Genomic DNA, 55,888 nt, shown 5'->3' with positions numbered 1-55,888 from the left:
CTCATCGTACCCGCCGCCGCCCTGTCCGGCATCACGAGCGTGCGCGGCGCGCTAGAAGGCTTCTCCTCCTCCTCTGCCTACTTGATCGTCGGCGCGTTCATCCTCGCCACCGCCATGGTCAAGACCCGCTTGGCCGAGCGCATCACCTACTTGATCCTCTCAGCGATCGGGTCGGCGCCGAGGCGCATCACCCTCGGGGTCTGCCTCGTCAACATCGTGCTGGCCTTTCTGGTCCCTTCCTCGACGGCCCGGACCGCGATCCTGCTGCCCGAGTGCCTGAGCATCCTGGCACTCTACGGCGCCACCGGCCGCTCCACGTTCGCGGTGAACCTGCTCCTCACCCTCACGATGACGAACGCCACGATCGGGGCCGGCATCCTGACCGCGACCGTCCCCAACCCCGTGACCGTGGAGTTCGTCGCCAAGGCGAGCGGCCACACGATCTCCTACGCCGAGTGGCTCCTCTACGGCTTCCCGCCGGCGCTCCTCATGACCTTCGCGACCTGGGCACTGATCCAGAAGGTCTTCCCCGTCGATGTCGATCCGGCCCAGGCGGACATCGACGGCACCATCCGTACGAACTTGGCAGGGCTCGGCCGGATGTCGGCCGCCGAGTGGCGCACCTTCCTGGTGTTCAGCCTCGTCACCCTGCTGTGGGCGACCCAGACCTTCACGCAGTTCGACACCACCGTCGTGTGCCTCGCCGGCGTCGTCCTCCTGTTCCTGCCCGGCTTCGGGGTCATCACCTGGGAGGACGCCAACAAGGGCGTGTCCTGGCAAGTCCTGCTCGTGGCCGGTGGCGGCATCTCGCTCGGCGACATTCTTCTGAAGACCGGCGCGGCGGCGTGGCTCGCGAACGCGATCTTCCACGGGCTCGGCCTTGGGGGCGCCTCCACCCTTGTGGTCATCGTCGTGGTGATGTTCATCGTCCAGTACCTGCACGTCGTCTTCGTCGGCACGACCGCGATGGCGACGGCCCTGCTGCCGATCATCTTAGGCATGGCCGGCACGGCGCAGATCGACGCGGTGGCGCTCGCTCTGCCGGCCGGCATGATCATCGGCGGCTACCCGCTGCTGATGTTCTACAACACGCTGCCCAGCATCATCGTGCATGGAACCGGGCGCCTGAGGGTCAGCGACTTTCCGAAAGTCGGCATCGTGATCTGCGCGCTCGCCTGCCTCGTCTACGCGCTCTGCGCAGCAACCTACTGGCGTTGGCTCGGACTTTACTGAAGCTTGAATAAGCCGCGCCCGCCTCAACTGTCACACCGTCGATTGGACATCCGCCATGACTCTTCCCCTCGCGGGCGTTCGCGTCCTTGATTTATCCAACGTGCTCGCCGGCCCGTTCTGTGGCTACCATCTCGCGCGCCTCGGCGCGGAGGTCATCAAGGTCGAGAACCCGAAAGGCGGCGATCTCGCCCGCCGGCTCGGGGCCGATCCGGCCATGGCCGAGCGCCTGATGGGCCTCTCCTTCGTGGCGGTGAATGCCGGCAAGCAGTCGGTCGCCATCGACTTCAAGGCGAAGGCTGGCAAGGAGATCTTCCTGCGCTTAGTCGAGAAAGCCGACGTGGTGCTGGAAAACTTCCGGCCGAAGGTGATGGAGCGGCTCGGGCTCGGCTACGACGTGCTGTCGGAACGCAACCCGCGGCTCGTCTACTGCGCCATCTCGGGCTTCGGCCAGAGCGGGCCCTGGCAGGGCCGCCCGGCCTACGACCAGATCGTCCAGGGCCTGTCGGGCGCTATGAGCGTGACCGGCGACGCCGCGACGGCACCGCTGCGCACCGGCTTCCCGATCTCCGACACGATCGCCGGCATCACCGCCGCCTTCGCGATCTCGTCCGCCCTCGTTGAGCAGCGCACCACCGGGCGGGGCCGGCGCATCGACGTGTCGCTGCTCGAAGCGACGCTCGCGGCGATGGGCTGGGTGGTGTCGAACCACCTCAACGCCAACGTCGATCCGCAACCGATGGGCAACGAGAACTTCACGGCCGCACCTTCGGGCACTTTCCAGACCGCGAGCGGCCCTCTCAACGTCGCGGCCAACGAGCAGAAGCAGTATGAGGCCCTCTGCGACCTCGTCGGGCGGCCCGACCTCAAGACCGATCCGCGCTTCGCCGAGCGCCAAGCGCGCAAGCGCAACCGGGCGGTGCTCTCGGCGGAGCTGAACACGGCCCTGCAGGCCCGCCCAGCAAAGGAATGGGAGGCGCTGTTCAACGCCAGCGGCATCCCGGCGGGCTGCGTGCTCGGCGTGCCGGAGATCCTGCGCGAGGAGCAGGTGGTCGGACGCCGCTTCGTCGAGACGCTGCCGGAGACGGTGAAAGACGCTCAGCCGATGCGGGTCACCCGGCCGGGCTTCCTGCTCGATGAGGCCTATCCCGTTCCCGCTCCCCCGCCGCGGCTCGGCCAGGACACCGAACGCTGGCTCGCGGAACTCGGCTACGGCGCGAACGACATTGCGGCCCTGCGCGAGCAGGGAACGATCACCTCTGATAACCGCCCGACCGTCGCACCCTCGGCAAAGCTCCCCGAGATCAAGGTGCGCGCCGAGACGTCGAGCAGCTGAGACAGCCCCCACACGGAGACCGACGATGGCTGACAAGGATCCGGCCGCCCTTCTGGACGCGGCGAGAACCTGGTGGTCGACCGAGATCATCGACATGAAGCCGGGCGTGATCCGGTTCCGCGGCTACCCGATCGAGCAGCTGATCGGGGCGGTCAGCTTTCCGCAGATGATCTGGCTGATGCTGCGCGGCAGTCTGCCGTCGCTCAACGAAAGCGCTCTGCTCGAAGCGGCGCTCGTCGCGGCGGTCGATCACGGCCCGCAGGCGCCCTCGATCGCGATCAGCCGGATGGCCGTGACCTGCGGCCTGCCGCTCAATGGCGCGATGGCCTCGGCGATCAACGTGCTGGACGACGTCCACGGCGGGGCTGGCGAGCAGTGCATGGAGCTCTACGCCGATATCGCGCGGCATCTCGACGCCGGTTTACCGTTGGAGCAGGCGGTCGAGGCCGGCGTCGATGCGTTTATGGCGGCCCATGGGAAGATCGTGTCCGGGTTCGGCCATCGCTTCCACCCGGTCGATCCGCGGGCTCCGCGGCTGCTGGGGCTGGTGGAGGCGGCCCGGGAGAGGGGCGTGGTGAGCGGGCGGTTCGCCGAGATCGGCCGCACCGTCGAGGCGTTGCTTCAGCGCCGCAAGGGCCGCCCCATTCCGATGAACATCGACGGCGCGACCGCGGTGATCTACGCGGAGCTGGGCTTCTCACCGCCGCTCGGTCGCGGCCTGTTCATCCTGTCGCGCTCGGTCGGCATCCTGGCCCATGCCTGGGAGCAGACCCGACAGGGCGGGCGCATCAAGGGGCCGATGCCGCCGAGCGTGCCCTACAGCTACACAGGCCCGGCGCCGCGGGATTTTCCCGGCTGATCCGTGAGTGCCGCCCCAGCTGGCGAGAGGCGCAGAGGGCTCCGATGATTGAGCGAAGATCCGCCAACTACCTGCCTGTCCGCCCGGACTGGCTGGCCACAGGCCATGAGGAGCCGCTGGAGCCCGAGCTGCCGATCATCGACGCGCACCACCATCTGTGGGACCGGCCCGGCTGGCGCTACCTCTTCGACGAATACCTCGCTGACATCGGCGGGAGTGGGCACGCCGTTCAGGCGAGCGTCTTCATGCAGGCGCAAGCGATGTATCGAGCCGATGACTCGGGCCCGATGCGCGTGGTTGGGGAAACCGAGTTCGCCAATGGCGTCGCTGCCATGGCGGCGAGCGGGCAGTACGGCCCAGTGCGCCTGTGCGCGGGCATCGTCGGGCATGCCGACCTTCGGCTCGGGGACGCCGTCGCGGAGGTCCTGGAAGCTCATCTCCGCGCGGGGAACGGGCGCTTCCGCGGCATCCGCCACATCACGGTCTGGGACACCGATGCGACCCTGATGAACCCGCTGAGTGCGGGGCCTCCGGGTTTGCTGTCGGATACGGCCTTCCGGGCCGGCTTCGCCCGGCTCGCGCCGCTCGGTCTCAGCTTCGACGCGTGGCTCTTCCATCCTCAGCTCGACGAGCTGACCGATCTGGCAAGAACCTTTCCCGACACGACGATCGTACTCGATCATTGCGGCGGCATCCTCGGCATCGGCGCCTATGCGGGGCGGCGGCAGGAGATCTTCGCGGCGTGGTCACGGTCGATCCGCGCACTCGCCCAGTGTCCGAACGTCTCCGTGAAGCTCGGCGGCCTCGGCATGCGCATGAACGGCTTCGGCTTTGAGACGGGCCGGATGCCGCCGACGTCTCAGCACCTCGCCGAGACGTGGCGCCCCTACATTGAGACCTGCATCGAAGCCTTCGGCGCGACGCGTTGCATGTTCGAGAGCAACTTCCCGGTCGACAAAGGCTCCTACGGCTACGGCACTGTCTGGAACGCCTTCAAGCGCCTGACGGCGGGGGCCAGCAGCGACGAGCGCATGGCTTTGTTCAGCGGGACGGCCACCCGCGTCTACGCCGTCACCCTGCCGTCCTGAGCCGCGGCCCGGGCCGAGGAAGGGCTCGGATCGGGCGAGAGCAGCATGCTCCCTTGCGTCTGAAGCAGCGTCACCACGCGCAGGGCCGCTGGCGAAAGATAGCCCTCGCGGCGGTACACGCAGCCGAGCGGGCGGCGCATCGTGGTGGCGTCCAGGCCGAGCCGTTCCAGCCGGCCGCCGAGCCGGTCCGGCAGCAGGTTGCGCGTCGAGGTGAAGCTCAGGAGGTCGGTCTCGCCGATCAGCCGGGGCAGCATCGTGATCGAGTTCGTCTCGATCTGGACCGCCGGTCCGGGCAGGCCGTGGGCCTGGAAGACCGTGTCCAGCCACTGGCGCATGGCGACGCTCTTCGCGGGCAGCACCCACTTCCACTTCACCAGATCCTCGATGCTCAAGGGTCGGCCGCACAGGGGATGGCCCCGGGCGGCCACCACCACCACGTCGTCGGTCCCGAAGGTCACGTGCGCGAACTCGTCGTGGTCGCTCGCCAGGACGGGCCCGATGATGAGATCGAGCTGATTGTCGCGCAGGGCCGTCCGCAGTACGCCGCTCATCCCGATCTGCAGCTCGACCGTGACGGCAGGCGCCGCGGCGATCAGGGCCCGGCAGACCTGCGGCAGCAGGTACTCCGCCATCGTGGCGCCGGTCCCGATTCGGACGTGCCCGGCCGCCCCGGCCGCGAAATCGCTCACCTCGCGGAGCGCCTCGTCCATGGCGGTCCGCATCCTCCGCGCCCGGGCGAGCAGCACCTCGCCGACCTGCGTGAGCGCGAGGCCGCGGCTGGAGCGCGCGAACAGCTCGGCCCCGACGGACGCCTCCAGGCGCTGGATGCACTTCGTCAGGGCCGGCTGCGTCCGGCCGAGGCGCTCGGCCGCCCGTCCGAGATGACCCAGATCCGCGATCACCTCGAAATACGCCAGATCGCGCAGGTCCATGAATTCCTCCCGGTTATTGTTCGCTGAAAATTAGCGATTGGACCCCGGCCCGGTCTGCATGACACAGAACAGGCTGCCAATCCAAGCGTCCGGCACGCCCAAAGGCTCGGCGCGAAGCAAGTCGGCCCAAGCCCGAATGCTGGCAGTCTGTTGAGGGAGGATACGATGATCGTCGCTGCGGCGGCCGACGGAGGCATTCTGCCGGAGACGCATGAGCGTCAGCTGGCGAGCGCCATTCGCAAGAATACTTGGCGCCTGGTTCCGATCCTGGGCCTCGCCTACCTGTTCAACTATCTCGACCGGACCAGCGTCGGGTTCGCCGCCCTGCAGATGAACCAGGCGATCGGACTCACGGCTGCGCAGTTCGGCTGGGGCGCGGGTATCCTCTTCTTCAGCTACTGCCTGCTCGAAGTGCCGAGCAACATCGCCATGTACCGCTTCGGCGCGCGGCTCTGGCTCGCCCGGATCATGATCACCTGGGGGCTCGCTGCGGCGGCGACGGCCTTCGCGGTCGGGCCGATGAGCTTCTACGTCATTCGGTTCCTGCTTGGCGTATTCGAGGCCGGCTTCTTCCCGGGCGTCATCTGGTACATCTCGATCTGGTTCCCGGCCCGGTACCGCACGCAGGTGTTGGCGCTGTTCATGGCCTCGACGCCCCTGTCGTCGCTCCTCGGCAGCCCGATCTCGGCGGCCCTCCTCGGCATGGACGGCATCCTAGGGCTTGGAGGATGGCAGTGGATGTTCCTGATCGAAGGCCTCCCGGCCTGCCTGCTCGGTCTTGCCTGCCTGTGGCTCCTCGCCGACACGCCCAAGGACGCGACCTGGCTCACCGAGGGCGAGCGGGCTGCGCTGATCGCCGAACTCGCCGCCGACAAGCATGAGAAGCCGAAGAAGGATCTGTGGGCCGCCATGAAGGACATCCGAGTCCTCATGCTCACTGGGATCACCTTCGCGTTCACCATCGGCTCCTACGGCATCGGCATCTGGCTGCCGCTGATCCTCAAGAACCACGGCCTGAGCACGATGCAGATCGGCTGGGTCACGGCGATCCCCTACCTGTTCGCAACGATCGGCATGCTGGCCTGGGCGCGGCTCGTCGATGCCGCCGGGCGCAAGATCTACAACCTTATGACCGCGCTGATATGCGGCGCCCTTGGCCTCGCCCTCTCGGTCGTGTTCTCGTCGCTCATCCCAGCCGTCGCCTGTCTGACGCTCGCGCTGATCGGCACCATCTCCGCCCGCACCGTGTTCTACACGATCCCGCAAGGTTTCCTGACCGGGGCGGCCGCCGCCGGAGGGCTGGCCTTCATCAACTCGGTGGGTGCGTTCGGCGGCTTCGTCGGCCCCTATCTGGTTGGCTTCCTCAAGGATGCGACGGGATCGTTCGACGCCGGCATGCTTGGCATGGCCGCCATCCTGTTCGCCTCGACATTGCTGGCCTGGTCGCTGAAACTGGTCATCCGAAACGCCTGAGACAGAAGGGCCAAGCGATCCGACGAGCAGGCTCGACGCCGTCAGGGCTGCGCAAGCGATCGCCTCATCGCCCTCGGCAGGAAAGGGAGGAAATTCTCATGCGGAAGGGATCTGACCTCCTGGTCCAGGCCCTCGAGAACGAAGGCGTCGACCGGATCTTCGGCATTCCGGGCGAGGAGAACCTCGATGTCGTCGAGAGTCTGCGCACCTCCCGGATCGAGCTGGTTCTCACCCGTCACGAGCAGGCCGCGGCCTTCATGGCCGCCACCCATGGACGCCTGACGGGTCGGCCGGGCGTCTGCCTCTCGACCCTTGGCCCAGGCGCCCTGAACTTCACGACAGGAGCGGCCTACGCGCATCTCGGCGCCATGCCGATGCTGATGATCACCGGCCAGAAGCCGATCCTGAGCGCCCGCCAGGCCCGCTTCCAGATCGTCGACATCATCGGGGCGATGCGCCCGATCACCAAGATGACCCGCCAGATCGTCTCGGCGGCCTCAATCCCGACCCTCGTGCGCGACGCCTTCCGGGTCGCCACCGAGGAGCGCCCCGGCCCGGTCCACCTCGAACTGCCCGAGGACATCGCGGCCGAGACGGCCGACGTCGCGATGGTGCCCTCGCACCCGATCGACCGGCCGGTGGCGGCGTCCGCCGCCATTGAGCGCGCGGCTGCGATGATCCTGAGTGCGCAACGCCCGCTGATCATGATTGGCGCAGCCGGCAACCGGCCGCGGCTGGTCGAGGCGCTCTCCGATTTCGTGCGGCGGACGCGCATCCCCTTCTTCAACACCCAGATGGGCAAGGGCGCGGTCACGGGCGGCTCGAATCTCTATCTCGGCACCGCGGCGCTCTCCGAGCGGGACTACGTGCATCAGGCGATCGACCGGGCGGACCTGATCATCTCGATCGGGCACGACACGGTGGAGAAGCCTCCCTTCCTGATGGGGCAGGTCGCGGGCGGCCCCAAGGTCATCCACATCGGCTACGTCTCGGCGAGCGTCGAGCAGGTATTTCACCCGGATGCCGAGGTGGTGGGCGATATCGGTTCGACCGTGACGGCGCTCGCCGACCGGCTCGGCGGGCGGCTCGATCCGGATCCCGGCATGCTCGACCTGCGCCGCTCGATCCTGGAGCGCATCAATGACCGGGCCGAGGAGGATCGCTTCCCGGTGACGCCGCAGCGCCTCGTGCATGACGTTCGTGCGGTGATGCCGGAGGACGGCATCGTCTGCCTCGACAACGGCATGTACAAGATCTGGTTTGCCCGCAACTATCGCACGCACGTCGCCAACACGTTGCTTCTCGACAACGCGCTCGCCACGATGGGCGCGGGGCTCCCCTCCGCCATGATGGCGAAGCTCCTGAATCCGGGCCGGAGGGTGATGGCGGTGTGCGGCGATGGCGGATTCATGATGAACTCGCAGGAGCTCGAGACCGCGGTCCGGCTGAAACTCGACCTCGTGGTGCTCATCCTCGATGATTCGGCCTACGGGATGATCCGCTGGAAGCAGGCGGTCGACGCTTTCGCCGATTACGGCATGACCTTCGGCAACCCGGACTTCGTCGCCTACGCCAATTCCTACGGCGCAACCGGGCATCGGATCACCGCGGTGAAGGACCTGATCCCGACGCTCGAAGCCGCCTTCGCGGCGGGCGGGGTCCATCTCGTGGCGGTCCCGGTCGATTATGCCGAGAACATGCGCGTCCTCGTTGAGGAGCTCCAACACAAAGCCGGCGCAGCCGAGCCGACCGGCTAGAGCCATTTTCCGACGAAGTGAATCCCGGTTCGTCGCAGACGATGCAGCAATCAAAGGTTTAGAGTGGCGATCCGTTCCGACGTGAAGGAATACCGCTCGAACCTGCTGCCCTTCGGACTTGCGCGACGCGACACTCTTGGAGGCGCCCATGACCACGATGACCGTTGAGGATCGCTTGCTCTCCCTCAAGCGGCCCGATCTGCTCCGAACCCAGGCCTATATCGACGGGGCCTTCGTGGATGCCGACAGCGGCGAGACCATCGCGGTCGACAACCCGGCCACGGGCCAGGTCCTCGGAACGGTGCCCAGGATGGGCGCCGCCGAAACGGAGCGCGCCATCGCCGCAGCCCAGGCGGCGCTGCCCGACTGGCGGGGGCGCACCGCCAAGGAGCGCGCCGCGATCCTGCGCCGCTGGTTCAGCCTGATCCTGGAGAACCAGGACGATCTCGCCGCCATCATGACCGCCGAGCAGGGCAAGCCGCTGCCCGAGAGCCGCGGCGAGATCGCCTACGCGGCCGCCTTCATCGAGTGGTTCGCCGAGGAGGCCAAGCGCGTCTACGGCGACGTCATCCCGGCCCACGGGCCGGACAAGCGGATCGTCGTGCTCAAGCAGCCGATCGGCGTCTGCGCGGCGATCACGCCCTGGAACTTCCCGGCCGCCATGATCACCCGCAAGGCCGGACCGGCGCTGGCCGCCGGCTGCACCATGGTGCTCAAGCCCGCAAGCCAGACGCCGTTCTCGGCGCTGGCGCTGTGCGCGCTGGCGCAGCAGGCCGGGATCCCCCCGGGGGTGCTCTCCTGCCTGACCGGCTCGGCCCAGGCGATCGGCGGGGCGATGACCGCCAGCCCGATCGTGCGCAAGCTCTCCTTCACCGGCTCGACCGAGATCGGCCGCGAACTGCTTGCGCAGTGCGCCAAGACCATCAAGAAGACCTCGATGGAGCTGGGCGGGAATGCGCCGTTCATCGTCTTCGACGATGCGGACCTCGATCTCGCGGTGAAGGGCGCGATCGCCTCGAAGTACCGCAACGCCGGCCAGACCTGCGTGTGCGCCAACCGCATCCTGGTGCAGGACGGCATCTACGATGCCTTCGCGGAGCGCCTGGCGAGCGCCGTGCAGGCCATGCGGGTGGGCGACGGCTTTGCGGCCGGCACGGTGATCGGGCCGCTGATCGACGCCCAGGCGGTGGTGAAGGTCGAGGAGCACATCAGGGACGCCCTCGACAAAGGGGCGCGGCTCCTCACGGGCGGGCGGCGCCACGCGCTGGGCGGCAGCTTCTACGAGCCGACGGTGCTGAGCGGGACGACCCCCGCGATGAAGATCTTCCGGGAGGAGACGTTCGGGCCGGTGGCGCCGCTGTTCCGGTTCCGCACCGAGGAGGAGGCGGTGGCACTGGCGAACGACACCGAGTTCGGGCTGGCCTCGTACTTCTACGGCCGCGACATCGGCCGGGTGTGGCGGGTGGCCGAGGCGCTCGAATACGGCATTGTGGGCATCAACGAGGGGATCATCTCGACCGAGGTGGCGCCGTTCGGGGGCGTCAAGGAGAGCGGGCTCGGCCGCGAGGGCTCGCATTACGGCATCGAGGACTATCTGGAGATCAAGTATCTCTGCATGGGCGGCATATAGATTGCGGTTGCTAATTTAACGCGACGCTGAGGGCGCCAATCCAGGGACGCCTCAGCGCCGCAGCCGCGCGCACCGGAAGGCATTTTACAAGCCTCGGCATCACGGATGGTAGGATTGCCATCCACGTTAGAAGGTTCGGCCTGTCAGCTTGTTCAATACAAATCGGTAACTGGTGATCAATGGCACTTGGTAGCGTTCGTGTTTTCGACTCTGTCTCGCCGGCAAATTTTCTTGATGACCCCGCTCAGGAACCAGGGGATGGGCTTGAGTGATCGGTCATTGAGGCTCTGCCGAGCCGTTGACGCAATGCAAGGTGTTGAGCTGCTGTCTCCCGTTGCGTAGCCTGTCGGACGTTCAGTGACCGCGGCCAAGTCCCGGAACGGGTCAGAGGCTCCCTTTTAGGTTCCATACGCCGCGCTTATGCGAATGAGATGAGGATCGGCAGGTGCGAGTCGAAGGGTTTCGACAGGTCCGCTCTCGGGTGTCGAGCGGCCATTTCGACGGCACTCACTGAAGGTCTGCAAGTGGCGGATTCTGTTGAAAACTCGGCTGTTGCGCCGGCAGTTTTGGGGTGATTCACTCCCGTTGAGAGACGGGGATTGAAGCAGATGATGGGACCGCGGCAAGTCGAGCAAGGTGCCCTGTTCTACGAGTTCTCGCTCGATACCCACGTCCCAGCCGACCATCTGCTGCGCGCCATCGACCGCTTCGTCGACCTGACCGGACTGCGCCAGGACCTCTCTCCCTTCTACGCCTCGACGGGCCGCGCTTCTGTCGACCCCGAGTTGATGATCCGCATGCTGATCATCGGCTACGGCCGTGGCATCCGCTCCGAGCGCCGGCTCGGCGACGAGGTCCACCTCAACCTCGCCTAGCGTTGGTTCTGCCGGCTCGGCCTGGACGGGCGCGTGCCCGACCATTCCACCTTCTCCAAGAACCGCCACGGCCGCTTCCGCGACAGCGACCTCCTGCGCCGCCTGTTCGCGCGCGTGTTGGCCCGCTGCATCGCGGAAGGACTCGTGGGCGGGGAAGGCTTTGCGGTGGATGGCCGCCTGATCCAGGCCGACGCCAGTCGGCAGAAGGGCGTCGAGGGATCCGCCGGCCTGCCGCCCGAGGCCGTGAGCCGGGCCGCTCAGGAGTACCTGGCCGTGCTCGACGCGGCGGCCTTCGGGGCTGCCACACCAGTGCCGCCCAAGTTCCTCTCACCCGCTGATCCGGCCGCCCGCTGGACCGGTGCCCATGGCGGGCTGGCCTTCTTCGCCGACACGGCCAATGACCTGATCGACCGCGACCCTGCGATCATCGTTGATGTCGAGGCAACCACCGCCATCCGGCAGGCCGAGGTCACGGCCGCCAAGCGCATGCTCGAGCGGTCGCGCGCGAGCTTCGGCCTCTATCCGGCCCGGCTTGCCGGCGACAGCGGCTCTGGCTCGGCCGAGATGCTGGGCTGGCTCGTCTCCGAGCAGGGCATCGCGCCGCACATCAGCGTGTTCGACAAGTCGGAGCGCACGGATGGCACCTTCTCGCGCGCCGACTTCAGCTACGACCAGCCCGGCGATGTCTACCGCTGCCCGGCGGGTACGATGCTGACCACGCCGGGCAGCCGGGTCAACGGCGGGGCGACGCTCTTGGATCGGGCGAGCACGTTCGACTGCATGGCGTGCCCGTTGAAGGCGCGATGCTGCCCAAACGGTCCGGTGCGCAAGATCCCACGCTCGATCTCCGAGGGGGCGCGGGACATGGCGCGCGACATCGCGCGATCTGACGAGGGCAAGACGTCGCGGCGTGAGCGCAAGAAGGTCGAGATGTTGTTTGCCCACCTCAAGCGCCTCTTGAAGCTGGATCGGCTCCGGCTGCGGGGTCCGAACGGAGCCCGCGACGAGTTCCACCTCGCCGCAGCTGCTCAGAACCTGAGGAAGCTCGCCAAGCTCGTCCCGGTCCCGCAGCCGAGCCCGGCTTGATCGGCGGGAGGCACTCCGTGCCCCACGAGGGTCGCTCCTCGCAGCCACCGCTGATCCAGCCTGCCCGCGAGTTTTGCAACGAAATCCACCCATTGCAATCGTCCGGACAGGTCTGTTCGGTTGCAGGATAGCGGAGGAGGCTGAGGGCTATCCAGGCGGATGGGCCGCGTAGCGGGCCAGGAAGGTCCTGACGGCCTCCTCCACGACGGTGTCGTCGTCGGGGATCTCCGCCAAACCGCCGACCCTCATGACGTGCGGCCAGATCACGAATTCCTGGACGAGGCCCATGAATTGCCGTGCCGCGAGTTCCGGGTGGGGGCAGCAAAGCAGGCGCCGGTTCGTCAGTTCCGACAGGACGCCCGCGAACGCCGCCACGAGCGGCGCCTTGCCCGCCCGGTAGAAGGCCTCAGCGATCCAGGGCTGATGGCGCGATTCCGCGATGACGAGGCGCGTGAAGGCGATCTGGTCCGTTCCCTGGACGAAGCGCAGCAGCGCCCGCGCGAAGCCGTGCAGGATCTCGGCCGGTTCGGCCGGCTCGGCCGACGGGGACGGCAACATCACCGCCACCTCTGTCCGGACCGTCTCCCAGTGGCGATCGACTACCGACCGGAACACCGCGTCCTTGCTTCCGAACTGGTTGTACACCGTCTGGCGCGACACCCCCGCCGCGCGGCCGACCTGCTCGAGGCTCACGCCCTCGTAGCCGGCGTCGAGGAACAAGCGCCGCGCCGCATCTAGGATTGCGATCGAAGTGCCGGCGCCCTCGCCGCCGCTCCCCGCATGCTCATCGTCCCGAACCGTTGCGCCGCGCCGTGCCATGCCGCCATCCCTACTTTACTTTACTGTAAAGTCAATCTATGAAGATCACCCCAACGGGTCCGCCCTGCCGGCTAACGTTCCGGGCACGGCAGGCCCCGATCCGGGAGAATGCCATGCTCACCCAACGTCCCGATCCGCTTCCCGCCGCGGTCGACGTCTCGCCCGCCATGCCTCGCCCCAGTGTGGCTTGGTACGGGGTCGCCGTCCTGTTCGTCGTTCAGATCTTCTCGTTCGTCGACCGGCAGGCGCTGAGCCTGCTCATCGCCCCGATCAAGGCCGACCTCGGCATGAGCGACACCGAGGTCAGCCTCGTCATCGGGCTCGGCTTCGCGCTGGCCTACGCGGTCGCCGGATTGCCGATCGGCCGCCTCGTCGACCGAGTCTCCCGGCCCGCATTGCTGTCGGCGGGCCTCGCGCTGTGGTGCGGCTGCACCTTCCTGTGCGGCTTCGTGCGCTCGTTCCCGCAACTCGCGCTCGCCCGCTCCGGCGTCGGCATCGGCGAAGCGACCGGCACGCCCGTGGTCGTGTCGCTGCTCGGCGACTGGTTCCCCCCGCACCGGCGTGGGCTCGCCTTCGCCGTCTTCGCCGTCTCGGCCTATGTCGGCACCGGGCTCGCGCTCGTGGCAGGCAGCGGGATCGTGCACGCCTTCGAGGGGCTCACGGTCGTGGACGTGCCGCTGATCGGCTCGGTGCGCACGTGGCAGTTCGTGTTCCTGCTGATCGGTCCGCCCGGGCTGCTCGTGATCCCGTTCGTGCTCTCGCTCTACGAGCCAAGGCGGTCCGGCGTCGCCAAGGGCCAAGGGAAGCCGACCTCCGACGCGCCCGACCTGCCCCAGGTCGTCGCACACTACCGCCGGCACTGGCGCGCCTTTGCGACCCAGCACGCGGCGAGCACGCTGCTGGCCATGCTGTTCTACGGCACCGGTGCATGGGTACCGGAGTTCCTGCGCCGCACCTACGGGCTGCCGATCGCGCAGGGGGGGCTGTGGTTCGGCTGCGTCACCGTCGCGGCCGGCGCGCTGGGCGTCCTTGCCGGCGGGGTGACCTCCGACCGGATGCTGCGAGCGGGGCGGACCGACGCGCGTCTGCGGGTCACGGGCATCGCGGCCCTGTGCGCGCTTCCATTCGCTGCCGCCTTCCCACAGGCCGCAACGCCGGCCCTCGCGCTCCTGCTGGCGGGTGGCATGATCTTCTTCACCGCGGTGATATCGACCACCGGCTCGACCGGTGTGCAGGAACTCGCCCCGGCGCGGATGCGCGGCACCGCCTCGGCGGTCTACCTGTTCGTGTTCAACGGCATCGGCCTCTCGCTCGGCCCCACGGTGTTCGCCCTGCTGACCGACCGGGCATTCGGCGATGAGGCACTGCTGTGGCGGGCGATGGCGGTGGGGGCGCCGAGCCTGGCGATCCTCGCCGCGCTGGCCGCCTTCTCGGGCCTGCACCCGTATCGTGCCTGCGTGGCTGCCAACGCGGGGACCAGTGGGGCGCACGAGGCGGCTCCATCGACTTCACCTGCCTCGCCGGCATCAACCCGCATCGCCACCGCCTGACTTGGAGGCCACCATGACCGTATCGACCGAGATGGCGCCCCCCGAGGTTGCCTGGAACCGCCTCTCCGCCGAAGCGCTCAACGACCTCGCCCGCCGCGATGCGATCGTGCTGCTCCCGGTGGCCTCGACCGAGCAGCACGGGCCGCACCTGCCGACCGGCGTCGACGACTTCCTCGGCACCGCCGTCTGCCGGCGCACGGCTGAACTCGTCGCGCCGGATCGCCCGATCGTGGTCGCGCCGACTGTGTGGTGCGGCTTGGCCGACCACCACGTCGCTTTCGGCGGTACCTTCACCCTGTCGCTCGCCACCTACCACGCCCTGCTGCGCGACCTGTGCCGGTCGATCCTGGCGGCGGGCTTCCGGAAGGTCGTGCTCGTCAACAGCCACGGCGGCAACATCACCGCCTTGTCTTCGCTCGCCGTCGAACTGACGCGCGAGTTGGACGCCCCCATCGCGACGGCCACCTACTTCATGGAAGCCGCAGACGCGGTGTCCGGCATCCTTGAGGACCAGGGCAACGTGATGCACGCCTGCGAGGCGGAGACCTCGATGATGATGGCGCTGGACTCCGATCTCGTCGACGCGACGCGCCTGGCCGAGGCACACGGGCCAGGCTTCGACATTGCCGACTCTCTGATGCCGACGCTCAAGCGTGTGCGCGGGTGGCAGGAAGTCTCACGCGGCGGCGTCGCCGGCGATGCGCGGCGAGCCAGCGCGGCCAAGGGCGAGGCCGTGCTCGACGCCTGCGCCCTGGCGCTGGCCGCGCGTTTGCGGGCAGGCGACCCCTGGGCGTGAGGGTGTGACCGCGGCGGAACCGAGGAGGGAGGAAACCGTGACGACGAACGAAGTGCCTGTGGTCTATCGGATCGGCCATGCCACCGTGACCAGGATTTCCGAGATCACAGCCGAATTTCCCGCGGGCAAGCTCCTGCCGGACTACGATCCCGCCCTCGAGCGGCCGGACCCGGTCGGATCGTCGCCCGTCGATGCAGCGGGCGGACAACTCACCGTGTCTGTCCATTCCTGGCTGGTCCGGATTGGCGGCCTGACCGTGCTGGTCGACGCCGGCATCGGCAACGGGAAAACGCGCGCCTCGAAGCTGTTCGACCACCTCGACACGCCCTGGCTCGACCGCTTGGCGACCGCGGGCGCGCGGCCGGAGGACGTCACCCATGTCCTTCTGACCCATCTGCACACCGATCATGTCGGCTGGAACACCGTCCCGGGCGACGGGGGCTGGGTGCCCACCTTCCCGAACGCGCGCACGTTGATGCCGCACCGGGGCTATGAGCTGTTCATGTCGCCCGAAGGCCGCGCACGGCCGAACCACGACATGTTCGCCGACAGCGTGCTGCCGGTGGTCGCGGCGGGGCGGACGGAGTTCGTACCGCCGGAAGGGGGCGAGTCGCTCGCCGACTTCACCTACGTGCCGACGCCGGGGCACAGCCCGGACCACATGTCGATCCTGCTGCGTTCGGATGGCCGGGAGGCGCTGTTCGCGGGCGACGTTCTGCACCACCCGGTGCAGGTCGCGCGCCCGGACTGGTGCTCGATGTTCTGCGAGGCCCCGGAGGAAGCGCGCCGGTCCCGACTCCGCATGCTCGACCTTGCCGCCGAGCGCCGCCTGATCTGGTTCAGTTCGCACTGCGCGGGCACGTCCGCCGGCACTGTCGCCCGGAACGGTGAACGCTTCACATGGACATTCCTCTGACCCGGCAGCCCGCCGCCGGTTGAGTGCTGTCAGGGATTCCGGTTCTGGCCAGTCCGGCGAGTACCGGATCAACAAGGGCGATGTGCCACCGGGTCCGCCGAGATCCGTGGTTATGTAGCAGGCAACTTCATGCTCGGTCACCTGAGAAAGGTCTGCTTGGATGTGCTGCCGCCTGCTAGCAGACAGGTGGCTTTCGGCGAAGGTCAGTCGTTTGGGCCATGGCAACCAGCATACCCGGAAGCGGACGCCCCCATCTTCCGCAAAGGGTCAGCCTCAACCTTCGATGACAGCGGCGTAGCGAACGCGTTCGTCAGTAGCAGCTGGAGGACGCGGCACGTCTGTCGGTAAACATTATAGACCGGAGATGATCGCCAAACCTCACATCATCCCTCCGACGAAAGTAACGAGGCAATATTCGACGACAGCAGGAAGAATATGTTGCGGATCAGCCGCTAGTCGTGTCCACTTGTCTTCGGCAGCAAAAACATCATCGCTCGAAAACGACGGGAACTATAAATTTCAGATTATCTTTATCTACAAAGTACGGCGGCTCGCCCAGCTTCCTTCCTGGAGTTACAACCCCGTATACCTCTCTGATGATCGTTGTATCTCCCAAAAAGTCAATCACACGAGCTTCCAGAACGACACCTTCGGTATCGAGTTGAAGATAAGCAATTGCAGCACCAATCTTGTAACTTCTTTTCCGTGCGAGCTTATTTATATTGATTAATAGTTGCTTCACGTAAACGACAGAAGCACCAATATAGGAGGTGTCATCAGGATTCCCGGCTAGATTGAACTCCCTGATGTATCGATTATCTCTCGACGATATATGGCGTTTAAAATTGTTGAAATCATCCATATCGCATACGTCAAAGGCAGATGCGGCTCTGTTTGTTTTCTGCGACACGTGCGCGTCATCGGAATCTTTGATGACTTCTTCTGTGATTTCCGAGCTGATATCGTTATATCTTCTTATTTCGAAAAAGAACGCTATGAATTTCTTACTATACGTTGAGCTTTGATTCGCAGCAGCTGCTACCGTACCGTTCTCTGCTACGAAAATGACAAGAAGCGCAAACATGATGGCACGCATAGCTGCCTCCATTGCATCTGCGCACTGCCTGTCCAAAAGAGTTGCAAACTCAGGCTACCCAGGCAGCGAAGTCCCAACAGGCGCACCGTCAACACCTGGGAACAGCTGAGGTTCCTGAGCGAAGCTGTGCGGATGTAAATTGAGATACGAGGAGGATGGACCGCCCTGGCTTACGGCAATGGGCTAAGACCGAAATAGTCGAGCTTGGCACTCCGGCAATACAGTCGATTTATCGCGCGTCCATCTGCCTGGACGTGAGGGGCTCCGCCACACCTTGCACTTCAGTCGAGTCTCCCGTGGCGCGAAGTGACATGGCGCTGAAGGGGCGAGATGCGCTACTGAGCTAAACCGCTTCCGCAGTAGGGGTGGCCAGCAATGCCGATGAGATGGTCGGCCCAGCGGGGCCTGTCTGAAGATCGTGGGGCCACCCCGTCTCGGACAGGAGCCCCTTATGAGCAACCAAACCGCAATTACCCACACTAAGTCGCCTGGATCGGATACAGCATAATTCGCTGTGATGTGCTTCCGATGTCACGCTGTCCACCCTCACTGGTGGTACAGGCGGTACAAGCGATACAGGTCGTACTCGAAGGAGAAATCTAGGAAGCGGGTGGTACAGGGTAACCTATAAAGTAAGACAAACAAGTTTTTCCCTTAGGTTAGTACCGCTCTGTACCCGCTCCCGTACCACCTGCTTCCTGGATTTCCCCTTCGAGTACCACCCGTACTGCCCGGTGCAGGATAGCGCTTCCAACATCGGTCAGTTCCGCTCCAGCTCGGCCTGAAACAGGATTGCGGTGAGGACCTGAGAGACGACGGATACATTTCTGTGCTAACCCTTTTGCTCCGGCGGCAATCCCACAGAACTGACCGCTGCTTCTTCGTGCTGCCTTATTTGTGGCTAGCGTGACCTTCACGGACTGAAGGGAGGTCAGGATCGTGGGGGGAGCACTTGTAACGGCTCGCAGGATCTCTGTGGCCGCCGCTGTAGGACTTGCTTGCGTTTGCGTGGCCACCAGCGCACAAGCGGAATCTGCGAATGACGGATTCCCAAATCTGCCGCTACCGCCGACGATCGTGGGCTTGGTTGGCCTGCCGACGATTTACAACAAGGGCCGCAGCGCCTACCTCGACATGCTCACACAGGAGGCCATCCGGCAGGGGCTGCCGCCGGCCGTCGCTGATGCCGTCGCGCAGGTCGAGACAGCCTACAACCCGAACGCCATCGGCGGTGTCGGCGAGGTTGGGCTAATGCAGGTCCGGCCGCAGACTGCCGCCATGCTGGGCTACCGAGGAACCGATGCCGATTTGGCCGAACCCACGACGAATGTGCGCTATGGGGTGGCCTATTTGGCTCGGGCGTGGCGTCTCGCGGGCGGCGATCTGTGCCGGGCGCTGATGAAGTATCGAGCTGGCCATGGCGAGGAGCGGATGACGCCGCTCTCGGTTGAGTACTGCCGAAGGGCGCGGGCGCACTTGGCCCTCATCGGCTCGCCCCTGGCTGGCGAGATTGCACCACCAACCGAACCCGGGCCCACCTCGGCCTCTGCGGCAGCCGCTCAACCTCGAAAGCCAAGCCCTTCCTCCTTACCTCAAGCTGCATCTGTTGAACCGCACAGACCACGTGAGACGACCAAGGCAACGCGCTCGATTGCCGACGCTGGCGCTGGCAACAGCTCGCGGCCGGCTGAACGCCGCTCAGCACAGGCAAGGATCGTCCTTCCTCCCTCACGCCCACCGACCGTCAAGCTGGCATCGGTTTCAATTGGGGCTGATGTCCTTACGGCTGCCCAGACCGCACTCCAGCTAAAGAAGCAGGAGCAAACCCGGCGGATCTGGGCTGAGCGCGATGCGCGGCTGAAGGCCATCGATGCCAAGCTCAAGCGGTCCGGACTGATCATTGCAACTGGTATCTGAGACGGCAACAACAACGGCGTCGCCCGATCCATTCAGCCGCCTAGCAATTTGCAGCGGCCGCGGCATCCGCAGCCCAGCATCAGAAATTTTAGAAGTGGAACATCGAGGATTGTTATTCCGTAAGATGCTTACGATGAGCAAGGCCGACCGGTATCTTCGCCGCCATCAACCCGGATGCTGCAGCTAGGATGCCGCACGGCCCAATACTCTGTAGGCATTTACTCGAGAGGTGATTTGGTGCGGCAAAGAGTGTGCCACGCCTTTGGGTTGTGGTTCGGGTGGTTGTTAGCCGCTGTTGGTGGTGAGCAGGATGGCGAAGGGGCTCGCCTTGGTCTTGAGGGTGACGGTCGCTACGACGGTGCGCACGTCCGCCTCTCCCCGAGCCGCCCACATCGCTCGGTAGCCGTTCGTCACCTTCCGCTGCACGACCGCCGGGCGTGGCGCCCGCAGGCGTTCGGCCCGCATTCGCTTGGAAGCGGTGCAGTACGACCGGGAAGCCCGGTTTGCCTTCGGCTCGCCCTTCAGCCCTCAGGGGTCGTAAGAGTGGTACAAGGGGTACAGGCGGTACTGCAGAGCGAAGACAAGCAGGTTTAGGTGGTACCTGGGGTGGGACAGTGTGATACCGCCAGGTTGCTGGCGAGGGGCCTGTCTCACCTTGTACCCGGCCCAGTACCACTTATTCCGTGGATTTCCCCTTCGAGTACCACCTGTACCACCTGTCCCGCCTAAAAATGGCCGGATGCTGTTGGTGAGTTTTGATCCGCTTTCGATGGATATTGTTGAAAAACTCCGTTTGGGGCTCGCTCTTGTGCGCCAGCATAAAACAGGTTGGGCCGGTGCGCTGCAGTTGCCACTACCTGTAGAGGAGCCGAAGGGCGTCAGGGTCTTTTCCAACAATATCGATGCCTGCGGTCACCGAGCCAGCGGCTGCTTCGCGCCGATTTCGTTGCAAAACTCGCGGGCAGGCTGGATCAGCGGTGGCTGCGAGGAGCGACCCTCGTGGGGCACGGAGTGCCTCCCGCCGATCAAGCCGGGCTCGGCTGCGGGACCGGGACGAGCTTGGCGAGCTTCCTCAGGTTCTGAGCAGCTGCGGCGAGGTGGAACTCGTCGCGGGCTCCGTTCGGACCCCGCAGCCGGAGCCGATCCAGCTTCAAGAGGCGCTTGAGGTGGGCAAACAACATCTCGACCTTCTTGCGCTCACGCCGCGACGTCTTATGTGGCAGCGCTGGCAGAAGGCCGCGAGGTTGGCATCCGCATTGTTCGAGGGATCGTGATCCCGGTGCGCCGTCGCCAGCACCACCCGCGTCGTGCGCACCCTCCCGAGCAGATCCTCGACCTTCGGCCGGCCGCGCAGCCGCCGCCCCGAGCCGTCCCGCCACGCTCCGATCTCGCCATCCCACCAGCGTCCGTCGCTGAGATGGAAGACCTGCTGCAGGTGGGGCCGGCCGCAGGACTCGCACCGCCCGCCCGCGCGGCGGAACCGGATCACGGCGGAGAGCTGCGGCCAGTCGATGGGGTAGAAGAACCGGTGCTCGGGCCGGATCGGCATCCCTGCTCCTCGGCCCGAGGCCTGATCGGGGGCCCACCTTAGCTCCCCAGGGTTAAGCCAAGCGTGCCGCGGCCGGCGATCGTCTCGCCGGGAGCGCTCAGTCCCAGGAGCCAGCCTCGGGAGGAAGAGGACGGCAGGGGGCTTCGGACGGGGTGGACGGTCGGAGAGAGGCTCCGGCACCCGTCGCGAAAGCCCGCCGATGGCCCGAGCTTCCTCGCCCGCGCGCAGCACCCGCACCGAGCGCGCCAGCCTCTACCGGGAGATCACGGACAAGATCATCGCTCAGCTCGAAGCCGGCTGCGTGCCCTGGGTCCAGCCCTGGAGCACCGGCCCCGGCACCGCCGCGGTGACCATGCCTCGCAACGCCGCCTCGACCCGAGCTTACAGTGGCATCAACGTCATGCTGCTCTGGGCCGCTGCGATCGAGAACGGCTACGCGACCCAGCGCTGGCTCACCTTCCGCCAGGCGCTCAGCCTCGGCGGCTGCGTGCGCCGTGGCGAACACGGCACCACCGTGGTCTATGCCGACCGCTTCACCCCGGAAGACGAGCGCCAGCGTGCCGACCGCGACGGCGATCAGGCCCGCCAGATCGCGTTCCTGAAGCGCTTCACCGTCTTCAATGTCGCCCAGTGCGACGGCCTGCCTACGGAGATGCTCGTCCCCGCGCCGCCGCGCGAGGACCTCATCCTCCCGCGCTTTCGTGCCCTGATGGAGGCCTCCGGCGTGACCATCCGCATCGGCGGCCACATGTCCTTCTATCGGCCAGCCGACGACGTGATCGTACTGCCCCCGCCCGAGGCCTTCCACGAGCCGATCAACTTCCACCGCACCGCCGCGCACGAGCTCTCCCACGCCACCGGCCACGCCTCGCGCTTGAACCGCGAGATGAAGGGGCCGCGTGGCGGCGCCTGCTACGCCCGCGAGGAACTCGTGGCCGAGATCTCGGCGGCTTTCGTCTGCGCGAGCCTCGGCATCGTCCCGACCGTGCGCCACGCCGACTACATTGGGGCGTGGCTTGAGGTCCTGCGCGAGGACGACCGCGCCATCGTGCGGGCCGCCTCCCACGCCAGCAAGGCGGCCGATTGGCTGCTTGGCCGCCTGCTCGATGCGGAGTCGCCCGCGTCGGCTGAGGCGGAGGCCGCCTGATGCGCTTCCGCCGCGTACCCCGACCGGAGCCCTATCGTGAGACGTCGTGCAAGCGCGCAGCGTTCCTGCGCAAGCAGCGCCTGGAACTCGAGGCGCTGCCGCTCTTTGCCGACGCGATCGCGGCTAGCCAGCACGACGTCGCCGCCGAGATGGCCTGCCGCGCCGTCTGGTGGGCCGAGGCCGAGCGCGAGCGCCGTCGCCAGCGGACCGCCGGCTGGCGGCAGGCCCGGGCCCGCCTGTTCGCGCTCGACACCGCGCTCCGGCGCACAATTCGTGCCCTATGGCGGACCTGCCGCTATCCAGGCGATCCGCCCTATCTCGCCGGGCTTCTGCACCAGATCGCCGTCGGGCGCTTCGACCCGCACCGGCCGCCGTGGCTGTTCCACCCGGCGACCTTCGACGCGGCGTTCCGCCGGATCGGGCGGCGCACGGTCGGGGGCGGCCCCAAGACGGCCCCGGCCAACGAACTCGTCTTCCGTGGCAATCTCGGCGCGGGCATCCTTTTCCTGACCTCGCGCGTGCGCCTGATCGATCGACGCCGACAAATCGCTCCTATCCACGCTTCACAGCGTCTTCCTGCCCCGGCCGAAGACCCCGATCCAGGGGCCGGCCGGCGTCCGGGCTTCCTTCGCTTGGCAAGCGGCGAAGGACCCGGTTCTCGGAAAGACCTGCACCGTCGTCCTCGAACCGATGTCGCCAACTACTGACGGCAACCTCAACGGCGGCGACGGTTCGGCTTTTTCGGCAGCGCGTGCGCCCAGGCCGTCTTGAGCGCGCTGACAAGCTCCTCCTCGCTCAGCGCGGACAAACGGCCAGTCGTCCATCCCTGCTTGCCCCAGGCATTCGGCACGGGGCTGAAGGCGTCGGGGGCCAGGAGGCATTTGAACTCCTGCTCGTCCGGGCTGAACTTGAAATTGGCTGTGCGGCCATCCGCCGCCAACGTCACATAGATGCGGGCGACCTTGAACGCGGCACGGTCGAAATGCGGGCTCTCGACAGTGCCCTCCAGCGCTAACGCCGCTCGTCGCAAATCATCTCCCGTGGTCACTCGTCACCCCTCGTAGCCGCTTGGTGCCGTCGTCCCGCATGAGCATGCGAGTTGCGGTATCGAGCCTGATCTCGTGACCGATGCGCTTGGCGAACACGCGCCGCACTTCGAACGCCCAACGGCGCTCCGCCGCCGACAGCGTGCGATCGAACACAAACCAGCCCAGCCGCTGGGAAAGAACGACCCTGAGCGGACGTCCAAAGCCGTTCAGTCTGCCGCAGCAAAATGCGCCATCTGGTCCGCATGCGCCTTCAGGAAGGCCGGACGCGCCGTCGCGCGCGCGACGTAGGCGCGACAGCTGGGAAAACCCGCCAGCCCCTCAAAGCGGTCCACGAGGCGCAGCACGTCGGCCATGAGGATGTCGGCTACGGAAAAGACCCCCCGGGCCACCCATTCGCGTCCGGCCAGCACCGGCTCCATGTGCTGAAGTCGAGCGTTGAGGAATTGATTGAGAGGCGTCCATCCCGGCGTATCGCCTGTGTCGCCGGAGAACTGGACAATGGACCAGGGCAGGCTCGCCATCTCGACTGAGTTGAGCGCCGCGAACACCCACTCCAGAACTTCGCTGCGGCCACGGGGATCGGCAGGCATCAGGGCCTCGCTGCGCTCGCCGAGATGAACCAGGATCGCGCCGCTCTCGAAGGTCGAGAGGTCTCCATCGGTCAGCCACGGCACCTGGCCGAAGGGCTGGTGCGCGAAGTGCTCGGCGCCCCGCTTTCCGAACGGCACACTCTCGACGCGATACGGCAAACCGGCCTCTTCCAGAGCCCAACGCACCCGCAGGTCACGCACATAGCCCCGAGGCATCTCGGGAACCCAATCGAAGGTGTGGAGAACGAGGTCGGCCATGAGCTTCTCCGGCTTGCGTGCGTCTTTGACCAAGGACGCACGACCGCGTCCCGTGCCGACAATCGAGGCGCACTCCCACCCTCAGCACGCGTTCAAGAGGTCCGCTTCCGGGCAGCGCACCCTGGCCCACCGACCTTAGGGCATTTTCAGCTTATTTTGCGTAATATCCTGCTCCGGCGTAGTAGTTGGAGCATTCGGCAGGCGTGAAGGCATCGAAGATGCGCAGGATGGCTTGGCGCAATCCGTTGAAGGAGTGTTCGGCCGCCTTGCTCAGGAGGGCCTTCAGCTTGGCGAAGGCACGCTCGATCGGATTGAACTCCGGACTGTTCAGTCCGGTCTTCATGCGGGTCGTCCTACGAACGCTGGCCGAGCTGATCCGTCGGCACCAGGTGCGCATGGTGCGCTGCGAGCGTTGAGCACGGGGGTCTCGTCAGCCTCAGCGACCGGTATTCTCAGCGCTCGAGGCCTCCGTCCTCACGGGCCTTCGTCACGACCTCGTCGACTGACAGCGGGACGTGCGGAAGGATTTCCTCACTGTCGTCATGGCAGCGGTCTCCGGCTAGAAATTCGAGATATCTCTTCAAGTTCTTGAAGATATCGAATTGACCACCGTAAAGGGCGCAAATGATCGGCTCTTCGTCTTCGGCTGGCCAAGCCAAATAAGTTGCCTCGCGCCTCTCCGTATTGATGCCGTAGATGGCGGTTCGCGACGGGGTAGTCATTGCGGGAGGGGCGTGTGTCCAATTTTGAACACGAAGATCATAGTGCTTTCTTATTTGTGTATCATCGGATGCGATCGCAACTTTGTCCAACCCCAGCCAGGTTTGGCCAATCGCTGCATTTTCCCATTCGTAAGCACATCGAAACCTCTCCCTGAGCATGGGGCTGAGTTTGATCTTTTTCGATGGATCAAACGTGGCGATCCCATCCATCGTGTGAGAGCATCGTCTCATCGATTGCTGGATGCCGTCCTGTTCATTCAAGACCCAGAGCTGCTTCAGCAAGAATTCAATGCTGCTTGCCATGTGAACTCCCATCGAAAATCCAAGCCAAACAGGAGGCTGGCATTGCGTTGCGACCCTCGGATGGGCTCCCGGAACGGGGCGCCTACCGCCACCGATCGCTGGCGCTGACGCCGATCTCACGTCCCTGCCAACGAGCCAGCTCGATCGCGACGCGCGTCCAGAACCACACCCGCTGTCCGTGCGGCCGGCGCGCGCGATCCCGCGCCACGTAATAGGCTTCGGCCCCGTAGCGGCCCTGCATGATCCGGGCCCGAGCCCGCACGCAGGCCCAGCGGCGCGCGCGTCGCCTCAGCCACATGGCGCGTCCAGCCTAACCTGGGCGGGGGTATGGTGCTCCAGTCAGGTTCGGGCGGCACTCGCGCGACCAAACCGTATTGTGATCAATCGAGCCGCACACAGATCGCCTCCCCGGGAAGCTCGTGTCTGCGGTGCGCCCCCGCAAACGAGCCGAAGACCATCCCTAGTCGGGGAGTTGGAAAACCGAGCACACCCGGTCCCTACGACCTTTAGCACCGGAGCGCCTGGACATGCGTCGCAGGCTCCCCGACCGCATGGTCAAGGAATCCGGTGCCCAAGCCGGCGGGCACCAAGCCGGTGTGCTCGGGGTTTCCACGCCCCAGGGCGGCGCGTACCGCCCCATGGCGATAATAGGCCGTTGCGTCAGGTGATTCCAGCCCATGGCAGCCGGTGGGCAGCAAGAGGGAGAGGAGGGCTGGGGAGGTCACGACGGGGATGAGGGATCGGGAGAGAGGCTCCCGGCCGCCCGTCGCGGAGATCCCGACATGGCTGCCAGCAAGAAGATCACCCTCGCGTCCGCCCGCACCATCCCCTTCGACAAGCTGGTGCTCAGCCAGGCCAACGTCCGGCGCATCAGCCACGGCCAGACCATCGAGCAGCTCGCCGAGGACATCGCCCATCGCGGCCTGCTCCAGTCCCTGTGCGTGCGCCCCGTCCTCGACGCTGATGGCGCCGAGACCAGCCTGTTCGAGGTGCCCGCCGGCGGCCGCCGCTTCCGGGCCCTGGAGCGGCTGGTGAAGACCCGGCGCATGACCAAGACCGCCCCGGTGCCCTGCATCGTGCGCGAGCCCGGCAGCGCGATCTCGGCCGAAGAGGACTCGCTGGCCGAGAACGCCATGCGCGAGCAGCTCCACCCCCTCGATCAGTTCCGGGCCTTCAAGGCCCTGATCGAGGCCGGCCTGAGCGAGGAGGACGTCGCCGCCCGCTTCTTCGTCACGGTCACCATTGTGAAGCAGCGCCTCAAGCTCGCCTCGGTCAGCGAGACGCTCCTGGCCGCCTACGCGGCCGAGGAGATGACGCTGCAGCAGCTCATGGCCTTCACGGTGTCGCCCGACCACGCGCAGCAGGAACAGGTGTGGGACGCGATCCGGCAGCAGCGCTATCCCGCTCCGGCCTACACGATCCGCCAGATGCTCACCCGCGAGCAGGTGCCCAGCAGCGACCCCCGGGCGCAGTTCGTGGGCACGGAGGCGTATGAGGCGGCCGGCGGCAGCGTCATCCGGGACCTGTTCTCCGAGGAGGGCGAGGGCTGGTTCAAGGACCCGGCGCTCCTCGACCGCCTCGCCACGGAGAAGCTCCAGCTCCTGGCGGCCGAGGTGCGGGCGGAGGGATGGAAGTGGGTCGAGGTCGCCCTGCACTTCCCCTACGGGCACAAGAACGGCCTGAGCCGCGTCTTTCCCGAGCCGGTGCTCACCGACGAGGAGACAGCCGCCCGCGACGCGCTGCGCGCGGAGTACGATGACCTCGAGCAGCAGCATGCCGGCGACGGCGACCTGCCGGAGGAGGTCGACGCGCGCCTGGCCGAGCTGGAGCGGGCGATCGAGGCCTTCGACGCCCGGGCGTTCCGCTATGCCCCCGCGGACATCGCGATCGCCGGCGCGTTCGTCAGCCTGGACCACGACGGCGAACTGCGGATCGAGCGGGGCTACGTGCGCCTCGGCGACCTGCCGATCGAGAGCCCGGCGGCCCCGGAGGGCGACGCCGCTGGCGTTCCGGAGGGCGAGACGCCCGCGGTGCAGTGCGTGGTGTTCACGATCGGAGGCGCTCCGCAGGGGACTGAACCGGCCCCCGAGCCTGACGAGGCCGAGACGGACCGTCCACTCACCGAGCGGCACATGATGGAGCTGACCACCTATCGCACGCTGGCGCTGCGCGAGGCGCTGGCGGATGACCCCGATGCCGCCTTCCTCGCCGTGCTGCACGCGATGGTGCTGCGGGTGTTCCATCTCTCGGGCGACTCGTGCCTGGAGATCACGACCCGCAGCACGAGCCCGGACCGTTCGGTCGAGGGCCTGGCGACGTTCGGCCCGGCCACTGCGCTCCAGAGCCGGCGGGATCTCTGGGCCGGCCAGTTGCCGCGCCAATCGGCGGCGCTGTGGGATTTCCTGCTGGGTCTCGACGCCGACTCGCGCGCCAGCCTGTTCGCGCTCTGCGCGGGCCTGAGCGTCAATGCCATGCAGCTTCCCCACGACAGTCGGCCGGCGGCCATCGCGCATGGCCACCGCGTCGCCGAGCTGGTGGGGCTCGCCATGGCGCGGCACTGGGAGCCGACGGCGGCCAACTTTTTCGGCAAGGTCACGAAGAGCCGCATCCTGAGCGCGGTGCGGGAGGCCCGGGGCGAGCAGGCGGCCCAGCTCATCGATCACCTGAAGAAGGCCGACATGGCGCGGGAGGCGGAGCGGCTCCTGGCGGGGTCCGGCTGGCTGCCGCAGCCGCTGCGCACGCCGGGGCTCGACCGCGGCGCCCTGCCCGCAGCGGACATGGATCATGAGAGGGGGACCGCAGCCTCCGAGCCGGAGGCCCGGCCGGAGGCGTTGCCGGCGTTCCTGGCCGCCGAGGACGGGACTGATCCGGAGGTTGGCGACCGGGGCTCCTACGCCGTCGCCGCCGAATAGGCACGAGCTCGCAAGGAGCCGAGGGCTGGAAGCTCCGGCCTTCTGCCGGTGTCATGGAATGCGAGGCTCGCCGTGCTATGTAGGTAGAAAATAGAAACTTAGGAACCTGGGAGCCTTGCCATGGCACTGAGCATCAAAGACCCGGAAACCGAGCGGTTGGCGCGAACGCTGGCTGAACGCACAGGAGAAACCATCACGGTCGCCACCCGGAAAGCGCTGGAGGAGCGCCTGCGCCGCGTCGGCTCCGACGCGCGCAAGGCGGCGCTGCTCGAAGATCTGGCCGCCTGCCGTCGCCGGTGGAGCACCCTCCCTGTCCTCGACCCCCGCAGCGCCGACGAGATCCTCGGCTATGACGAGAACGGATTGCCAGGCTGATGGTCATCGACACATCCGCCATCGTCGCAATCGCGCTCGATGAGCCGGAGGCGGCCGGCTTCGAACGCAAGATCGCCGACGACCCTGTGCGTCTGATCTCGGCCGCCACGGTTCTCGAGGCTGCCATGGTGCTGGAAACCCGCCTCGGCGAAGCCGGCGGGAGCGAGCTCGATCTGTGGCTGCACAAGGCCGAGGTCGAGATCGTTGCGGTCGAGCCGGAACACGCTGATCGGGCTCGGCGCGCCTGGCGGCGTTACGGCAAGGGCCGCCATTCCGCCGGGCTGAACTTCGGCGACTGCTTTTCCTATGCGCTTGCCGCCCTGACGGGAGAACCGCTCCTCTTCAAAGGCAACGATTTCTCGCAAACCGACGTTCGGGCCGCATAACACGGCCTCACGCGGAGCCGCGGGCTGCCGGCATCACCGGGCGGGCGGCCTGACCGCGGCCCGCTTGCGGCCGAGGCCGGCCGCCCGTGCGAGTGCGGAGCGCTCTTCCGAATAGGCCGCCGCCACCATCGGGTAGTCGGGCGGCAGGCCCCATTTCGCGCGGTATTGCTCGGGTGTCAGGCCGCGCGTCGTCAGGTGCCGCCTGAGCGACTTGTAGGGCTTGCTGTCCTCGAAGCTGATCAGCGCCTCATGCGAGATCGAGCGGCGGATCTGCGCCGGCGTCGCCCGGGGCGTCTGCGGCTCGGCGGGCTCAGGTGCCCGGCCCCTACCGATCGCCGCATGAACGGAGGCGATCAGGTCCGGCAGCTCGGCGGGTCGGAGACTGTTGTTGGACACGTAGGCCATCACGATTGTGGCCGTCCGGACGATCGCTTCATCCGGCTGCTGCGCGACCTGATTGACCACCCTGATCCTCCCGGTGAAAGAGGTCAGATGGGGCTTGGCAGTCGTAACCGTCAAGACCTTCGGCTCCTGTTCTCGACGGCCGGACAGGTCTTCGAGCGCGAACCGTGCGGGTGCGCGCCGATGTTCGAAAGCAAGAGGGCAGCGGGCGAAGGATGAACCTTGGGGAAGGTGGCGAGACGGCCGCTCCCCGAGGCGCACCCTTCAGAGCCAGCCCGTGACCCAAAGGATGGGCCAACTATCCTCGCCATGCTCCTGGCCCGGCTTCCGCTCATCCGGTGTATCTCTACGGCAGCCTGGCTTCGTCCTTTCGCACCCGGAGACTTCCATGCCGTCGCATCCGGCAGCCGAGCTCGCGCGCCGTCTCGGCGAGATCGCCGAGGTGGTCTGCCGTCACTACCTCTCCAATGGCCGCCGGCAGGGCCGCTACTGGCTCGTCGGCGATGTGAACAACAGCGCCGGCTCGTCCCTGTACGTGCGCCTGACCGGCCCCAGCTCCGGCAAGGGCGCGCGCGGCCGATGGGTCGATGCCGCGAGCGGCGAGTACGGCGACCTCCTCGACCTGATCCGGCTCAACCGCGGCCACGACGACTGGCGCGAGACCCTGGAGGAGGCGCGCGAATTCCTGCGCCTGCCGAGGCCCGCCCGGCCGGAGGCCTCAGGCCAGGGCGGACCGGCGCTTGCGACGCGTGACACGGTGGAGGCTGCCCGGCGCCTGTTCCGGTCCGGGCGATCCGTGGCCGGCACGCCCGCAGCCACCTACCTCGCCGGGCGTGGGCTCGCCCGCGCCATCGGCCTGCCCGCCCTGCGCTACCATCCGCGCTGCTACCATCGTGTCTCGGACGACGAGCCATCCCAGCAGCATCCAGCCCTGCTGGCCGCCGTCACCGACCTGCACGGCACGGTCACCGGCGTCGCCCGCACTTGGCTTGCTCCGGACGGGCGCGGCAAGGCGGCGCTGGCCGACCCGCGGCGCTCTCTCGGCCACCAGCTCGGCCACGGGGTCCGGTTCCCCGGCGCCGTGCCGGACACGCTGGTGGCCGGCGAGGGGCTGGAGACCACGCTATCGGTGCACGCCGTGATGCCGGCGATCTCAGCGGCGGCGGCCCTCTCGGCCAACCACCTCGCCGCCCTCGTCCTTCCTCCCGGCCTGCGGCGCCTCTATGTCGCCCGCGACGGCGATCCGGAGGGCGTGCGCGCCTACACGACCCTGCGAGCCCGGGCCGAGGCCGCCGGCGTCCCCGAGGTATGGGAGCTCGTGCCGGCGGCCGATGACTTCAACACCGACCTGATGGCGCGCGGCCCGGGCGGCCTGGCGCTCCATCTCGCGCCCCAGCTCGCGGAGCAGGATGCGATGCACTTCCTCCGCCTCGAGGCCATCGAGCCTGACGCGGTGGTCTGAGCCGATCGGAGAGAGGAGCGTGAGGGCTGATCGACGGGCAGGCCCCGCGGCCCGGAGAGCCCGCGCAGCGGCCTTCTTCAGAGGGCGACCGATACCGGGTCGGTTGTCGCGCGCAACAGCCTGCGGCTGTCCTCCGCTCCGCTCCGGCCCTCCGGGTGCGCGCGCCACCCTGACCCGGTGAGGAGTCGCCATGAAGGCCGCGGCGGTCGCGGCTTCCCGGACCCGAAGGCGCTCCCATGCTCGACTCCCCCGTTTCCTCCTTCACGGATCACCATGGCGCCGGTCAGGGCGGCCACCTGCTGGAGGAGCTGCTGACGCACCACTACCGCCCCTTCGAGCAGGACGCCGATCCGCGCCCGCTGCCGGAGCCCGAGGCAGTCGAGAGCGCGATGCTCGGCGCCATGAACGCCCTGGCCGACGTCTTCGCCGGCACCCGCCTCGAGGACGATGCCTCGGACCTGCTCTGGGGCTTCGTCAACCTCTTCCACCGGCGGGCCGAACAGCTCGACCGCAAGCTCGACGACAACGAGCTGGCGCAGCGCCAGTCCCAGGGCGAGCAGGACGGCAGCGAGGTCCGCTCGGTCGAGCTGGAACGGCTGATCGCGCTGGGGCTCAGCCTGACGGAGCGGCGCAACGCCTTCGAGTTCGCCCGCGACGCCGCGGCCGAGGTCTATCGCGTCCACACCGGCTCGCTCTGGCGCCCCCGCTCCGGCTCGCAGGTCAACCACCGCACCATGACGGCGGCGATGATCGACAGCCGGGACTTCCTCGCGGCCAAGCGCAAGGCCGAGACCGAGATCCTGGTGCCGCCGGGGCCGCGGATCGCCTTCACCGGCGGCCAGGACTATCAGGACGTGGAACGGATCTGGGTGGTGCTCGACCGGGTGAAGGCGAAGCACCCCGGCATGGTGCTGCTGCACGGCGGCAGCCCGAAGGGAGCGGAGCTGATCGCGGCGAAGTGGGCCGACAGCCGCCAGGTGCCGCAGGTGGCGTTCCGTCCCGACTGGACGAAGCACGGCAAGGCCGCCCCCTTCCGGCGCAACGACGCGCTGCTGGAGGCGATGCCGATCGGGGTCGTCCATTTCCCGGGCGGCGGCATCAGCGACAACCTCGCCGACAAGGCTCGCGCCAAGGGCATTCCGGTGCAGCGGGGCGTGCGGGCCGGCGCTTAGGCGCCGGCTCGTTCCGGAAGCCACAAAGTCGATTAAAGATCATACTGGTTAGCGATCTAGATCCAGAAAATCATCGCCGAAATTACATGACAAAACTGTCGGATATCGGCGCTTAATAAGCATCCACGGCGAGCACCTTCTCGGCTATGAGGGCGAAAGGACGTTCGACGTCACCTATGAGATCCGCTGTTGAGAAGTATTGAGCGAGGCAGGTGACCCGCGCGCCGCCGATGCCTCGTCCCTGCCCCATGCTCCGCCCCTCCTGCGTGACTCGCGTGCGGGGCGATGTTAGAACATAATGAGAACAAACGGCAGCCCCCCGGCACAGTCCTCTCTCCGCAGACGTCCCATCCTACCGCACCACCCCGGGCCTCAACTCCTTACGCCCATAAAAGACCAAGATCATTGTAATGCTGAAAATCTTGCAGGCGACCAAAACTAATTACTGTACTTCCTTTATCGTGTGTCAGTAATACTTCAAAGATGTTTCCCGTCTCCGAAAAAATGCCCCTGGAGCCAACCAATCGGTCTTGACCTAAGGCGAAATCATAAATAAAATCCTGTCCTGGGCTCAAAACGAACAGATCAGCACCTGATGTGCCCCATAGTCGATCATTGCCAGGGCCACCGTCGAGCACATCATTCCCTGATCCTCCAATCAAGTTGTCGTCTCCTGCCCCTCCTCGAAGTGTGTTGTTTCCCGACCAGACTTGGAGAACGTCTATACCATCTCCACCTTCAAGAAGATTGTTGCCGCCTGATGCATGAAGCCGGTCGTTTCCAGCGCCCCCCGGAGGGTATCGCCACCCTCCGCTTCATACGCAAACAGTTCGTTATCGCCTGCGCCGCCGTCCAGAAGATCTTTACCAGAGCCGCCGGTCAGGAAATCATTGCCGCTCCCTCCCTGAAGTATGTCGTCGCCTTCCATTCCGTATAATTTGTCGTCATTGTCTCCACCGTCGAGGAGATCATTGCCATCATGGCCTAATATTTCGTCTTTTCCTCGGTCGCCATACAATCGGTCGATGCCTTTTCCGCCAGAAAGCCTATCATTCCCGTCGCGGCCATGCGCCTCGTTACGTCCATCCCCAACGGATATTGCATTGTCCGAGTTGCTTCCAAAGACAATGTCATTCCCTTTACCGGTGGTCACATTCTCAAAATTGCTCAGGTTGAATGTGATACTACCGGGATCAGTGACTCCTAGGATTTCTGCTGAATTGCGGGTTTGCAGAAGATCAACCACTACAGGAAGATCGCCCAAAAATTCTAGTGAGATCTCGTCTATCCCGGGGCCGGCATCCAAGGTTATATTTGGCAGAACCTGTGTCGATAAAGTGTAAACCAAAAACCTGTCATCGCCGGATGTCCCTGCAAGGGTTTCGATGCGTGCAAATCGCTCACCTTCGATGCCGGATGTCGTTGAGTGTGGTCTTGTAGTAAAATAGTATGATCCGCCGGAGAACTTATCGTAATAAGCGTCATCAATAAAAATATAAGCCTTCGATGTTGCATCGGGAGCATTGAGCTGTAGGCTATCAAAACCTGATCCGCCGTCGACTTTCGCATTAGAGCCCTGGCCGATGATGAGGTCATCTCCAGCGCCGGCGTCGACATATCCTCCCGATTGGGCCGCGGTGATCGTGTCATTCCCATTCAAGCCGAGAAGCATGATATCTCGGCCTTGTGCTGCCTCCTCGTTGGCCCTCAGCGTATCGTCACCACGGGTGCCCATGACAATGTAGGCATTCTCCACTTCCGTCGGGAAGGCGAGTGGCGATCCCTCTGCGAAGGGCGCGGATCGCGCCTGCCAAAGCGTATCCAGCCAGCGCTCCGCTAAGGGCTGCTTCTCAAACGACATTCCCGACATCAGGGGGGTCCAGGTGGCAACGACCATCTGCGCAGCAACGCCCGCGCCGACCCCAAGCTGCTCGACCAATGAGTCCGCTAGCATTCTCTCCCATGTGCTCGTGCCCAAGACCTCGATAGGGGCGTAAGCGGTCCAAGCCTCAATCGTGACGCCCTGCCCGTCCGGAACCGTACCCCCGAGATTGCGGAAGGCGAATTCGTGATAGTCTCGAATGACGCCGTAGCCGAGGTCCGGGTAATAGATACTGCCGTCTGCATCAATCTGAGCGCTAGCTCGCCGGGCAGCGAGATCTCGATGCATTAAGGCGTCGCCGATAGCCGCCCATTGCCAGGGCTCGACATAGACGCCTTCTCGGGCCCGCAACCGCCATGAAGTAGGCATTTGCGACGCGGCCGCTGAGCTGGTCCTCGAGCACCACTCCTAGAGCGAGGCTGCCATATGTCACGCCAAATTCTGCGAGCTTGGTGTAATAGGCCACCCTCGCCCCGCTTTGGCCGCTGCTGGCGATGGCAGACAGTTCATCGATTTGAGTTTGGGTCAGAGAAGTCGCTGAGAGACCTATTGCTCGCGGAAGCTATCAAGAAGGGCTGTTGCGCGCTCGCGGAACTCGCGATAGCGAGGCAGGAATTGGCGGCCGAAGCTGACTTGCCAGCGTTGCCCATCGCGATCGAACCGGTAGGCACAACCAGCGTTGGGAAAGACGGGCGGTTCTGGCCGGCTGCATTCGAGAACGCCAATCGGCATCGACTTGCGATCTTGATCGGGGACCACGATGTCAAAACCAGACCCCATTTCTTGGTTCTTCCGCACTTTGCGTGGATCAGGCAGCGATGAGGATGCGGCTACGGAGGAGTGCGAAGCTGGCGCGACCGTACATGGTGCGCTTGAGCATCTTCAGCCGACTGATCTGCCCTTCCGCCTGAGCATTGCTCCAGGACGTCGTCAGCGCCGCCCGAACGGCCGCCCCATCCTGCGCCAAACCGGCCGCGAAGGTCTCCAGCGCAGCGACACCGCAGTTCCGGGTTTCGAGCAGCCATCTGTCGAGCTCGCTGGCAGGGTCCGCCGGCCGGTCGCCGCCCAGGCCACAGGCACGCACGAGCATCGTGAACCGCCGCGCCAGATCGGCGATCCGTGCGGCTTCAGGATCCTGCCGGATGCGGGCGAGGTCAGCCGCGGCGCGGGGCTGCAGTGTCGCGAGGGGCTGCACCAGGATCCAGGCCAGTTGCTTGGGTGAGGCGATGGGTGAGGGTCTGATCGCCTCAGTGCTCGTCGAGGCGGGCTGCGACAGCCATTTGCGAGCCGTGCGCCGCTCGGCGACGAAGCGGTGCACCTGCCGATGGGTTCCCGCGAAGCCCTGGCGGCGGATCTCGCGCCAGAGCGCCATAGCGTTCTCGCAGCCCTCGGCCATGCGCTGCTCCAGATGGGCGAGGTAGGGATCGAGGCGAGAGGGATTGGGTCTGCGGATCGCGCGCTCCGGGAAGCTCTCGGCCTGGGCGTACTTGCGCACGGTCGCTCGCGCCAGACCCGTGGCGCGGCCGATCGCCAGGAGGGTCTCGCCAGCGAGATGGCGTCGGCGCACGTCCTCATAGGCCGCCAGCCGGCGGGCGCGGCTGTCGAGGCTGACGGCAATCTCGGCTGCGCTGCGGCGATAGGCGCGCGGGCGCTCCCCTGGCTGTCGTCCGTCACCACTCGCAAGAGGAGGGAGCTGTCGCAGCCGGCCATGGACGCGGCCAAGCCAGCGTTCGAGAACCTGGCGCAGGTTGAGGAGCAGGTGCCATCGGTCGGCGACCTGGAGGGCGGCCGGCGCGCCCGCGGTGGCCGCTCGGGCGTACTCGGTCGAGCGGTCGCGGGCGACGATCTGGATGCTGGGATGGCGACGCAGCCATGCGGCAACGGTCGCCCCTGAGCGGTCGGGCAGCAGGTCGATCGGGCATCGCCGTTCGAGGTCGACGAGAAGCGTGCCGTAGCTCCGACCTTTGCGGATGGCCCAGTCGTCGATGCCCACGGCGCGCGGCGCGTTCGCTCTCGGCAACGGGAGGCGGTGCACGAGGCGCAGGATCGTGTCGGGGCTGGTTTGCATCCCCAGGTGGCCGGTCAGGCGCGCGCCGGCCTCGCCGCCGACTGCAAGCCCGATCCGGGTCTGGGCCTGAGCGAGGCGGCGGGTCCGGCGCGCTCGCGGCGGTATCAGCCGCGGAAGAGGCTCGGCGAACGTGCGGCGGCGGCAAGCGGGATGATGGCAGTAGAAGCGTCGGATACGCAGGCGCAGCGTCACAGGCTGGCCCATGCTCGGCAGATCGGCCGGACGGCGATCATAGCGGCTGTGAACGGCGGAACTGGGCGTGCCACAGGTCGGACATCGACCATGACAACGGCGGCCATGGGCGATGACGACAAGGTGATCGGTGTGGCGAAAGACCCGCTCGATCGTGCAGCCCGGCAGGGATGAGGACAGGATCATCCGCCTCGTGAATCAGCCTGCGCTTCCCGCGTCACCGCGACCGTTCCACGCAAAGTGCGGAAGAACCCATTTCTTGGACCGTGAGGCCCGGCTCAATCCGGTAGATACGTTTGATTTTCGTCCAAGTTGTTTGACTTCCTACCGGTGTTCCATCCCACTGATAGTCATAAATAACCCCAATCGGAGCAGGTCGAGAGGTGACGAGAATGTGCGCGGCGAACTCCCAGCCGGGCCGATGCTTTTCCGGCGGGCCCCAATCTGGAAGGCTAATTATAAGAAATAGTTCAGTTCCAGACGTGTTATCTGCCTTGAAACTCTTCGGAATCTTGTAGCGAAGGGGTCCGGCGCGCACATGATCGAAGCCATTATCCAGGGCGTGCGCAAAGGATAAGGTAGCGACGAGTGCAGCCGCAGCGAAGAGGCTGATGGATAGATTGTGTTTCATCATCTGCTCGGCTCTCGGAAACTGTCGAGGAGAACCGTGGGGCGCTCGCGGAACTCGCGATAGCGAGGCAGGAATTGGCGGCCGAAGCTCACCTCCCATCGTTGCCCATCGCGATCGAACAGGTAGGCGCAACCAGCGTTGGGAAAGACGGGCGGTTCCGGCCGGCTACATTCGAGATCGTCCCCGCTTCAGGGCCAAGCTCAGCATAATGATCCAGAAACGACAAGGGCGATGGCTGATCAACATGCAACCAATTCCGGTGATGTCGTTTCCTACCTCTACGTCTGCGTGTCCGAGAGCAAGGCGGGGTTCGGCCGCGAAACCTCCGAGCGCACATCGAGCCGGGCAGGAGCTGGGCGCGTCCCTGCGGGACCGGGCTCTACTCGCCGCCTGCGGCGGCTCCCCGAACCCCGTAAACGGGTTTCGGCCTCCGGCGGGGTTACGATCCCTCGCGCAACGCGCGACCGCGTGTTCCGTCCCCCGCCGAGCCCGTGCATCGTCCGGGACCGTGGCGGGAGCGGTCCGGCCCGCACGCCCCTTCCGGCCACCTCCGCGCCAGGTGCCGCCCGCGCCCCCTTTGGCACCGCCGGCCATGCGCGGCCCGTGCCCTCTCCGGCGCCGTCGGACCGTCCCGGGCACGATCAGCGACAGGAAACCGGCCTCGGCGCCGCCCGCAAGCCGCAGGGCGGCTCCTCCGCTGCGCTGCGGCCCCTTCGGGGTGCAGGCGGCGCCGAGGCCCGTTCTGAGGTCGCCATCGCGCCCGGGACGGTCCCGAGCGCACCAGGGACCCCACCCGATGCCGCGCCTCGCCTCCGCTCCCGCCGCCGCCCGTCTCGCCCTCCAGGCTCACGTTGAGGAACTCCGGGCCGAGCTGGCCTCCGTCCTCTGCCCCGCCGAGCGCCGTCAGATCGAGCGCGACCTTCGCACGGCGCGCGCGCAGCTCGCGGACCTCCGGTCAGCCTGCTGACCGGAGAAGGCCGCCCACGGGCGGCCTGATCCTCCCGGGAAGGTGGGGGCGATACGACGCGAAACGCGACAAGGTTGAGAGGGGGGATCGGGGCGGCATGCCACCCCGATCCCCCGCGCGGGCGTTGCCGCCCGGGGCGGCGTTCCGGGGCTTCAGGCCGGGCTGCCGGTCGCGGCATTCGCCCCGCTTGCCCCGGCCGTGGCCGGCCCTGCATCCACCCCCGAGGCGCGCGCCGCGAAGCGGTTCTGCGCGCACAGCCTCACCATCTCCGGACGCCGGAAATAGATCGGCCGGCCGCAGCGGATCGGCGCGATCCCGGCCACGAACAGCAGCTGCTCGTCGCGCCGCATCGCCGACATGATCTCGTCGGGAAAGATCAGCGGCCGCTTCTGCAGATTGGTCGAGGCCGACAGGCTGACCGAGCCGCCGCCCTTGCCCCCGCCCGCGCGCGCCTGCTGGCTGTAGGACACCACGTTCTGGGTGAACGAGCCGCAGCGCTCGGACAGCCATTTGGCCGTGTCGAGGTCCGAGATCGCGCTGAAGCTCTGCCAGGAGGTCGACTCCAGCCAGGACGACAGGGCGTCCTTGCCGCCCCCACCAGCGACCGTCACCGAGGTGGAATACCCGCTAAAGGTGCGGGCGAGCGCACGCCTCGCACCGGCCCCGCGCCCGGCGGAAGCGGATTGCGTTGGAGAGCTGGGGCCAGTCGATGGGGTAGAAGAAGCGGTGCTCCGGCCGGATCGGCATCCCTGCTCCCCGGGGAGCTTAGCTGGTTCCAGAGTTAAGCTCGACCTATCGGAATGCCGATCGCGCCACAGGCCGGAGTGTTCCCTCCGATTGGAGATCCGGCCCGCCGGCCCCTGTCAGAACCGGGCGGCGACCCCGCCCATGATCGTGCGCGGCTGGCCTGGCGTCGCGTAGCGGTTCTGGAACGAGCGGTCGAAGTAGCGCTCGTCGAACAGGTTGTCGACGTTCAGGTACACCCGCACCTCCGGCGTGATCCAGTAGTAGGAGATGAGGTTGGCGAGGGTATAGGCCGGCATCGTGAAGGTCGACAGGGCCGTCCCAGCGACACGGGAGTCGACGTAGGTGACGCCGCCACCGAGGCCGAGGCCGCGCAGGGGTCCGCTCTGGAACTCGTAGACGCTCTGCAGCGCGAAGCTGTTCTGCGGGATGTTGGCGAGGCGGGTGCCGACCGGGAGCGTCGAGTCGCGGGTGATCGCGGCATCGACGAAGGCGTAGGTGCCGATCACCCGCCAGCCCGGGGCCAAGAAGCCGGCGACCGTGAGGTCGAAGCCGCGGCTGCGCGCCGCGCCGGTCGCGACGCTGAAGTTCTGGTCGACCGGATCGGTGACGAGCTGGTTGGTGCGCCGGATGTCGAAGAAGGCCGCGGTCGCGTCGAGCCGCCCGTCGAGCAGGCTGAGCTTGACGCCGGTCTCGTAGCTCTCGGCCTGCTGGAACGGGAAGGGCCGGCCGGACCGGTCGGCGCCGGTATTCGGCCGGAACGACTGGGCGTAGCTGCCATAGACCGAGGCGATGTCGGACAGGTCGTAGACCAGGCCGAAGCGCGGCGTCGCCGCCGTGCCCTGCAGCTTCGTGCTCACGCCGTTGATGTAGTTGGTCGTGTCGAGGGCGATGTCCTCGACGCGCACCCCCAGCAGGGCGTGGAGCTTGGGCGTGAGGTCGATCTGGTCCTGGACGTAGCCGGCGTAGCTCGTCGTGTTCTGCAGGAGGTTGCTGCTCGGCACCGTGAGGGCGGGCAAAGCCTGGCCGTAGCGGGGCGCGAACAGGTCAAGGACGAAGGGATTGGTGTTGAAGTTCGAGCGCGTGATGTCCTCGCGATAGCGGAGGCGGTCGTGCTCGAGGCCGACGAGGAGAGTGTGGCGCAGGAAGCCGGTCTCGAACTTGCCCGCGAGGTTGATCTGCAGGTCGAGGTCGGACCAGGTCAGCTCGCGCCGGTCGAGGGTGCGCCGGAGCAGGCGGCCGTCGCCGAGGAACCCAACGGTCTGGACGGCCTCACCGGCGATGTTGCCGGCCAGCACCTGCGTGCCCGCGCTCAGCACCCAGTCCGAGTTGAACCGGTGCTCGACGCGCAGCTGGCCCAGCGCGTTGTCGTTGCGGAACGGCGGCAGGCCCGGCTCGCCGATGTAGCGGGTGCGCGGCACCGCCCGCAGGTCGCCGCGGAACGGCACGATGCCACGGTCGAAGATCTGCCCGGCGCTGATGAACTCGCCTTCCAGCGTCATCGTGGTGTCGGCACTCGGCTTCCAGGCGATGACGGGGGCGAGGTAGTAGCGGTCGCTGTGGACGAAGTCGCGGAAGCTGCCGTTGTCCTCCACCGCGCCGGTGAGGCGGGCGAGCACCGTGCCGCCCTCGTCGAGGGCGCCGGTGGCGTCGAAGGTGCTGCGCTTGGCGTTGTCGCTGCCGTACTGCGTGCCGAGGGCGAAGGAGCGCTCGGCGGTCGGCTGCCTGGTGACGATGTTGAAGGTGCCGCCCGGATCGCCTCGTCCGTATAGGAAGGCTGAGGGCCCCTTCAGCACCTCGATCCGCTCGATGGACACGATGTCGGGCGAGTTGGGGTAGCCGCGATTGATCGGGAAGCCGTTGCGGTAATACTCGCCGGTGGCGAAGCCCCGGATGGTGAACTCGGTGAGGCCGAGGCCCGCGAAGTTGTTCGAGCGGCCGACACCGGCGAGGTCGAGGGCCGTGTCGATCCGCGTCGCCGCCGCATCCTCCAGAACCTGCCGCGGCACCGGCACGACGGCCTGCGGCACCTCGCGCAGCGGCGTGTCGGTGCGGGTCGCGCTCACGCTGTTGCGTGCCAGATAGCCCTCGGTCTTCAGGGGCACGCCGCCGCTCCCAGCGACAGAGATCTCCTCAAGCTGAATCTCCGGGGAGGCGTCAGCTGCGGCCTGCGCAGCCACTGCCTGCGGTCCCAGAACCGCCCACGAGGCCACTGATGCTATCGACCAGGCTGCCGTAACGACAATGCTAATATTGACGGTCTTCACAGTCGTGTTCACAAATTTTCGGCAATGGCCACGTTGGCTTCGCCCTACGGCACGGAGCTCTGAACGTCAATCCACTTACGCCGTCTAACCGTGATTCTATCATTAGGAAAATGCATCTTAATTTTAATAGTTATAAATACAACTTATGTCTCATCGAGGTCGTGTGCCGGGCAACATCACTTCGCCTCAGGCGAGGCTTGCGGTGGGCCTGTCGCAAACGCGATGACGTTCACCAGCCGTTAGGCATACCCGCCCGGCTTGCCGCCTCCACCCCGGAGCCGGCCCATGATCCTCAACGCCCTCGCCCTCAAGCTGAAGCGACAGGCCCGCGGTGACTTCAGGGGCCGGCACTTCGAGGCCACCCTCATCGTGCAGGCCGTCTCCTAGTCCCTGCGCTACGCCCTCAGCGACCGCGAGATCGAGGATATGCTGCTGGAGCGTGGCTTGGAGGTGGACCACTCCACCCTCAACCGCGGGGTGCTTGCCGACGCGCCTGCCATCGAGCGTCGGCTGAGCATGTTCCGCAAGCCGCATTGCGGATCCGTGCGCGTCGACGAAACGGACATCAAGATCCGCGGCCAGTGGCGCTCCCTGGACCGGGCCATCGACAAGCCCGGCGAGCCGGTCGACTTCCTGCTCATGGCCCAGCGCGATCTCGATGCGGCCAAGCGCTTCTTCCGCACGATGCTGCAGGATCAGCCGTTGCTCGCTCCGGACCGGATCGGCACCGATGGGGCCGGTCCTTACCCGCCGGCGATCGCCGAGAGCCGCAAGGAGGGCCTGCTGCCTCGCACGCCCACCCACCACGTCACCAAGCCCCTGCAGCAGGGGATTGAGAGCGATCACTTCCGGGTGAAGCGGCCGATGCCGCGGGTAGGCGGGTTCCGCTCCTTCACCACGGCCCGGCGCACGATCCAGGGCTTAGCGGCGATGCTGTGGCTGCGCACGGGCTTCGGGTTTTCAGGCGCGTGGACCGTGCGCGAGCAGAACCAGCTGCTTGCGCATTGCTTCGGACTTCCCGTCGCGAACAAAGCGTGAAAGCGGGGTAGCCGAGCCCCTTCTGCGGCTCGCACCCGAGTTTGCGACAAGCCCTGCTTGCGCCGACCGGTTCTGGACTCTCATCGCGATCACCTCGCCCCTCGTCCCCGCGGGAACGATCCGGCTCACTCCGGCAGAGGCAGGCTCGCCGGCTCCTGCCAGGGTGTCTCTCTCAAGCGGCCGCCGTCACGGCCGGCTCCTGACCGAAGCGGAACGCACTCCCATCGCACCACATGCGGTGGAGCACGACCGGGATGGAGGCGAGCGCCCGCAACAGCGCCGTCCCGCCGTAAGCGGCCGGGGCGAGGACGAGCCCAGGCCGCAGGATCGTCCAATCGAGATCGAGCCGGGAGAGAGTGCCATCTGCCTCCGCCTGGGTGCGCATGAACGCAGTTGTCGCGCTCGGCGATGCGCCGACGGCGGAGATCTGCACGACCCTGCGGATCCCGGCGGCTTCACAGGCCAGGAAGAGCGCCTGCATTGCGGTCGACTGCACCGCGTGCAGGTCGTCGCGGGCTCCGTCCTGAAGCGCGCCCGCGCAGTTCACGACGGCATCACAGTCGGCGATGAGCGGTCGCCAGCTCTCCGCCCCGCTCAGGCCGGCGATGTCCGTCTCGATCCAGGAGACTTCCGGAAAGCGGCGGCGAGCCGCCACGGCGGACCGGCCGAGCGCGATCACGGAATGCCCGGCGCTGAGCAGCCGCAGGATGACGGCCGTGCCGATGAGGCCGTATCCACCGAGAACGAGGATCCGCATCGGGTACCCGTCACCGTTGCGATCACCGGCGACGGGCGATCATGCGCTGTTCTAGTGTCGATCAGGCGCTTCAAGAAACGCCCGATCGACACGCCGACTTTGGGTAATTACCCACGCCCGTGGCGGTAGGATCAGGCGCGGATGATGTTGAGGATAGTGGCGAAGGTGCCGGCCCCCGAGAGGCGGGCCGTGTCGACGACGGTGCGCACGTCCGCCTCACCCGCGGCCGCCCACATGGCCCGATAGCCGTTCGTCACCTTCCGCTGCACCACTGCCGGGCGCAGCGCGCGCTCGCAAGCGTTGTTGGTGACCGCCACGCGGCCGGGATGGTCGAGGAAGACCAGGAGCTGGTCGCGGGCTCGGCCGATCTTGGCTTGCAGAGCGCGGGTCAGATCGCAGCGGCTTGGTGCAGCGAGGATGGCGGACAGCTGCCGATCCAGGGCCCGGCGCTTGGCCGAGAGCGTCGAGGCGGCCAGGTCGGTGACGCGCTCGGCCAGGCTGAACACGCTTCCCAGCCAGAGTTGTAGGCGCAGCGGCACGGGGTCGTCGCTGACCTCGACCGCGTAGGCGACGTCACGGGCCAAATGCGCCAGGCAGGTCTGGTGATGCTCACCGTGGCCCTGCTGGGCGGTGTAGCGGTCCGACAGCCACACGGACGGCCGGTGTCCGTCCATCATCGCGTGCACCACCGCGGCGGCCCGCGTCGAGGCCGCGTGATGAACGACCGCTGCGTCCGAGCGGAACACCCAATGATACGAGTTGCTGCCCTCGATGCGCACGCCGGTCTCATCCGAGGCGACTACCGCGGCCCGGCGCAGCGCCGAGACCGCAGCTTCGCGATCGGCACGGAACTGCCTCTGGGCCCGACGCAGCAGGTTCATCAGCCCGCCCTGGCTCAAGGTGAGCCCGAACAGGTCCGACAACGCGGCCTGCAGCCGCTCGTAGGACAGAGCCTGGAAGGTCTTCAGATACACCGCCACCGCGTGCAGGCGCGGGCCGAACGGCGTGCCGCGTGCGGCCTGCGGCACTGGAGCGACGACGCGCGTGCCACAAGCCGGGCAGCGGACGGCGAGCCGTTGATGCTGGGTGACCATCGGTGCCACCGCGGGCAAGTCGATCTGCTCGCACACGCTGACGATCTCGGCCGGCAGATCCGGAGCCAGAACACCTCCGCAGCAGGGGCAGTGACCCGGGCGGTGAGCGACGATCTCGTCGGGATCGGGGCTGAGCGTTCGGCTATGTCCCTCGTGACCCGGCTTGGCGCCGCCGGGCTTGGCCTGCTCGCGCCGCTCCTTGCGGTCGGTCGAGGGCGGCTTGGACGAGGTGCGCGAGGTCTTCTCGGGGCGCTGCAGCCGCAGCACCAGCTCGATCAGCTCCTGCTTGCTCAGGCGTTCCAGCTCGCTGCGGCCCATCCCACGAGGGAATCAGCCAAATCGCCTCCCGGCAAGAGGCGCGGCGAACTCCCTCTAGCGGCCTCGCTTGTGGGTCACGCCGCGCTCGCGCGCACCCCGTGGGTAATTACGACTTTGGGGTCGGTTCCGGCTGAGGGCGAAATGACACCCGAAGGCTATTCTCACTGTCCCAATTGAACCCTCGTAGGGTTCATACGCGTAAAGCCTTGATCTGTAAGGATCGATTTTTTTCTCAAATAGCCTTCAGTTCAAATGGGACGATGATCAGGAGCCAGAGGCAAGGTCACTGTGCTGCACGGGCTTTGGCCGTTATGTCAACGCCCAGGGCGCGCATCACCGCAAGCGTGGTCTTGAGGGTCGGGTTTCCGTGCTCGCTGAACGAACGGTAAAGCTGTTCACGGGATAGCCCGGTTTTGCGGGATATTTCGGTCATGCCTTTGGCGCGGGCGACGACGCCAAGCGCCTTGGCGACATAGGCCGCATCGCCAGTTTCAAAGGCATCGGCCATGAAAGCGGCGATCTCCTCATCGTCCACCAGTGCGGCGGCAGGGTCGTAAGTGGTCAGTTTTTCAGGCATCTTGTGAACTCCATTCTTTGGCGAGTTTCTTGGCGGCGGCAATGTCGCGGGCTTGCGATCCCTTGTCCCCGCCGCATAGCAACACGATCAGGAGATTTCCGCGCTGCTGGAAGTAGACGCGATATCCGGGGCCGTAGTGAATCCGCAGTTCGCTAACGCCTTCGCCTACCGGCTCCACGTCGCCCGGCAAGCCTTCGGCCAGCCGCATCAATCGCGCCGCGATAATGGTTCTGGCTCGCTTGTCCCGGAGGCGGGATTCCCATTTGGCGAAGGTGGCCGTCTGCTTTAACTCAATCACGAGGTTATTGTAGTCTAAGAACTACAGTCGCGCAACCCCTTCCCTGCATTGACGCATATGCGCTCGGGTGTCATTTCGCCCTCAGTCGGAACTGACCCCGGCATACCCGCCCAGCTTGCCGCTTCCATCCCGGAGGCGGCCCATGATCCTCACCGCCCTCGCCCTCACGCTGAAGCGCCAGGCCCGCGGCGACTTCAAGGGCCGGCACTTCGAGGCGACGCTGATCGTGCAGGCCGTCTCCTGGTCCCTGCGCGACGCCCTCAGCGACCGCGACATCGAGGAGATGCTGCTGGAGCGCGACCTGACTGTCGACCACTCCACCATCAACCGCTGGGTGCTCGCCTATCGTGCAAGGCTCGCCGTTCCTGCGGCCGGCATTCGTGCTGTATGGTGTAGGTATAGCTTTTGTATCGATTCCCGCTATCAAAAGTTCATATAAATTGCTGTATGCTATGTTTTAGTAGCGTTCTTCTAACTATCATCTATATGGAGGAGCTATGGATTGGATCGGTCCGGCAGTAGTGGCAGCAGCCGTTTCAGGCATTGTTTCGACGGTTGGCTTTGTGGTGAACCGGGCAACCACGCTTGCCACTCATAGGGAGAGGCTGACAGCGGACCGGACCTTGGCAGAGCGTAAGTCCGAGTTTGATAAGGATCTTGCTGAGCGTAAATTCAGATACGACCGAGATCTAAACGATCATAAGCGCGGTGTCGAACTGGCTGAGACGGTCCTTTCTGATTTTTACCAAATGACCGCCGTGCTTCAGGAGATCAGAAATTCGGGCGCTCTTAGTAATGAATGGGAGGAGCGGACGCCGGAGCCAGGCGAGACGGAATGGCAAGCACAGAACAGAAATACATACTTCGTACCGCTTGCGAGCATCAGGAGAAACAGCGAATTCCTTTCAGGAATGATGAGCCGCCGATATCGGAGCAAGGCGATGCTTGGTGCCGAGATTGATGCGGCATTTCAAGCGGTGCATGAAATTCTGGTCCGCGTGCAGGTATCAGCTGGCACACTCATGCGGTTGGTCGATGGGTCCGGTGAGGGTCGGCAGCGCAACCAAGCGCTACGGGATAGGTGCGAAGCCGACATTTGGATGGGGGCAGGCGATCCTAACGCGCCTGACCAGTTAGCTGAGCAGATGGAGCAGGCGGTTGCTGCGGCTGAGCGCGTTTGTCAGCGCATCATAACTGGGGAGGGCGCAGCATGAACCAGCTCGCCACCCTGCACGCCCTCCCCGCCCCTGTCCTGGTCACAGCGGCGGGCGATCGCGCCGCCTACCGCTTCCCTGAGTTCTTTACGGCGCAGATCCGCAACCCCAACACTCGTGGCGCCTACGCCAAGGCGGTGGGCGAGTTCTGCACTCGGTTGGGCACCACAGCCTGCCGTCGATCACCGCCGTCAGCTCGATCCATGTTGCCGCCTACGTGGAGGAGCTGGGGCGCAGCCACAGCGCGCCCACGGTCAAACAGCGCCTCGCGGCAATCCCCATGGTGTTCGACTTGCTGGCGACCGGCGGGGTGTTGCCGTTCAACCCGGCCACCGCCGTCCGGGGCCGAAGCACGTCGTGAAGCGGGGCAAAACCCCGGTCCTCACGCCGGAGGAGGCGCGCGCGATCCTAGATGCCATCGACACCAGCACGCCGATCGGCCTGCGGGACCGCGCCCTGATCGGCCTGATGGTCTACACCTTCGCGCGGGTCGGCGCGGCCACCGCCATTCGGAGCGCGCGGTAGACGCTCGTGCGCGAGATCCCGCGCTGGCGAGCAATGGCCGTCGGGCCCGTCCCGGCCGCATGGCGCCGGCGGATCTCCGCGTCGGGCACGGTCTTCGCCCTTCCCTTCCCCGCATAGATGCCGGCCGCCTTCGCCGCCTCGATCCCAGCCCGCTGCCGCTCCAGGATGAACTTGCGCTCCATCTCCGCCACCATGCCCAGCACGGTCACCACGATCCGGCCGACCTCGCCGCCCGTCGTCAGCTCCGGATCGAGGATGCGCAGCGAGGCGCCCTTCTGGTCGAGATCATGGACGAGGTTCAGCACGTGGGCCTGCGGGGCTGAAGAAGGGCCGCGGCCGGCCGCGCAAGGCTGCGGCCTCAGAGTAGGGCCGAGAGGTCGGCAAGGCTTCGTCAAGGTTCCTGGCCTGGACGTTCACCGCGCTTCTTAGCTGACGGTTCAAGATTGCCCTGCATGCTGCCTTCATGACTTCGGGGCTGGGAGGCAGAACCCGAGGCGGCCGGGCAACGACCCGGATCAACAGAGGCCGACGTGGAGATGGCCTCGTCCGCCCGGCAGAAGCCGGCGGCGGGGCCATCTTCGTCTATCGTTCATCTCATGCTGTTACAGCATCCATGCGGGTCGAAGGCGATGCCCGGTCGCCGGCAGCGCGAGGGAGGAGCCACCATGGTCGCCAAGAACACGATCTGCCTCTGGTACGACAAAGACGCCGAGGCTGCCGCCCGCTTCTACGTCGAGACTTTCCCAGAGAGCGCGATGGGGGCCGTCCACCGGGCGCCGGCCGACTACCCGTCGGGAAAGGCGGGCGACGTGCTGACGGTCGAGTTCACGGTGGCTGGCATCCCGTGCATCGGCCTGAACGGCGGGCCCGTCTTCCAGCACAACGAGGCCTTCTCGTTCCAGATCGCCACGGACGACCAAGCGGAGACGGATCGTCTGTGGAACGCGATCGTCGGCAACGGCGGACAGGAAAGCGCCTGCGGCTGGTGCAAGGATCGCTGGGGCATCTCGTGGCAGATCACGCCGCGCGTGCTCACCGCCGCGATGGCGGCCGGCGGCGAGGCGGCGAAACGCGCCTTCACGGCCATGATGACCATGCGCAAGATCGACGTCGCGGCGATCGAGGCGGCCCGGCGCGGATGACGATGCGTCGGCTGCGCTCCTCGCCCGACCTCGTGCAACTCTCCGCGGTCTGACCTGCCCATGCGCCTCTCCGCGGGCGCCGATGCGGTCGCGCTCGCGGCCGGAGGGTGAGAGCGCTCAGCCCGTCGGCTCAGACCACGTCCGGTTGGCTCCACATGGCAGGCGTCGCAGGCGCAGCTTCTGAACGACGACGCGGATGCGAGACGTCGTTCGCGGCTCGAACGTCCGCTTGGTGTGAGGTTACTGAGGCCCACTCTCCACCCTGAGCGGCCCTCCTGAGTGGGTACCAAGCGTCAGATTTGGACCACTAGCAGCTGGGGGCGAACGGCCGGTTACGAGCTAAAGCCGGTCTTCCGGGTCGCGCGTAGGCGCCCCCTCCCTGCCCTTGCCCCTCCAAGCCAGACGATTGTGCCTGGCAGGCGATCAGGGCCGGACCGCTGTAGGACAACCTCCGCCGAGAGCGCCAGCTGGAGGCCATCGCCAAGGCCGAGGGGATCTACAAGGGCCGGCCGCCCTCGATCGACGCGGCGCAGGTCCGGGTGCTCAAGGCGGAGGGGCTGGGTCCGGCCGCGATCGCGAAGCGCATGAAGATCGGGCGGGCGAGCGTCTACCGGCTCTTGGGGGGCGAAATCGCCTGAGGTGCGAAATTAGTTTCGTGCGGGGTGGGACGTCTCAGTTCGAGCAGGCGGCTGGCCTGATAGGTCCACCCCTTGTGAAGCGCGGTCCTCGATAGGTCAGCGTCGCGTGTTGGGGACTGGGGTTACGCACCTTGGACGGTCGCCCGCTCTCACGCATCCGCCGGTCAGCCTCGGCCCAGGATGGCAGGGTGGTCTCCGGTTGTGTCCAATGCACAACGGACGCCTCATCGCACCAGTCGAGCAGGTAAGGCATCACGATGCGATGCGCGCCAGTGGTCATGTAGCGGCGCATGTTCTCCTCGGTGTCCCAGGCCGTCATGGTCCAGAAGGCCCACCCCCAGTCGAGCAATAGCGAGCCACCCTGGAAGCCCGGCGCATGACGGACCTGATTGCGAGAGCGCAGCACGTGGAGGGCGAACGCTGGTAGGAAGCGGATCGAGCGTACCCGTAGGCGGGTGATGCTGATTAAGGACATGCTACGCCCCACTCGTCACACACGGAGTCTCGGAATGACCTCCGCGTGCATCCACCCGCCTTCGGCTCACCAGCGAAGCGCACCGCGGTCTCCACCTCGCTCGAAGGATCTGCCAGACCGGGGCCCTGCATGAAGGAAGGCGGCTGGAGGGTCTATCTCCACACCGCCTTCCCGCTGATCTGGTAAGGGCTCTGTGAAACCGAGGGCGGCGGTCTAGCCCACCGCCGTCCTCACTTCCCCCTGATACCACATCGCCGTCATGACCATAGGCGGCTTCTTCCCCGTCGAGCCTGCCGCCTCATCGGATTAGCCTTGCCGCGGTCGCTCATGGAGAGAGTGCGCCGTGACCGCCCAGATGACCCTTGCCGAGCGTCTCGAAGCGAATGCGATCCTTGATCGGCTCGTCGCGGATGAGCCGACCTTTGCCATCTCCGATGCACACCGCCTGATCGAGCTGATCCCGATCCGCGCACCTCGCCGCTTCACCTTCAACTTCACCTTCTCGCGACCGGGCACGAAGACCCGCGGCCATGCCGCCGGACACGGCGATGTCCAGGTGGAGGAGGAGGGCGTGGAGAAGACCTGGTCCACCGACTCCGGGCCTGTTCACAAGATCGGCGGCTATGAGGTCACCCACGTCCCCGGCCTGATCACGATACAGCTCATGTGGACCGAGACCCGCCTCGACCAGACAGGCCAGTCCTGCGAGCTGATCTACAACAAGGCGACGGCGAGCCGGAGGAGATGAGGATCGCCCAGCAGGCGACGCTGGCGTTCCTGTTCTTCCAGTTCGCGACCATCCGGTACGCTGCATGGAAGATGCCACGTGGCGAAGCTTCCGGCGCGTGACCTTACCCTCCCGATCTCGATGCGTTGCTGAAACGCGAGACGAGCGATGCTGTTCGGCGAGGGCCTGGACGTGGAGCAAGAGAAACCCGCCGCGGCAAGACCGGGCGGGCTGGAGGTTCGATCTCAGGTTAGAAGACCTCAGCAGAGGAGCACAGTTTCCCGCACGGCGGCACCCGCCATTTTGGGGAGAGCAGGCTCGTCCGTCGCAAGACGCGACAGGTAGCCCAGGCCCTCTGCTCAAGCCACTTCGCGGATGTCCGGCTTGAAGCCCTGCTGCCGGCGCAGCTCGTGCAGGATCTCGCGGTTCACCTGCTCCATCTCGCGCAGGCGCTCCTCCATCTCGTTGATGGTGCGGTTGCCCGTGTTCTGGAGCAGGAACACCATCAGGAAGGTGATGATGGTCGTGCTGGTGTTGATCACGAGCTGCCAGGTATCCGAGAAGCCGAAGTACGGCCCGGAGAGGGCCCACACGATCACGGTCGCGGAGGCGATCATGAAGGCGTAGGGGCTGCCGAGATTGTCCGAGATCCAGGCAGCCAGCGCCTCGAACCGGTTGGTGATGAACTTGGTCATGGAGCTCTCCGTGCGACCGGCCGCCAACAGGCCAGTGCAGGAGAGCTGAGCGATCAGCCTCTTGCCTGAGCCCGGGGCGGCACGGTCTGTCGACTGTCGCTTGACATGAGGGATGTCCGTGGATGGAGCCGGCGCCTGTGGGCCGGCGAAACCGCCTGTGCGCTCCTCGCGGGAGGATTGCAACCCTAACGCCAACCGTTGGCAGATCGCTAACGGGTTCAGAGTGCCGGGGTTGCGCCTCCGTCTCGCTGGATTGCTAGCGGTCATTACGCTGGCAGGGAGAGGCATCGGCTGGGTGCGCGACGCATGGGTCCGCGTCCGCGAGGGGTCATTCAGAGCCGTTTAACCGCCACGCTCTCGGAGCGCGGCGGCATTACCCACCGCGACGGTCGCCTCAGATCTCGGTCTGCTCGGACAGGATCAGTGCATCATCCACTTCTATGCCGAGATACCGCACCGTGCTCTCCAGCTTCGTATGCCCAAGCAGAAGCTGGCAGGCCCTGATGCTGCCCCTTCGCTTGTAGACCAGCGCCACCTTCGTCCGACGCAAGCTGTGCGTGCCGTAGGCCGACGGATCAAGACCTATCAGGGCCACCCAGCGGTCCACCAGTCGGCTGTACTAGCGTGTGGTAAGGTGCTCACCTCGCCGGCTGCGGCTCGGAAACAGCCAATGGCCTGCTCTCAGATTGCGATTGGCCAGCCACGTCGTCAGGGCCTCGCGCGTTGGCTCGGTGATCTCGAACGGCACGGGCCGGCCGGTCTTCTGCTGAGCGACGGTGGTTCGCAGTCGGACCGCATCGCCGAGGTGAACATCAGTCACGCGCAACTGCACGAGATCGCAACCGCGCAGCTTGCTGTCCACGGCGAGGTGGAAGAGGGCGAGATCGCGCGTGCGGTTGGCAAGCTGTAGGCGGGTGCGCAGGGCCCAGATGTTCTTGGGCTTGAGCGGCGGCTTGGGACCGACAAGACGGCCACGGTTCCAAGGCACGCGAGGGCTGGTCTCGACGGTTGAGGTTTTGGTCATGACGAACTCCTGAGGTGAGGAACTCGTCAGATGCGCCACGCTGCTGTTCGGAGGGGTAGGGGCGCTGGTCTATCGGCAACGCGCCACTTGCAGACCTTCGTCCGGTGCCGTCGGAATGGCCGCTCGTCACTGGACAGCGGACCTTCGCCCCTGATCACAGCTGCTGATCGGTAATTACCCACGCCGCTTGCGCGGGGTGGATTTCGCTGCTTCCCTCGTGGGATGGGCCGCCGCGAGCTTGAGCGCCTGAGCAAGGCGGAGCTGATCGAGCTGGTGCTGCGGCTGCAGCGCCCAGACAAGACCTCGCGCACCTCCTCCACGCCGCCCTCGACCGATCGCAAGGAGCGGCGCGAGCAGGCCAAACCTGGCGGCGCCAAGCCGGGTCACGAGGGGCACAGTCGGGTGAGCAGCCAGATCCCGGATGAGGTGGTCGCGCATCGCCCGGGTCACTGCTCCTGCGGTGGAGGCGTGTTGGCTCCGGACCTTCCGGCCGAGATCGTCAGCTTGTCCGAGCGGATCGAGCTGCCCGAGGTCGCGCCAGTCGTCACCCAACACCAGCAACTGGCCGTGCGCTGTCTCGCCTGTGGTGCACGGGTCCTCGCTCCGGTGCCGCAGGCCGCGCGCGGCACCCCGTTTGGCCCGCGCCTGCACGCGGTGGCTGTCTACCTGAAGACCTTCCAGGCGCTGTCCTACGAGCGGCTACAGGCCCTGTTGGCGGACCTGTTCGGGCTGACGCTCAGCCAGGGCGGCCTGATGAATCTGCTCCGCCGCGCGCAAGGGCGGTTCCGGCCCGGCCGCGCGGCGGCCGTGTCGGCGCTGCGCCGGGCTGCGGTCGTCGCCTCAGACGAGACTGGCGTGCGCATCGAGGGCACGAACAGCTACCATTGGGGCTTCCACTCGGCTGATGCGGTGGTCCATCACGCCGCCCCGACGCGGGTGGCCTGCGTCATCCGAGAGATGATGGACGGGCACCGGCCCGCGGTGTGGCTGTCGGACCGCTCCACGGCGCAGCAAGGCCATGGCGTGCGCCACCCAACCTGCCTGGCGCATCTGGTGCGCGACATCGCTTATGCGGTCGAGGCCAGCGAGGATCCCGTGCCGCTGCGCCTGCAGCTGTGGCTGGGATCCGTGTTCAGCTTGGCGGAGCGCGTCACGGATCTCGCCGCTTCAACCTTGGCGGCCAAGCGCCGGACGCTGGAGCGGCGGCTGGCCGAGATCCTGGCCGTCCCAAGCCGCTGCGACCTGACGCGAGCCTTGCAGGCCAAGATCGGCCGTGCGCGCGACCAGCTTCTGGTCTTCCTCGCCCATCCCGGCCAGGTCGCGGTCACAAACAACGGCTGTAAGCGGGCCCTGCGCCCGGCGGTGGTGCAGCGGAAGGTGACGAACGGCTATCGGGCGATGTGGGCGGCCGAAGGCGAGGCCGACGTGCGCACGGTCGTCGACACAGCCCGTCTGTCGGGTGCTGGCACCTTTTCGGCACGATCCTCAAGACTCTCGGCGCCTAACCCCCGCTGTCACGGGCGTGGGTAAATACGCTGATCGTTTCCCGTTCGCATAAGCGCGGCTTCTGGAACCAGCCCCAAGCCCGCCTTCTCACAATTCAAAGAGGTCGTGTGAAAACGGCGCATCGCCTGGATGGCATAGTAAAATCTTCTCCAAGATGGCCGGCGTGTAGAAATATATGTGATCTCGCCCTTCGCCATCATTTGATGCCGAGGAGATCGTTCTACAAGCTCCCGGGCGGCAGCCGTTTTCACACAGCCTCGACCCGTCTGTGACGTTGGGCCGTGCTTGCCTTAAAGTCCGAATTTGACCGGGAGCGGAAGGGCAGCCCTGGCAACGACGCCTACCGAAGCGGACGGAACGTTTCGGCCGTGTTCGACCCATGGCGGAGGCGCATCACCCTGCGCTAGCATGACTGTCTCCGGCCGCTCGATCGTGGGGATTGAGACCGAGTTGAGGACGCCGATGTACGTCGAGGGAGGATGGAAACCACCCTGGGAGCCCCCCCGCGAGCCCCGACTCACGCAGCGCCAGGAGCGGGTGTTCCTGTGGCTCATCGCCGTGAACGCGCTGCTCGTGTTCATCGCACCGATCGGCGGCGCGACCATCATTCACGCCGTCCTCGCGGTGCTGAGGCACGGCTAGAGTCGCCTGCATCGAGCGGCATGATCTCGGGGTCAGCCTAGAACACCGGAACCGCCCGCTTATTCTCTCTTATTAAGCTCTCTTATTAAGACGGACTGAGTGCGATGATGGAGCGTAGGGGTGTCACGCGCAGACACGTGCTCGGGAGTGCGGCTGCGGGGGCGGCCGCGTCAGCGCTGACTGGACCGAGCGAGGCGTGGGCGGCCGGCCCGCCCAACATCGTGTTCATCATGGCGGACGACCTCGGCTATGCCGATGTCGGCTGCTACGGGCGTCCCGACCTCAAGACGCCGCACATCGACCGGATCGCCGCCCGGGGCGTGCGGTTCACGCAAGGCTACGCCAACTCGGCGGTGTGCTCGGCGACCCGCACGGCGCTGATCACTGGACGCTACCAGTACCGCCTGCCGGTCGGCCTGGAGGAGCCGGTCACGACCCGCTTCACCGGCGGCCTGCCCGCCGAGCACCCGACCCTGCCGGGCCTGCTGCGCCGGGCCGGCTACCGGACGGCCCTTGTCGGCAAGTGGCACCTCGGCAGCGTGGCCAAGTTCGGGCCGCTGCAGCGGGGCTACGACACCTTCTGGGGCTTTCGCGGCGGCACCATCGACTACTTCAGCCACCGTGGGACGGACGACAAGCCAGACCTCTGGGACGGCGACGTGCGCGTCGAGGAGGTCGGCTACGCCACTCATCTCATCGGGCGCCGGGCCGTGGAAACCATCGGGACGGCCGTCCGCGCCGGGCGCCCGTTCTTCCTGAGCCTGCACTTCAACGCGCCGCACTGGCCGTGGGAGACGCCCGAGGATGAGGCCGAGTCGCGGCGCATCGCCGGGAGCAACCTGCGCCACTTTGACGGCGGCACCCAGGCCACTTATCACCGCATCGTCGCCGAGATGGATGCCCAGATCGGTCGCGTGCTCGATGCCCTGGAGCAGCACGGGATTGCGCAGGACACCATCGTGGTGTTCACGAGCGACAACGGCGGCGAGCGCTTCTCCGACACGTGGCCCTTCACTGGGCGCAAGACTGAGCTGCTGGAGGGCGGCCTGCGCATCCCGGCGATCGTGTCGTGGCCGCGGCGGCTGCCGGCGGGCGTCGTTTCGGCCCAGCCGATGATCACGATGGACTGGCTGCCGACCCTGCTCGCCGCCGCGGGCGCGAGCCCCGACCCGGTCTACCCGCCGGACGGCATTGACCTCCTGCCGATCCTCACCGGGGAGGCGGCCGAGCGCCCGCGCAGCTTCTACTGGCGCTACCGGGCCAACGCCCAGGCGGCACTGCGCGAGGGCGACCTCAAGTACCTCAAGATCCGCGACAACACCTTCCTGTTCGACGTCGTCGCTGATCCGCTGGAGCGGGCCAACCTCAAGGCGCGCCGGCCGGAGGATTTCGCCCGGATGGAAGCGTCCTGGCGTGCCTGGAACGCCACGATGCTACCGGAGAAGCCCGACAGCTTCACCGAGAGCTACACGGGGGCTCAGCTCGCCGATCATTTCGGCGTGCAGGGACCAGCCCCACTGCGACCGGTGACCGCCGGGGAGGCACATCGCTGACGAACGACGAGCCAGTGCCGGCACTAGCACTCGTGGCGCATTCCAGAAGATTGAGCGGCAACCGGCAGACAGCCTCTGACTGTCAGGAAAACGACCGGATACTGTTGGCGAATTCCGATCAGGCCCGCCGCGGAGCCCGTGACGGGACCGGCCTCACGCCTGTGCAATGGCCGCGCCAGACGCCCGGCCGAAGAGCCACCCGAATTCGCCAACAGTATCCGACCGTTTTCTGGACATGCCGGAAACCGCCTCGGCTGACGCAGTTGACGCGAGAGCGCGGCGCGGTGGCGGATGTCAGGAAACCGTGTCAGGAAAACTACTGTCAGGAATATGCTCGCGTGGCACTATCCTGACATGCTCGTCGGATACGCCCGCGTCTTCACCGTATGTTGGAGATGATCGGCGAACTCCGACCGAGGCCGATGGCGCGATGTTGACGGCGGCGGGAGGGATCACCCAAGGCCTCAGCGATAGGCAAGCCGTGTCTATTGGATCGCTGTATGGCCGGAGATCGCGGCAAACTGAGCTTGCGAACCACCGACCAGGCGGTAGCGCAGCTGCCGCTGGCCGCTACTTCTCGAACCAATACTCGGCCTCGGCTCGCTGCTGATTGAAGTTCTTTTCCAGGTCGAAGGCGATGATGTCCCGCTGGATACCCCTGACGCGCTGGTACTTGCCCGTGCCGCCCGTATACGTAACGACGCCCGTAAAGGTGCTCGTTTTCGATCCATCGCTATTGGTCGTGGTCTGGCTGGTCCCGGAAACCTTGCCAAATATCTTATCGCCATTCTCCAGGATGGTGACTGTATACCCTGACAGCGATCCGTTGCCGTCGGTGTAGTCGGTAAGTCCGCGAGACCACTGCTCGACACGCTTCAGACCTTCGCAGTTGGGTTTGTCGCTCGGAAAGGTGCGGTGCAGCTCGTAGATACGGAGCTGATGACCGGGCACGTCCCCGACATCCAAGACTTGTTGTTTGGTGTACGTCGAGTTGGCCGCTGAAGCTTCCCAACTCATCTTGCATCCTTCTTGGGCTGAGACGGGGCAGGCGGCAAACAAGGCTAGGGCGACGCCTGACGGTGCGGAAGCAAGCAATCGTGATTTCATGGTTGCCTCCTCTGATTTTTGGGCTGGAGCGAAGCCGACATCCTTTTGTGATATCTTGGCCGCCACAATAACCGACATAGGCGCATCGATCAATCGCGCGGTTCGTCGCAAGTGTGTGCG

47 protein-coding genes and 11 pseudogenes (1 of these 58 cut by a window edge) are annotated in these 55,888 nt (G+C 66.3%); 30 read left to right on the top strand and 28 right to left on the bottom strand.

Annotated features, from left to right (window positions below; translation table 11 throughout):
* The 4 genes in view from MNOD_RS36590 to MNOD_RS36575 are tightly spaced (at most 55 nt apart) and all read left to right on the top strand, a layout consistent with a single transcriptional unit that may run on beyond the window.
* A protein-coding gene (locus MNOD_RS36590; protein ID WP_015934005.1) for an SLC13 family permease crosses the window boundary here: on the top strand, positions 1–1,233 show its 3' portion. The gene continues 243 nt to the left of window position 1, outside the view; the window shows 1,233 of its 1,476 coding nt (coding positions 244–1,476); the start codon falls outside the window, past its left edge; it ends in the stop codon at positions 1,231–1,233.
* 55 nt (positions 1,234–1,288) lie between these two features.
* On the top strand, positions 1,289–2,566 hold the full coding sequence (locus MNOD_RS36585; protein ID WP_015934004.1) for a CaiB/BaiF CoA transferase family protein: 1,278 nt from the start codon (positions 1,289–1,291) through the stop codon (positions 2,564–2,566).
* A 25-nt stretch (positions 2,567–2,591) separates the two neighbouring features.
* Positions 2,592–3,425, top strand: a complete 834-nt coding sequence (locus MNOD_RS36580; RefSeq protein ID WP_015934003.1) for a citryl-CoA lyase — start codon at positions 2,592–2,594, stop codon at positions 3,423–3,425.
* Between the two features lie 44 nt (positions 3,426–3,469).
* Entirely contained in the window at positions 3,470–4,513 is a 1,044-nt protein-coding gene (locus MNOD_RS36575; protein ID WP_015934002.1) for an amidohydrolase family protein, read from the top strand.
* Here MNOD_RS36575 and MNOD_RS36570 read toward each other — a convergent pair.
* The gene (locus MNOD_RS36570; RefSeq protein WP_015934001.1) at positions 4,489–5,445 is read right to left on the bottom strand and encodes a LysR family transcriptional regulator; all 957 of its coding nucleotides are present in this window, start codon (positions 5,443–5,445) and stop codon (positions 4,489–4,491) included. The two genes, MNOD_RS36575 and MNOD_RS36570, sit on opposite strands and share 25 nt — an antisense overlap.
* Before the next feature lie 165 nt (positions 5,446–5,610).
* Between MNOD_RS36570 and MNOD_RS36565 the strand changes: the two genes are divergently transcribed.
* The 4 genes and pseudogenes from MNOD_RS36565 to MNOD_RS36550 all read left to right on the top strand — a co-directional run bounded on the left by MNOD_RS36565 (position 5,611) and on the right by MNOD_RS36550 (position 12,266).
* Positions 5,611–6,918, top strand: a complete 1,308-nt coding sequence (locus tag MNOD_RS36565) for an MFS transporter (protein WP_015934000.1) — start codon at positions 5,611–5,613, stop codon at positions 6,916–6,918.
* Positions 6,919–7,016: 98 nt separating this feature from the next.
* The gene (locus MNOD_RS36560; protein WP_015933999.1) at positions 7,017–8,675 is read left to right on the top strand and encodes an acetolactate synthase large subunit; all 1,659 of its coding nucleotides are present in this window, start codon (positions 7,017–7,019) and stop codon (positions 8,673–8,675) included.
* 148 nt (positions 8,676–8,823) lie between these two features.
* Positions 8,824–10,305 (top strand): NADP-dependent succinate-semialdehyde dehydrogenase, encoded by a 1,482-nt coding sequence (gabD, locus tag MNOD_RS36555; RefSeq protein WP_015933998.1) that lies wholly within the window; start codon positions 8,824–8,826, stop codon positions 10,303–10,305.
* 608 nt (positions 10,306–10,913) lie between these two features.
* Positions 10,914–12,266 (top strand): annotated as a pseudogene (locus MNOD_RS36550) (transposase).
* A 147-nt stretch (positions 12,267–12,413) separates the two neighbouring features.
* Here the strand turns inward: MNOD_RS36550 and MNOD_RS36545 are convergent.
* Entirely contained in the window at positions 12,414–13,085 is a 672-nt protein-coding gene (locus MNOD_RS36545) for a TetR/AcrR family transcriptional regulator (protein WP_015933997.1), read from the bottom strand.
* A 113-nt stretch (positions 13,086–13,198) separates the two neighbouring features.
* On the opposite strand from MNOD_RS36545, the gene MNOD_RS36540 reads away from it, so the two are divergent.
* Genes MNOD_RS36540 through MNOD_RS36530 form a run of 3 tightly spaced genes read left to right on the top strand, consistent with a single transcriptional unit; the run spans position 13,199 to position 16,347 of the window.
* The gene (locus MNOD_RS36540) at positions 13,199–14,635 is read left to right on the top strand and encodes an MFS transporter (protein ID WP_015933996.1); all 1,437 of its coding nucleotides are present in this window, start codon (positions 13,199–13,201) and stop codon (positions 14,633–14,635) included.
* Positions 14,636–14,648: 13 nt separating this feature from the next.
* Positions 14,649–15,431, top strand: a complete 783-nt coding sequence (locus MNOD_RS36535; protein WP_015933995.1) for a creatininase family protein — start codon at positions 14,649–14,651, stop codon at positions 15,429–15,431.
* Between the two features lie 4 nt (positions 15,432–15,435).
* Positions 15,436–16,347: an MBL fold metallo-hydrolase gene (locus MNOD_RS36530; protein ID WP_198157695.1), complete on the top strand. Its 912-nt coding sequence runs from the start codon at positions 15,436–15,438 to the stop codon at positions 16,345–16,347.
* Positions 16,348–16,834: 487 nt separating this feature from the next.
* Here the strand turns inward: MNOD_RS36530 and MNOD_RS44695 are convergent, their stop codons facing one another.
* Positions 16,835–17,443 carry a hypothetical protein gene (locus MNOD_RS44695; RefSeq protein WP_015933993.1) on the bottom strand — a complete coding sequence of 203 codons (609 nt, stop codon included), beginning with the start codon at positions 17,441–17,443 and terminating at the stop codon, positions 16,835–16,837.
* A 1,008-nt stretch (positions 17,444–18,451) separates the two neighbouring features.
* Between MNOD_RS44695 and MNOD_RS50835 the strand changes: the two genes are divergently transcribed.
* Positions 18,452–19,360 (top strand): lytic transglycosylase domain-containing protein, encoded by a 909-nt coding sequence (locus MNOD_RS50835; protein ID WP_425277528.1) that lies wholly within the window; start codon positions 18,452–18,454, stop codon positions 19,358–19,360.
* Between the two features lie 285 nt (positions 19,361–19,645).
* Here the strand turns inward: MNOD_RS50835 and MNOD_RS36520 are convergent.
* From MNOD_RS36520 to MNOD_RS36515, 3 genes and pseudogenes are all read right to left on the bottom strand, one after another.
* Positions 19,646–19,807: pseudogene (locus MNOD_RS36520) on the bottom strand (IS66 family transposase); the annotation flags it as partial.
* A 578-nt stretch (positions 19,808–20,385) separates the two neighbouring features.
* Positions 20,386–20,568 (bottom strand): annotated as a pseudogene (locus MNOD_RS44685) (transposase); the annotation flags it as partial.
* Positions 20,511–20,909, bottom strand: coding sequence for a hypothetical protein (locus tag MNOD_RS36515; RefSeq protein ID WP_043753483.1), 399 nt, complete (start codon positions 20,907–20,909; stop codon positions 20,511–20,513). The gene MNOD_RS36515 and the pseudogene MNOD_RS44685, both read right to left, overlap by 58 nt.
* Positions 20,910–21,108: 199 nt before the next feature.
* Between MNOD_RS36515 and MNOD_RS36510 the strand changes: the two genes are divergently transcribed.
* Positions 21,109–22,056 (top strand): ArdC family protein, encoded by a 948-nt coding sequence (locus MNOD_RS36510; RefSeq protein ID WP_015933991.1) that lies wholly within the window; start codon positions 21,109–21,111, stop codon positions 22,054–22,056.
* Entirely contained in the window at positions 22,056–22,763 is a 708-nt protein-coding gene (locus MNOD_RS42105) for a hypothetical protein (protein WP_015933990.1), read from the top strand. Before MNOD_RS36510 ends, MNOD_RS42105 begins: the two co-directional genes overlap by 1 nt.
* Positions 22,764–22,771: 8 nt before the next feature.
* Here MNOD_RS42105 and MNOD_RS36500 read toward each other — a convergent pair whose 3' ends face one another.
* From MNOD_RS36500 to MNOD_RS36480, 5 genes and pseudogenes are all read right to left on the bottom strand, one after another.
* A complete protein-coding gene (locus MNOD_RS36500; RefSeq protein ID WP_015933989.1) occupies positions 22,772–23,104 on the bottom strand; it encodes an MmcQ/YjbR family DNA-binding protein in 333 nt (110 codons plus the stop codon).
* A gap of 207 nt (positions 23,105–23,311) precedes the next feature.
* Positions 23,312–23,953, bottom strand: coding sequence for a glutathione S-transferase family protein (locus MNOD_RS36495; RefSeq protein WP_015933988.1), 642 nt, complete (start codon positions 23,951–23,953; stop codon positions 23,312–23,314).
* Between the two features lie 151 nt (positions 23,954–24,104).
* A pseudogene (locus tag MNOD_RS36490) lies at positions 24,105–24,278 on the bottom strand (IS630 family transposase); the annotation flags it as partial.
* 127 nt (positions 24,279–24,405) lie between these two features.
* Entirely contained in the window at positions 24,406–24,978 is a 573-nt protein-coding gene (locus MNOD_RS36485) for a hypothetical protein (protein ID WP_015933986.1), read from the bottom strand.
* Positions 24,979–25,060: 82 nt separating this feature from the next.
* A complete protein-coding gene (locus tag MNOD_RS36480; RefSeq protein ID WP_015933985.1) occupies positions 25,061–25,276 on the bottom strand; it encodes a hypothetical protein in 216 nt (71 codons plus the stop codon).
* Between the two features lie 484 nt (positions 25,277–25,760).
* On the opposite strand from MNOD_RS36480, the gene MNOD_RS36475 reads away from it, so the two are divergent.
* From MNOD_RS36475 to MNOD_RS36465, 3 genes are all read left to right on the top strand, one after another.
* Positions 25,761–27,890, top strand: coding sequence for a ParB/RepB/Spo0J family partition protein (locus MNOD_RS36475; RefSeq protein ID WP_015933984.1), 2,130 nt, complete (start codon positions 25,761–25,763; stop codon positions 27,888–27,890).
* A gap of 120 nt (positions 27,891–28,010) precedes the next feature.
* On the top strand, positions 28,011–28,265 hold the full coding sequence (locus tag MNOD_RS36470) for a type II toxin-antitoxin system VapB family antitoxin (protein WP_015933983.1): 255 nt from the start codon (positions 28,011–28,013) through the stop codon (positions 28,263–28,265).
* Entirely contained in the window at positions 28,265–28,651 is a 387-nt protein-coding gene (locus tag MNOD_RS36465) for a type II toxin-antitoxin system VapC family toxin (RefSeq protein WP_015933982.1), read from the top strand. Before MNOD_RS36470 ends, MNOD_RS36465 begins: the two co-directional genes overlap by 1 nt.
* A gap of 33 nt (positions 28,652–28,684) precedes the next feature.
* On the opposite strand, the gene MNOD_RS36460 is transcribed toward MNOD_RS36465, so the two are convergent.
* Positions 28,685–29,116: a Ros/MucR family transcriptional regulator gene (locus MNOD_RS36460; RefSeq protein WP_015933981.1), complete on the bottom strand. Its 432-nt coding sequence runs from the start codon at positions 29,114–29,116 to the stop codon at positions 28,685–28,687.
* A gap of 325 nt (positions 29,117–29,441) precedes the next feature.
* Here MNOD_RS36460 and MNOD_RS36455 point away from each other — a divergent pair, with 325 nt between their 5' ends.
* Both MNOD_RS36455 and MNOD_RS36450 read left to right on the top strand, forming a co-directional pair.
* Entirely contained in the window at positions 29,442–30,515 is a 1,074-nt protein-coding gene (locus tag MNOD_RS36455; protein WP_015933980.1) for a DUF7146 domain-containing protein, read from the top strand.
* A gap of 236 nt (positions 30,516–30,751) precedes the next feature.
* Positions 30,752–31,687 carry a DUF2493 domain-containing protein gene (locus tag MNOD_RS36450; protein WP_015933979.1) on the top strand — a complete coding sequence of 312 codons (936 nt, stop codon included), beginning with the start codon at positions 30,752–30,754 and terminating at the stop codon, positions 31,685–31,687.
* 380 nt (positions 31,688–32,067) lie between these two features.
* On the opposite strand, the pseudogene MNOD_RS44680 reads toward MNOD_RS36450, so the two are convergent.
* The 5 genes and pseudogenes from MNOD_RS44680 to MNOD_RS47465 all read right to left on the bottom strand — a co-directional run.
* A pseudogene (locus MNOD_RS44680) lies at positions 32,068–32,442 on the bottom strand (calcium-binding protein); the annotation flags it as partial.
* Entirely contained in the window at positions 32,409–33,857 is a 1,449-nt protein-coding gene (locus tag MNOD_RS44675) for a calcium-binding protein (RefSeq protein ID WP_198157694.1), read from the bottom strand. The gene MNOD_RS44675 and the pseudogene MNOD_RS44680, both read right to left, overlap by 34 nt.
* A 258-nt stretch (positions 33,858–34,115) precedes the next feature.
* Positions 34,116–34,367: a hypothetical protein gene (locus MNOD_RS47470; protein ID WP_157091783.1), complete on the bottom strand. Its 252-nt coding sequence runs from the start codon at positions 34,365–34,367 to the stop codon at positions 34,116–34,118.
* A gap of 10 nt (positions 34,368–34,377) precedes the next feature.
* On the bottom strand, positions 34,378–36,015 hold the full coding sequence (locus MNOD_RS36440) for an ISL3-like element ISMno5 family transposase (RefSeq protein WP_012631076.1): 1,638 nt from the start codon (positions 36,013–36,015) through the stop codon (positions 34,378–34,380).
* 31 nt (positions 36,016–36,046) lie between these two features.
* Positions 36,047–36,463 (bottom strand): hypothetical protein, encoded by a 417-nt coding sequence (locus MNOD_RS47465; protein ID WP_157091782.1) that lies wholly within the window; start codon positions 36,461–36,463, stop codon positions 36,047–36,049.
* A gap of 793 nt (positions 36,464–37,256) precedes the next feature.
* On the opposite strand from MNOD_RS47465, the gene MNOD_RS48495 reads away from it, so the two are divergent.
* Complete coding sequence (locus MNOD_RS48495; RefSeq protein ID WP_198157693.1) at positions 37,257–37,427, top strand: hypothetical protein; 171 nt, start codon at positions 37,257–37,259, stop codon at positions 37,425–37,427.
* A gap of 152 nt (positions 37,428–37,579) precedes the next feature.
* Here MNOD_RS48495 and MNOD_RS42095 read toward each other — a convergent pair whose 3' ends face one another.
* Together MNOD_RS42095 and MNOD_RS36430 are read right to left on the bottom strand one after the other, a co-directional pair.
* On the bottom strand, positions 37,580–38,038 hold the full coding sequence (locus tag MNOD_RS42095) for a type IV secretory system conjugative DNA transfer family protein (protein ID WP_050783584.1): 459 nt from the start codon (positions 38,036–38,038) through the stop codon (positions 37,580–37,582).
* A 252-nt stretch (positions 38,039–38,290) separates the two neighbouring features.
* Positions 38,291–40,384, bottom strand: a complete 2,094-nt coding sequence (locus tag MNOD_RS36430; protein ID WP_425277527.1) for a TonB-dependent siderophore receptor — start codon at positions 40,382–40,384, stop codon at positions 38,291–38,293.
* Between the two features lie 339 nt (positions 40,385–40,723).
* Here MNOD_RS36430 and MNOD_RS36420 point away from each other — a divergent pair.
* Positions 40,724–41,476 (top strand): annotated as a pseudogene (locus tag MNOD_RS36420) (IS6 family transposase).
* Between the two features lie 172 nt (positions 41,477–41,648).
* Here MNOD_RS36420 and MNOD_RS36415 read toward each other — a convergent pair.
* The 4 genes from MNOD_RS36415 to MNOD_RS36400 all read right to left on the bottom strand — a co-directional run bounded on the left by MNOD_RS36415 (position 41,649) and on the right by MNOD_RS36400 (position 44,520).
* A complete protein-coding gene (locus MNOD_RS36415; protein WP_015933974.1) occupies positions 41,649–42,233 on the bottom strand; it encodes an NAD(P)H-binding protein in 585 nt (194 codons plus the stop codon).
* 131 nt (positions 42,234–42,364) lie between these two features.
* A complete protein-coding gene (locus MNOD_RS36410) occupies positions 42,365–43,645 on the bottom strand; it encodes an IS66-like element ISMno2 family transposase (protein ID WP_012631399.1) in 1,281 nt (426 codons plus the stop codon).
* A 283-nt stretch (positions 43,646–43,928) separates the two neighbouring features.
* Positions 43,929–44,222, bottom strand: coding sequence for an addiction module antidote protein (locus tag MNOD_RS36405; RefSeq protein WP_015933973.1), 294 nt, complete (start codon positions 44,220–44,222; stop codon positions 43,929–43,931).
* Positions 44,215–44,520, bottom strand: coding sequence for a type II toxin-antitoxin system RelE/ParE family toxin (locus tag MNOD_RS36400; protein WP_015933972.1), 306 nt, complete (start codon positions 44,518–44,520; stop codon positions 44,215–44,217). The genes MNOD_RS36405 and MNOD_RS36400 overlap by 8 nt, the downstream gene beginning before the upstream one ends.
* A 142-nt stretch (positions 44,521–44,662) precedes the next feature.
* Between MNOD_RS36400 and MNOD_RS36395 the strand changes: the two are divergent.
* From MNOD_RS36395 to MNOD_RS50830, 3 genes and pseudogenes are all read left to right on the top strand, one after another.
* Positions 44,663–44,866 (top strand): annotated as a pseudogene (locus MNOD_RS36395) (IS6 family transposase); the annotation flags it as partial.
* Between the two features lie 151 nt (positions 44,867–45,017).
* Complete coding sequence (locus MNOD_RS44665) at positions 45,018–45,734, top strand: hypothetical protein (RefSeq protein WP_015933970.1); 717 nt, start codon at positions 45,018–45,020, stop codon at positions 45,732–45,734.
* 178 nt (positions 45,735–45,912) lie between these two features.
* Positions 45,913–46,247, top strand: a pseudogene (locus MNOD_RS50830) (tyrosine-type recombinase/integrase); the annotation flags it as partial.
* Here MNOD_RS50830 and MNOD_RS36380 read toward each other — a convergent pair.
* A pseudogene (locus tag MNOD_RS36380) lies at positions 46,208–46,564 on the bottom strand (recombinase family protein); the annotation flags it as partial. The pseudogenes MNOD_RS50830 and MNOD_RS36380 overlap by 40 nt on opposite strands.
* A 360-nt stretch (positions 46,565–46,924) precedes the next feature.
* Here MNOD_RS36380 and MNOD_RS36375 point away from each other — a divergent pair.
* Both MNOD_RS36375 and MNOD_RS44655 read left to right on the top strand, forming a co-directional pair.
* Positions 46,925–47,401 carry a VOC family protein gene (locus tag MNOD_RS36375; RefSeq protein ID WP_015933969.1) on the top strand — a complete coding sequence of 159 codons (477 nt, stop codon included), beginning with the start codon at positions 46,925–46,927 and terminating at the stop codon, positions 47,399–47,401.
* 446 nt (positions 47,402–47,847) lie between these two features.
* Positions 47,848–48,039, top strand: a pseudogene (locus tag MNOD_RS44655) (helix-turn-helix domain-containing protein); the annotation flags it as partial.
* Positions 48,040–48,073: 34 nt separating this feature from the next.
* On the opposite strand, the gene MNOD_RS36370 reads toward MNOD_RS44655, so the two are convergent.
* A complete protein-coding gene (locus MNOD_RS36370; RefSeq protein ID WP_015933968.1) occupies positions 48,074–48,514 on the bottom strand; it encodes a DUF3291 domain-containing protein in 441 nt (146 codons plus the stop codon).
* A gap of 343 nt (positions 48,515–48,857) precedes the next feature.
* On the opposite strand from MNOD_RS36370, the gene MNOD_RS36365 reads away from it, so the two are divergent.
* Positions 48,858–49,262, top strand: coding sequence for a hypothetical protein (locus MNOD_RS36365; protein ID WP_015933967.1), 405 nt, complete (start codon positions 48,858–48,860; stop codon positions 49,260–49,262).
* A 338-nt stretch (positions 49,263–49,600) separates the two neighbouring features.
* On the opposite strand, the gene MNOD_RS36360 is transcribed toward MNOD_RS36365, so the two are convergent.
* A complete protein-coding gene (locus MNOD_RS36360) occupies positions 49,601–49,936 on the bottom strand; it encodes a low affinity iron permease family protein (protein WP_015933965.1) in 336 nt (111 codons plus the stop codon).
* A 394-nt stretch (positions 49,937–50,330) separates the two neighbouring features.
* Positions 50,331–50,960 (bottom strand): annotated as a pseudogene (locus tag MNOD_RS36355) (tyrosine-type recombinase/integrase).
* A gap of 222 nt (positions 50,961–51,182) precedes the next feature.
* On the opposite strand from MNOD_RS36355, the gene MNOD_RS36350 reads away from it, so the two are divergent.
* The 3 genes from MNOD_RS36350 (at position 51,183) to MNOD_RS36340 (ending at position 54,661) form a co-directional block, all read left to right on the top strand.
* Positions 51,183–52,490, top strand: a complete 1,308-nt coding sequence (locus MNOD_RS36350; protein ID WP_015933964.1) for an IS66-like element ISMno3 family transposase — start codon at positions 51,183–51,185, stop codon at positions 52,488–52,490.
* Between the two features lie 438 nt (positions 52,491–52,928).
* Positions 52,929–53,108: a hypothetical protein gene (locus MNOD_RS36345; protein WP_015933963.1), complete on the top strand. Its 180-nt coding sequence runs from the start codon at positions 52,929–52,931 to the stop codon at positions 53,106–53,108.
* A gap of 104 nt (positions 53,109–53,212) precedes the next feature.
* On the top strand, positions 53,213–54,661 hold the full coding sequence (locus MNOD_RS36340; protein WP_015933962.1) for a sulfatase family protein: 1,449 nt from the start codon (positions 53,213–53,215) through the stop codon (positions 54,659–54,661).
* 570 nt (positions 54,662–55,231) lie between these two features.
* Here the strand turns inward: MNOD_RS36340 and MNOD_RS36335 are convergent.
* Positions 55,232–55,768 (bottom strand): hypothetical protein, encoded by a 537-nt coding sequence (locus MNOD_RS36335; protein ID WP_157091780.1) that lies wholly within the window; start codon positions 55,766–55,768, stop codon positions 55,232–55,234.
* Positions 55,769–55,888 lie beyond the last annotated feature (120 nt).

Source organism: Methylobacterium nodulans ORS 2060 (genome assembly GCF_000022085.1).
Lineage (GTDB): Bacteria > Pseudomonadota > Alphaproteobacteria > Rhizobiales > Beijerinckiaceae > Methylobacterium > Methylobacterium nodulans.
The sequence above is the reverse complement of the archived record's forward strand: the minus strand, read 5'-3'. Positions and strand labels throughout refer to the sequence as shown.

What these genes read in the sequence shown, in the direction of transcription:
- MNOD_RS36585 (WP_015934004.1), top strand. Translation starts at nt 1,289, where the DNA reads ATGACTCTTCCCCTCGCGGGCGTTCGCGTCCTTGATTTATCCAACGTG.
- MNOD_RS36580 (WP_015934003.1), top strand. Translation starts at nt 2,592, where the DNA reads ATGGCTGACAAGGATCCGGCCGCCCTTCTGGACGCGGCGAGAACCTGG.
- MNOD_RS36575 (WP_015934002.1), top strand. Translation starts at nt 3,470, where the DNA reads ATGATTGAGCGAAGATCCGCCAACTACCTGCCTGTCCGCCCGGACTGG.
- MNOD_RS36570 (WP_015934001.1), bottom strand. Translation starts at nt 5,445, where the DNA reads ATGGACCTGCGCGATCTGGCGTATTTCGAGGTGATCGCGGATCTGGGT.
- MNOD_RS36565 (WP_015934000.1), top strand. Translation starts at nt 5,611, where the DNA reads ATGATCGTCGCTGCGGCGGCCGACGGAGGCATTCTGCCGGAGACGCAT.
- MNOD_RS36560 (WP_015933999.1), top strand. Translation starts at nt 7,017, where the DNA reads ATGCGGAAGGGATCTGACCTCCTGGTCCAGGCCCTCGAGAACGAAGGC.
- gabD (WP_015933998.1), top strand. Translation starts at nt 8,824, where the DNA reads ATGACCACGATGACCGTTGAGGATCGCTTGCTCTCCCTCAAGCGGCCC.
- MNOD_RS36545 (WP_015933997.1), bottom strand. Translation starts at nt 13,085, where the DNA reads ATGGCACGGCGCGGCGCAACGGTTCGGGACGATGAGCATGCGGGGAGC.
- MNOD_RS36540 (WP_015933996.1), top strand. Translation starts at nt 13,199, where the DNA reads ATGCTCACCCAACGTCCCGATCCGCTTCCCGCCGCGGTCGACGTCTCG.
- MNOD_RS36535 (WP_015933995.1), top strand. Translation starts at nt 14,649, where the DNA reads ATGACCGTATCGACCGAGATGGCGCCCCCCGAGGTTGCCTGGAACCGC.
- MNOD_RS44695 (WP_015933993.1), bottom strand. Translation starts at nt 17,443, where the DNA reads ATGCGTGCCATCATGTTTGCGCTTCTTGTCATTTTCGTAGCAGAGAAC.
- MNOD_RS36515 (WP_043753483.1), bottom strand. Translation starts at nt 20,909, where the DNA reads ATGCCGATCCGGCCCGAGCACCGGTTCTTCTACCCCATCGACTGGCCG.
- MNOD_RS36510 (WP_015933991.1), top strand. Translation starts at nt 21,109, where the DNA reads ATGGCCCGAGCTTCCTCGCCCGCGCGCAGCACCCGCACCGAGCGCGCC.
- MNOD_RS42105 (WP_015933990.1), top strand. Translation starts at nt 22,056, where the DNA reads ATGCGCTTCCGCCGCGTACCCCGACCGGAGCCCTATCGTGAGACGTCG.
- MNOD_RS36495 (WP_015933988.1), bottom strand. Translation starts at nt 23,953, where the DNA reads ATGGCCGACCTCGTTCTCCACACCTTCGATTGGGTTCCCGAGATGCCT.
- MNOD_RS36485 (WP_015933986.1), bottom strand. Translation starts at nt 24,978, where the DNA reads ATGGCAAGCAGCATTGAATTCTTGCTGAAGCAGCTCTGGGTCTTGAAT.
- MNOD_RS36480 (WP_015933985.1), bottom strand. Translation starts at nt 25,276, where the DNA reads ATGTGGCTGAGGCGACGCGCGCGCCGCTGGGCCTGCGTGCGGGCTCGG.
- MNOD_RS36475 (WP_015933984.1), top strand. Translation starts at nt 25,761, where the DNA reads ATGGCTGCCAGCAAGAAGATCACCCTCGCGTCCGCCCGCACCATCCCC.
- MNOD_RS36470 (WP_015933983.1), top strand. Translation starts at nt 28,011, where the DNA reads ATGGCACTGAGCATCAAAGACCCGGAAACCGAGCGGTTGGCGCGAACG.
- MNOD_RS36465 (WP_015933982.1), top strand. Translation starts at nt 28,265, where the DNA reads ATGGTCATCGACACATCCGCCATCGTCGCAATCGCGCTCGATGAGCCG.
- MNOD_RS36455 (WP_015933980.1), top strand. Translation starts at nt 29,442, where the DNA reads ATGCCGTCGCATCCGGCAGCCGAGCTCGCGCGCCGTCTCGGCGAGATC.
- MNOD_RS36450 (WP_015933979.1), top strand. Translation starts at nt 30,752, where the DNA reads ATGCTCGACTCCCCCGTTTCCTCCTTCACGGATCACCATGGCGCCGGT.
- MNOD_RS44675 (WP_198157694.1), bottom strand. Translation starts at nt 33,857, where the DNA reads ATGCATCGAGATCTCGCTGCCCGGCGAGCTAGCGCTCAGATTGATGCA.
- MNOD_RS36440 (WP_012631076.1), bottom strand. Translation starts at nt 36,015, where the DNA reads ATGATCCTGTCCTCATCCCTGCCGGGCTGCACGATCGAGCGGGTCTTT.
- MNOD_RS47465 (WP_157091782.1), bottom strand. Translation starts at nt 36,463, where the DNA reads ATGATGAAACACAATCTATCCATCAGCCTCTTCGCTGCGGCTGCACTC.
- MNOD_RS48495 (WP_198157693.1), top strand. Translation starts at nt 37,257, where the DNA reads ATGCCGCGCCTCGCCTCCGCTCCCGCCGCCGCCCGTCTCGCCCTCCAG.
- MNOD_RS36415 (WP_015933974.1), bottom strand. Translation starts at nt 42,233, where the DNA reads ATGCGGATCCTCGTTCTCGGTGGATACGGCCTCATCGGCACGGCCGTC.
- MNOD_RS36410 (WP_012631399.1), bottom strand. Translation starts at nt 43,645, where the DNA reads ATGGGCCGCAGCGAGCTGGAACGCCTGAGCAAGCAGGAGCTGATCGAG.
- MNOD_RS36405 (WP_015933973.1), bottom strand. Translation starts at nt 44,222, where the DNA reads ATGCCTGAAAAACTGACCACTTACGACCCTGCCGCCGCACTGGTGGAC.
- MNOD_RS44665 (WP_015933970.1), top strand. Translation starts at nt 45,018, where the DNA reads ATGGATTGGATCGGTCCGGCAGTAGTGGCAGCAGCCGTTTCAGGCATT.
- MNOD_RS36375 (WP_015933969.1), top strand. Translation starts at nt 46,925, where the DNA reads ATGGTCGCCAAGAACACGATCTGCCTCTGGTACGACAAAGACGCCGAG.
- MNOD_RS36370 (WP_015933968.1), bottom strand. Translation starts at nt 48,514, where the DNA reads ATGTCCTTAATCAGCATCACCCGCCTACGGGTACGCTCGATCCGCTTC.
- MNOD_RS36360 (WP_015933965.1), bottom strand. Translation starts at nt 49,936, where the DNA reads ATGACCAAGTTCATCACCAACCGGTTCGAGGCGCTGGCTGCCTGGATC.
- MNOD_RS36350 (WP_015933964.1), top strand. Translation starts at nt 51,183, where the DNA reads ATGGGCCGCCGCGAGCTTGAGCGCCTGAGCAAGGCGGAGCTGATCGAG.
- MNOD_RS36345 (WP_015933963.1), top strand. Translation starts at nt 52,929, where the DNA reads ATGTACGTCGAGGGAGGATGGAAACCACCCTGGGAGCCCCCCCGCGAG.
- MNOD_RS36340 (WP_015933962.1), top strand. Translation starts at nt 53,213, where the DNA reads ATGATGGAGCGTAGGGGTGTCACGCGCAGACACGTGCTCGGGAGTGCG.
- MNOD_RS36335 (WP_157091780.1), bottom strand. Translation starts at nt 55,768, where the DNA reads ATGAAATCACGATTGCTTGCTTCCGCACCGTCAGGCGTCGCCCTAGCC.